Raw genomic sequence first — 41395 nt, 5'->3', positions numbered from 1 at the left:
AGGTGTATCCAGACGCGCGTCGCAGGTTCGTGCCCTCGGCAGGACACACAAAACATGGGTAACCGGAAAACGCCTGGTCATCGCGGATTCCTATCCGATCTGACGATGTGGGTCCGCCGGTGCAAACCGGTGGTCGCGCCACCGGCGTCGATCCACGACACCACGCCGGCGGCCAGTAGTCTTCAGAGCTCGCCGCATCCCCGGAGCATGCAGCGACGAAGAACTCGCCGACATGCGGCATCGTCGGCGGCGAATCTGCTTCGGCGCCTGCCCACCTGTCGGCCCGGTGATTTCGACCGCTCGACCAGGACGCCAGCACGCCGCGCGAGGATGTTTGGCAGGCATCGCAGGTCCGGTCGGTCGGCGAGCGTTGTCAATGTTGTCGACGAGGAGACTGCAGATCTAGGGCTAGCGTGCCCGGTGAGGCACGCTCCTTGCCTCGGCCCGTCTGGCTGCGCAACCCGGACCAATACCATTCGGTCATCGTTTCCACGGCTTGATGTTTAGGGATCGGCCGCCCGGCTTGTCGCCAGTGACGTGCGGCGGTGAGGCTCGCGCCGAGAAGCGCCCAAGCGAGCAAACGTGCGTCGGCTGCTTCGCGGTTGTGCAGACGTATCCGTGTCGCGATGGTGGTGGTGCATTCGGTCATGGCTGACCGGATATGCCATTCAACGGACGGCTCATCCGGGACGGAAGCCAAGAGAAGATCATGGACCGCGATGTTGTTTCGGTCGGCCAGGTCGAAGAGTACGGACACCGTGGCGTGGATGCTGTCGAGTTCGGTCTTGGTCGTCGCGAGGACCTCGCTCAGGGTAGTCGTCAGATCGTCGAGCGACTGCTGAACCACTGCGAGGTAGAGGTCGAGTTTGTTTGAAAAATGTTGGTAAAGAACGGGTTTGGTGACTTTCGCGAATGCTCCGACGGTGGTCATGGTGGCGCCGTGGTAGCCGTGGGTGGAGAAGGCCGTCCGGGCGGCGTCGATGAGCTGATTGCGGCGGATCTGCCGGCCTGTCGCAGATGACCCTGCGGTTGTTCGCGATGTCGTGGTGGTAGCCAAATTCATTCCTGAAGGAGGTTGGGTTCGTTGCGTACGCCTCCGCGCCTTACTGCGTGTGAGCAATCGAGCAATCGCACGGTGACCGGCGGGTTGCTGAGGTCAGAATCCGGCTTCGTCCAATTCCATAACGGACAGATCGGTTCCGGCGAGGACAGCCCGTTCGGCAGTGACATGAGGGAGAACGGTGTTGGCGAAGAACGAAGCCACCGCGATTTTGCCATGGTAGAACGCGATGTCTTCGACGGATTCCGTGGCAGCCAGGGCAATTTCAGCGGCGACGATGAGGCGCCAAGCCACGAGCAAGTCCCCGACGGTCAGCAGGAACCGCACGCCGTTGAGACCGATTTTGTAGAGTTCGGCCGGATGCTCGGCAGCGGCCAGTAAGTGTGCGGTGAGTGTGCCGGTGATCTCCTGCACGTCTTCGAGAGCATGGGCGAGCAATATCTTCTCGGTCTTGAGTCGTCCACCGTCGGCGTCGGACTCGACGGTGGCCCGCACCTGGCCGAGCACATGAGTCAGGGCGACTCCGCGGTCTCTAGCGATCTTGCGGAAGAAGAAGTCCTGGGCTTGGATCGCGGTGGTTCCCTCGTAAAGGGAGTCGATCTTGGCGTCGCGGATGTACTGCTCGATCGGATAGTCCTGAAGGAAGCCGGAACCGCCGAAAGTCTGTAGGGACTCGGTGAGGTACTGATAGGCACGTTCGGAGCCGACCCCTTTGACTATGGGCAGTAGCAGATCGTTGACCCGCGCGGCAAGGTCGGCGCCGGCGCCGGAGATGTGTTCGGCGACAGTGGGATCCTGATGGCCGGCGGTGTAGAGGTAGATCGAACGCAGGCCTTCGGTGTAGGCCTTCTGCATCATCAGGGACCGGCGTACGTCGGCATGGTGGATGATGGGCACCTTCGGTGCCGACTTGTCGGAGGCTCGGATGAGGTCTGGTCCCTGGACCCGGGACTTCGCGTATTCCAGCGCGTTCAGGTAGCCGGTGGACAACGTGGCGATAGCCTTTGTTCCGACCATCATCCGGGCTTCCTCGATGATTTTGAACATTTGGGTAATGCCGTTGTGAGTCTCCCCGACGAGATAGCCGACCGCGGCAGTGCCGTGTCCGCCGAACGTCAGCTCGCAGGTTGCCGAAGCTTTCAAGCCCATCTTGTGTTCGACGTTGGTGACAAAGGCACCGTTACGGTCTCCGAGCTCGCAGGTCTGGGGGTCGAAACGGAACTTGGGGACGACGAACAAGCTCAAGCCCTTGGTTCCCGGTGCGGCGCCCTCGGGGCGGGCCAAAACGAGATGGATGATGTTTTCGAACAGGTCGTCGGAATCGGCGGAGGTGATGAAGCGCTTCACTCCCTCGATGTGCCAGGAGCCGTCCTGCTGTGCGATGGCCTTGGTCCGGCCGGCACCGACATCGGAACCGGCGTCGGGCTCAGTCAGCACCATCGTCGCGCCCCAGTTGCGCTCGACAGCCTGTGCGGCCCAACGTCTCTGCTGTTCGGTTCCGATGCCGCCGAGCACGTCGGCGATCAAGGGACCGGTCAGGTACATGTAAGCCGCCGGTTGTGCGCCGAGCACCAGTTCGTTGATGGCCCATCCCACCATGGATGGTGCGTGTACACCCCCGACCACCTCGCTCTTGGCTACTCGCCACCATTCGCCGTCTTGCCATGCTCTGACTGCAGCCTTGAATGGTTCCGGAAGCCGAACGGAGTGGGTCGCGAGTGTGAATACCGGAGGGTTACGGTCGGTTTCAGCGTAGGGCTCGGCAACGGGGCCTTCGGCTAGGCGCGCTGCCTCGCCGAGCATGGTCCGCACGATGTTTTCGTCGAGATCTCCGAAGGCGTCCGCGTCGAAGAGGGCACCGAGGTCGAAAACCTCGAACAGGTTGAACTCCAGGTCACGGACGTTGCTCTTGTAATGGCCCATCGGACCCTCACCTCTCGACTGTGCCCGCCTCGACCGGGCCAGGCAATGAATGGGCGCGATGTGCGCCTGCGCAGTCATGATGTCTCAGCCGTGCGGTCCTTGCAACCATAAGTAATTGGTTAATAAATTGGAGTGTGAGCTATCTTTTGGCTTTGAAGTGCGGTTATCCACTGACTGATGGTCACAAGTCACTTCCAGCTAACCTACTGCGAGGAGGGTGGCTCGATGTCGGGGAGCGCGATTCGTTCACCGACCTCACACAACAGACTCACGAGGTCGTCGCGGTGTGATCTGTTGCCGCACGACCGGGCTGTTTGAGCGAGCTCGAACCTGAGCTGTCGCCGGCACGGGCGGCCTAGTCCTCTTCGGCGCCTATGCGTTGAGCGCGGTCTCCTATATCTGGCGACATAGGAGCGCCGATGCCAGCGATCGGCCGGCAGGCGTGAGCGCAGGCTGCCCGGCGGGCCGTAACCGAATCCATCGCAGCTGCTGCCCGGGCTTACTTGCACTCGTGAACTGAGAAAGTGCTCCTATGATTGTCCTAGCAACCAAGTTCTTCGCTGTATTCACCAGACTGTTCCCTGTCGTGCTGTGTGAGGACACAATCGGAGCCATGCTCGTGCAACAACCCGTTTCTGCCTCGCCCCCGCTGACGGCTCGACTGCTCAGCCGTTGGCCACAGATCGCCGAGCGGATGCTGACCGAGGGCTTGGACGCCACCGCACCCGCCGAGCTGCCCGACGGTCACTTCACCGCCGAGGTCTTGCCGACGATCTATGCCTGTGGCAGGGCTGTCCTCGAAGCTATCGGCGCCGACCGTGAGTTCACCCGTGCCGAGGTCACCGCGTTCGTGGCGCCGGTGGCCGAGCGCCATGCCGAGGACAGACTGCCGCTGTCGATGCTGATCAGCGCGATCCATCGATCGGCACAGGCAGTGCTCGCCGAAGCCGCGGCGGTCGCTGACCCCACACAAATGGATGAGTTCGTCCAGGTGTTCAACCGACTGCTCGAATTGCTGCGACGCATCAATATGACCGTCGTCGAGACCTACGCCGAGGTCGAACAGTCGATCTACCATGCCGAGCGGGAGGCCCGGCGCGAACTGTGCTCGGCGCTGGTTCGCGGGCTACCCGCCGAAGAACTCGCCGTGCGCGCGGACACCATCCTCGCTGACCGGTACACGGTGCTGGCGATCCATGTCAGCGAACCGGCGCGCATCGGCAGCGCGGTCAACCTGGTGACCCGGCGCCGGATTCGATTGCTGCAACGGGCACTCTACGAGCTCACCGGCGCCATCACTCCCGCGACTTTCGACGGCGCGAGCGGGATTGCGTTGGTGGGCAACAGCTCTGAGTCCGACATCATCGACGCCAAGCGGTTCGATGAGCTGGCCGCCCGGCTGTCGCAGCAGTTCGGAGTCACGGTGTATCTCGCGGAATTCTCTGGAGTAAGCCGCGACGGGATTCCGGCGGCGGCCAAGGATGCGGGCGAACTGACCGAGCTGGCGCGTCTCTGCGGTCAACCCGGGGGCTGCTACCGGCTCGATGATCTGTTGCTGGAGTACCAGCTCACCCGGCCGGGTCCTGCGCGAGAACGGCTGGCGCAGCGTGTGATTCCGCTACTGGCGAGCCCTCATCTGCTCGAGGCATTGGAGGCCCACCTACGATATGGGGCCGACCGCAAAACAGCCTCGCGCCGCATCCACGTCCATCCCAATACCTTCACCTACCGGCTGCGCCGCATCGCCGAACTCACCGGTCTCGACCCGGCCGAACCCACGGATTCACGCATGCTGGCAGCGGCGCTCACCGTACACCGGCTCGGATCCTCTCAAAATCAACCCGAGGCCTAGGATGCAATATTTGTGAGACCGGTGCCTTCGGCCAGTGATCTGTGCGGTCGGCCGGTTCTCGCAGTGCAGGAGGGCGAAATGACTTCGACAGCTATACCAAAAGAAGTGCGTCGAGATTCGAGGGCTCGACGACCGTCACATTCCACTCGGACGACCAGTAGGTCAAGTCGCACTGCGCCGGCTGCTCAGGTAGGCGATGCTTCCTCCTTGTTATTCTCCAGGCCGAGATATTCGCGTACAGTCAGCGCTGCCCTCAACTTCCAGATGAGCCCCGGATCGTGGGAATCGAGGCGGGCGAGACGGTAGATCCGCTTCAGCCGATAGTCGACAGTATTTTGATGGATATGCATTTCCCGTGCGGTGAGTCGACGATTCAAACCGTTATTGATGTGCGCACGGAGGGTTGCGACCAGTTCCGGATCTTCTGCCACCGCGTCGAGGGCGGTTTCGAGGCGATCGCGACCGCGACCGGGTCGAGTCAGCTGATACTCGATAGCAAGGTCGTCGAAATGGTAGAGGCCGGGCGGTCGATGGAGTCGGCGTACAACGTCGAGCAATTCATGTCCGTCTTCGGTCGCGGATGGGATCCGGTCTCGATCTACCTCGATCGCCACAACAACCAGTGCTGTACGGCTGACAAGATCACCGATTTCCTCGGTGTCGGGACAGCCTTGGATCAGGATTGTGCCCCCGAGGTCGCTGTGCAGTGCGGACATCGGTTGTCCCACACGGTCGGCCAGCATCTCGAGGAAGCTGCCGGGTGAGACCGCGCCTCGGACAGAAGTATCAGCAGCCACCGCGAGAACCGTGTACCGGTCGGTGAGTGAAATGCCGCATTCTCGGGCGACGCTGGTGGCGTGGCGTCCGCTGAGGAGCGCACGGGCGACGGCCTGGTGTCCGCTGCGTTGAGTGGCCGAGGATGCGACCTCGAGATATGCCCTGGAGACCGTCGCGTTCACCGTGTGCATCGCATCCATGACATAGCTGATGTTGTTGTGGCGCAACAACTTCGTGGCGTGGTCGTCCAGGTGGAGCCGGAACCCGGTGTGGACTAGGTGTTGGACGGTTTCGATCGGTACCCCGGTGGCTGCCCAACGCGCAGCGGCGGGGTGAAGCGCCGCTCGCGAATCGAGCTTGCGCGCACCATCGGCATGTTCGAGGTACTCCACGACAACGGCTCGGATCTCCTCACGCAAGACGTTGCCTTGGATACTGCGGGCAGGGATGGCGCTGAGGACCCCGTCGACGATGTGCTGCGTCGCCCGCGGTGAACTCGCGGGCGACTCGAGCTGTGTGGGACTCATCGCGGTCTCACAGTTTGCCGGTTCCACCGATCAACCACGGGTTGAACGTGCAGTCCAGCTTCGGGTGGTTGACAGAATCGAGGGCGTTGAGGGTGATCGATGCCGCGCGCGGCGAGTACATGATGGTGAGGTGGTCGGACAGGTCCTGTTCGCACCCCTCTTGCAGGGTGATATTGCGAACGGTGGCGCCCACTCCAGCTTTGAGGAAGGTCAGGTCGTAGGGGTTGGTGACCTCGTCGTAGCGAGACCCGACTGCTGTGTAGTCGACGCCGGGAACCGTATCGCCTTGGGCGTTGAGCGTGGCGTAGAACGGGGAGCCGACAACTTGTTGAATGTTGGAGATCCCGATGATCGGTTCGTAAAAGCCCAAGATGTCGATTCCGAGGTTGTTGATGGCGCGCCCGAGTGTGGCGATCCCCAGAAGTGTTGTGCCGTGGTGGGTTGCCCCGAAGGTGACCAGCTTGCCGACTTTTTCGGCGCCGCCTTCGAATTTCAGATAATGGTTCGCGACTGTGCCGCCCTGTGAGTGGCCGACGATGTCGACCTGGTCCGCGCCGGTGGCGCTGCGGACGCGTTCGATGAAGTCGGCGACCTGACGTGAGGAGTCCTCGATGGGGCCAACGCCGTAACGGCCGGGGAGAACGCCGGCAAGACCCCCGCCCTCGATGAGCCCGGAGCGTCCGAAGTTGAGAGCGAAGACGCAGAAGCCAGCGCGAGACAACTGCGGTGACAGGGCGCTGAAGGTGTCGAAGGCGTTGAGCCAGCTGCCGTGCAGCAGCACTACTGGGCGCGGGTGGGCAACGCTGGGCTTGCAATCCCACTTGTTGGCGCCGACCGGTGCGACATCAGGATTGGCGAGTCCGTAGGCGAACGCGGCCAAAGGAGCAGTCAATTCCGGACCTTCGCCCGTCGGGGCAGCCGCAGTGCTCTTTCCCCAAGCAGTGCCGCTGCCCGACGAGCCACCGGAACCGCTACCTGTTCCACTCCCCGTGCCGCTCCCTGAGTCAACGATCGCTGTGGGTTGTCGGCCGTCAGCCGCAGGCGTCAAACCGGCAGTAACCGAATCGGCAAGTGCCTGCAGGTCCGAGGCGGCAGGCGCCGCACTCGCCGATATAGGCGCGAGTCCGGCGACCGATAGCCCGGCGACGATCGCAGTGGCTATGGCAGTCCGCCGAATTCGTTGCTTCGTTGCAAACATATGTGCAAGTCCCATCTGATCATCCACGAGCCCGCAGCTGCTGTGAGGCGAACCACAATCGCTGGAGAATGTGATGCGCATCGCTGCATAGCGGTGGTTAGGAAAGTCTGAACCGGGCGGTCTGCTCAGTCACTCCACTGGGGGACGAAATCGTGCAACACATGTTGTCAGCAGCGCCAAAAGCAGCGTTTCACCATGCCGACCGATACCCACCCCGACTCCGCCGGAGTCCGGAGGCCGCCTGGGGCGGACGCTGCTGGAGCTCGGGCACTGATCGACACAGCGTGTCCGAGCACCGAGGTCGGCCAATCAGTCCGGTCGGATCGGATGCTTACTGCGTCGCACGATCTGGGACAGTTCGCAGTCACAGCATCAAACTTCCTGGACGCGTCAGCAGGTTTGTTCGGCGGCCTTTTTGATACCGCTGACTTGGCTCTCCCACATGCCGCGAGCGTGTTCCACCTCGTCCGCGTCGGCATTGTTGTCCTGGCTCAGCAGCAGATGAGTCGTCGCGCCGTTCTCGGTCAGCTCGTAGGTGAGCGTGTGGTAATTCTCCGGCACGTCCGGCTGGCCGGTGAGCGAGCTGAAGTGGGTCATCTTCAGCAATCGGCCGGGCTCGAATTCGAGGATCTCACCCTTGTCCTCGTATTGCTGCCCCTTGAACTCGCCCCTCCAGACGATCGGGCCGCCTACCTCCCAGTCGGTTATCACCTCGGCTCCGAACCAGAGCTCGCGGAGCTGCTCGGGATCGGTCATCACGGCCCACACGTGCGTCGAGGAGGTGCTGATATCGATCTCTGCGGTGGCAATGTATCCGGTCATTATCGCAACTCCCATAGTCGAGTGCCTTCACCGTATAAGGGCCGTGCCCTGCGGTCTTGGACAAACGCGTCATGCGGCGAAACGCCTCGCAGATCAACAGCTCTGAAACCGCCACGCCCCGAGACGATTTCGCACGTTCTGCGCACTGAAGCCGCGCCGACACGCCGCAGTTCTCCTACGATGGACGGCGGCAGATACCAGCACAGTATGAGGAGTCGATGACGATGGGCGACAACGCGAATGTGATCGATCAGTCGAAGCCGAGCATCGCCCGGGTCTACGACTACCTTCTCGGCGGCAAGGACAACTACGAAGTGGACCGCGCGATCGGTGACCACTTCAAGGTGGATCTGCCCGGATCGGTGGCCATCGCGTTTACCAACCGCCAGGCCCTGATCCGCGCCGTGCGCACCATGGCTGAAGCCGGACTGACCCAGTTCCTCGATTTCGGCAGTGGCCTGCCCACCGCCGACAATGTGCATCAGATCGCGCAGGGGATCAATCCCGACGCACGGGTGGTCTACATCGACAACGACCCGATCGTGCTCGCGCACGGGCGTGCTCTGCTGGCGACCAACGACAACACCACCGTCATCCACGCCGACGTGCGTGATTACACCAGCATCCGGGCCGACCCCGAAGTGTCGCGGCTCATCGACTTCGACAAGCCGATCGCGATGATCTTCAGTGCGATCCTGCACCACCTCAACGACGACGAGGACCCGCAGGCGGTGGTCGCGTACTGGGCCGACCAGGTGCCCGTCGGCAGCAGCGTGTTCATTTCCCACTTCCGCTCCGGTGACAATGCCGAGACCATCAAGGCCGAGGCGAAGTTGCAGGCGACGTTCGGGCGTGGTCGCTGGCGCACCGACGACGAGATCACGGCCTTGTTCGGCGAACTCGCGGTGCGGGAACCCGGCGTGATCCCGGCGGCCCGTTGGAATCAGGACCTCGGATTCGCTGATGGTTCGGCACCGATCGTTTCACCTGATCACGAGTTGTCGGTGTGGGAGGAACTCATCGTGGCGGCCATCGCCGACAAGCGCTGAGGCGGTTCGTCCGGCCCGCGGCCACGGCGAAATCTGGCCTGACGGGCCCACCCAGCTGCGCGTGTGACCGGGTTGCCTGGGTCTCGCACAGCCGTTAGCCTGCACACTGCCGTCGGACCACGACCGGGGACGGCCACATCATCGCACCGGGGGAATATCCATGTCGGCACCACAAGCATCGGGCTATTTCGCGTCTACCGCCAACGGCTTCTACTGCGCCTACTGCGGTTCGACGCCAGCGGCGCAGGTCGACATTCGGGGGCACCGCGGCTTCGTCATCTTCATGCAGTTCCTGAAGTCCCCCGGCCCGTTCTGCCGCGATTGCGGACTCGCGACCTATCGCAGAATGACGGTCGAGAGCATGTGGATCGGCTGGTGGGGCTTCCTGTCAGCCGTGATCAATCCCGTCACCATGCTGATCAATCTCGGCTCCCGCTCGACGCTCACCAAACTGCCACCGCCGATTCCTGGCGGACCGCGCACCCCCATGCAGCCGGGCAAGCCGCTGTTCCAGCGTGTCGAATTTCTGCTGGCCGTCGCAGTCATCCTTTTGGGACCGATCATCCTGCTTGCGCTGGCATCGCTGAGTTAGGACTGCAACGACTCTCGGGTGAGTAGTGCTGGTAGATCGTGGCGTGGTGTTGGATTGTGCGGTGGCCGAGCCGGATTCATTGAAGGTGGGTCACCCGAAAACCTCACTGCGACAACGAGCATCGTTGATACGCGGTCCGCGCAGAACATCCGTTGGACCGACAAATCAACTTGTAGCATCGCCGCCCGTGACGCTGCGCCTGTTCGATATCGCCACCCGAAGCTCGCGGGAGTTCACTCCGCTGATTCATGGCCAGGCCAGTGTCTATGTAAGTGGTGCCACGGTGCAGGATCTGCCGCACACCGGCCATGTTCGCAGCGGAGTCGCGTTCGACGTGCTCCGACGGTGGCTGATGGCCCACGACCAGGACATGCGCTTCATCCGCAACGTCACCGATATCAACGAAAAGATCCTGGACAAAGCCGCCGCGGCAGGTCGGCGAAGGCAACAAGGCGCTGTCGGGCAACGACATAGACACAGCAACGGACGCTGCAGGTCAGGTGCGCGCGATGCTCGGCATCCTCGGATTGGACCCCCTGGACCCCCATCGGGACCAGCGCGCGGACACCACCGACACGGTCCATCATGCGCTTGATGTCTTGGTGACCGAACAACTCCAGCAACGTGGGGCGACACCATGCCATTCCGCCAAAGTCTTTGTGTCCCAGTCATAGCGCTGATATCGGCCGACTCCTCCATGGGCGATCGGCGACAAGATCTGCTGCTCGCGACGAGGCCACCAGTCGAATTGATTGTCCCAAGAGGCGAAGTCATCAGTATGGAGCAGCGTCGCGGCGCAGGCAGCGGCCAGCTGTGCCGCAAGCGTGGACTTCCCAGCGCCGCCGGGGCCGTCCACAGCGACCAACCTCGTCGACCCCAGCAGTGGCATGCTCCGCTCGACGAGGGAGACGAGGTCGTCAACGCGCATATGAGTCATTGTCTCGCGCTCTCGGTGCCCTGATGAAAGTACAGTCGCCAGCCGTGTTTCGTCCGCCGCCACAGCGAACTCCGGAAGGCGCCGCGCCCATCGGATTCGGATATGTAGGTCAGATGGACGACATCGTCGGCAAGAAGTTCGCCGCGCATACCGAGCGCCGAGATCGGTTCGGCCAACGTCGCGGCCTGCTCGACGACCACCGCGATGATCTCTGATCGGCTCCATCGGCGCCCCGAGGCGCCGATCTCGCAAAACTCGGGATCGAGCAACTCGGAGATGAGTTCCGGTGATGACCGCACCCTCGGATCGAGGAGTCGCAGTTCACGGATGATCGCGGCATCTACTGCTTCGGTCAGCTGATCCGACATACCCCGCATCTTGGTCCCTGACTCAGTCGAAGTCGAACCAATTCCATCAGCTGAGGGAAGTGGAGCCGACCTCGGTTGGCCTCTGTGGCGCAGCAACACCCTTCGATTTCCCGATCAGTGGGCGAACAGTTGGACCTGGTTCTCGCTCTGGGCGCGGCGATGAGCTGGAAGAACCGTGCGGTGTAGATGTAGGGCGCGCGCGTGGCCATCGCCAGTTCGAGTCGTTCGAAGAACCGCGGGTCGTTCTTGCGAGCGTAGGGGATCGGCGTAGGCGTTCGGTGCGATCACCGACACCACGCCGTTCGGCGCCACCAACGCTGCCAGCACGGCGATCAGCGTTTTCGGGTCGGGCACGTACTGGATCAGATTGTGGCAGAGCACCACATCGAACTGACTGTTCGCGAAATGCTGGGCCAGCTCATCGACGCCGAGGAGCCGCGTGCTGATTTGGTCACCGACGCCCTGCTTCTCGGCGAGGGCGCGCGCATCAGCCAGCGCCGGTTCGGAGATGTCGACGATGGTGACGTGGTGCCCGTCATTCGCGAGCTCGATGGCGTCGAAGCCATTGCCCCCGGCGACGTCGAGTACCCGGCTGCCTTGGTGGAGGTGAGGCATCAGGTTCGCGGCGGCGATGCTGTAGCGGAGTTTGCCCCACGGGGTCGTCTGCCATTGTTGAAAGGTCGCCAGTTTCGCATCGAACACGGTTTCCGAATCAGCCATCGCACCAACGCTTTCGGTCCAGTAGATTCCTCGGATCTGCGGCCCACACGCTGCACCAGCTCCGACGATAGCCAATTGAGGCGCTCGCGGCGCTGACACCTCACCGACCGGGGCAGGCGAAGAGAACGAAGCAAGTGGTGGATGTGTCGTTGCTACTGGCCTTGGCTGGGTGTCCGGTCGCGGACACGGGAAGGGTGACCAGTGCACCGTCACGATCACTGGAGGCCGAGTCGATGTCAGCAGTGTCAGCATGAATAGTCAATCCTGTTCTTCGACAAAGTATTCGGCCGTAGCGTTGATCTGCCGAACATCGGCGACGGGGCGCTGACGCGCCCGATCGGGAGGGGCACGATGTCACACCACACCGCGTTGCTGATGATCGACATGCAGAACGGATGCACGCGCCAAGATCTGCGCGATTCGCTGGGGTGGCCGCCTATCTGGCGGTTGTCCGAGATCGTCGGCGAGTGTGCTGGGCTGCTCGCGGCCGCACGCGAGGCCGGAATGCCGGGGGTGCACTCGTGGAACGCTCAGATCATGGATGCGGTGGCGCCGAAGGCCGGCGACGTCGTGCTACCCAAGACCATGCACAATTTCTTCGCGTGGACCGAATGGGGTCCGGTGCTGCGGAGTCTGCGGGTCGAGCGGTTGATCGTCGCGGGACTGCAGACCAATGTCTGCGTCGAAGCGACTGTTCGGGCCGGGCTCGAACACAATTTCTCCGTCGCGGTCGCCGAGGACGCGGTCAGCACCGACGGCCCCGACCTTCATTTCGCGTCGTTGAACTCGATGCGAGTCATCTACGTCGAGGTCGACACCTGGCGGGAACTGATCAAGCCGAACGCGCCATGGGATCGCGCCTTTCGGACGCCCTACTATGGGCGAACCCCGAATACTGGTCGGATCCGGCGTTCGTCGAAAGTTGAGTCGGCTGCCCTTCGGCTCGGCGATCACCGTGCCATGTCGGGTGGGGGGACGTGCGCGGCGATCTACGAAGGTATTGCCAGTTCACTGTCGAGGCACGACTGTTCACAAAGACCAATCCAGTGCTGTCCGGCGGTTGACGTAGGCATCATCCATCAGCTCGAGAAGACGTTCTTGGGTGAGCTGGGTGCGGACACCGCTGGCGATGTCGGTGATCTGAACGGCGTTCTGCGCGAATTCGGTCGGTCCGATGACCGCGATCATGTGGTCTCTCTTCGTACGGGCGTGTCGAACGCGCGCTCCCAATGACCCGTCATAGTCGACTCGGCTACGAAGTCCTCGGTGACGAGCTTTGTCGGCGAGTGCGCGCGCTGCACCGTCCTGGTCGGCGCCGACCGGCAGGACTGCGATCTGGATCGGAGACAGCCAGAACGGCAGGCGCCCCGCATAGCGTTCGAGTAGCGCTGCGGTGACGCGCTCCATCGAACCGACGGTGCCTCGATGGATCATGACGGGATGGTGTTCGCCGCCATCCGCGCCGATATAGGTGAGACCGAATCGTTGGGGCTGATTGAAATCGAGTTGCACGGTGGCAATGGTTTCCTCGCGGCCGCGTCCGTCCTGAACCTGCAGATCCAACTTGGGGCCGTAGAACGCTGCTTCGCCCGGAGCTTCGACCAGTTTCAGTCCGTGCTCGTCGAGGACGGACCGTCCGGCGGTACGAAGGTTGTCCTGGGCGTGCGCCCACTGGGCGTCGGTACCGAGCCATGTCGAGGAGGCGTCGTCTCTGGTCGACAGTCGGACGTAATCGACGGGAAGTCCCAGGATCTGTTGCGCACGCAGCGCTGCCCGCAGCCCGAGTTCGGCTTCGTGCAGGACCTGGTCGGGTCGGCAGAAGACATGAGTGTCGTCGAGGTTGATCTGGCGGACGCGACTCAAACCAGAGACGACACCGGAACGTTCGGCTCGGAACATGGCGGCGAGTTCGTTGAAGCGAAGCGGCAGTTCACGATAGGAGCGTTGAGTCGATGCATAGATCAGCGCGTGGTGGGGGCAGTTCGCCGGCCGCAGCATCAGCTCGTCCTCGCCCATCCGCATGGCGGGGAACATGTCCTGGCTGAACTTGCTCAGATGGCCGGAACGCTCGTAGAGCGCCCGCTTCCCGAGGACCGGTGAGAACACGCCGAGGCAGCCATCGGCCGACGCCAGCTCCTTGGCCAGCTTGTGCAGCTCCTCCCGAATAACGGCCCCCGCAGGCAGCCACATCGGAAGACCGGAACCGGCAAGCGGGTCGGTAGCGAAGATGTCCATGTCGAGATTGAGATCTCGGTGGTCGGCGACCATAGTGTCTGCTCCTGGTGGTTGGTACCGGAACAGACGGGGAAACGACGAAGCCCCGGAACACTGTTCCGGGGCTCGAGATGTCTGCGGGAAATCAGTCCATCACGAAGGCGCCGGAAGTATCCGGCGTCGTCGTAGAAATGAGATGTCCCTGCATAGCGCAGCAGTCTACATGATGTGCGAGTCGCTGCGCATTCAGTGTGTCTGCCGACAACCCAACCCTGTCACCACCCGCGAACAATGCCATGACCCGCAAACCGTGCTGGTCCAACCGAATTGGCAGCAGAAGAACGGATTGATCTCGAAAGATCTCCATCGCAGGCACCGCGACCGAAGATCGCTGGCGCACCGCAGGCCCGAAAACCAGGGCATCGCCACCAAAATCTTGCGCTGCACAATGCGTCTCGCTACCGAGGCCGGCATCTCGCGTTCGCATAACGTACCGGCAAGACAACATCGCACCCAGGCGTGTCATAACGGTAACCGAGGCGACCTCGATACACAGAGACGGAATCCGTCGCTAATGGATCGAACTGGCCCCGAGCGGCAACGACGGGTAAGGGGATGGGCGAGGGGAGTGATGGGCAGCACGGTGACGCTCGGCTGGAAGACGAGGTCGGGTCTCGGCGGGTTCACGGTGGGGGATGGCATGTCGATGGATGCCACCTTCTGTGGGGCCACGGTGGGCAGCGGACACCGCGGGGACGGAGCCGCCGGGACACGAGTCCGTCCAGTGGCCTGGAGTTTGTGCCCAGCTCGAGCGGGTATGCGAGGCGGTGGACGCAAACGGGTTCTGGAGAGCCGGTGCGGTTGGAGAGCGGGTCTCGGTGTTGTTGATCGCGGATCCGGGCAAGCCTGCTGCTGTCGCGGAACGCCTCGCGGAGTGCCTGCCAGGGCGTCTGCGAAGCCGTGGCAGGCTCGAACGCCAGTGGTCGACGTGTGTGCGCCTCGAGCGTTATCTTCTCGCTGAGGGAGCGGATTTCGCCGAGGTGATCGACGCGGTCGATCCGTCCGCCGAATCCGAGGACCTCGTCGTGTACCTCACCGATCTGCCGCGTCGTGAGGACACGCTTCCGGTGGTGGCCGATGTCAGTGCCGAGCACCGATTTGCGCTCATCTCCGTGCCTGGGGTGGGCGGGATCCAGATCGAGCGACGCATTCGCACTGTCACCGAACTCGCGATCTCTCAGATGGTCGGGGACCCGGAACTCACGCCGGCCGGAGCGGCGCGACGGTTTCCGTCTGCGCAGATCACGAGCGGCATCAGGTACTTCACACCCCCGGGACTGCGGCGATCGCGTCTGCTGTCGGGGATGGTGCGGGCCAACCGGCCGTGGCGACTGGTCACGGGACTCTCGAAGGTACTCGTCGCTGCGTTCGCCACCGGAGCGATCGCGCTGGCCACCGACACGATCTGGATGTTCGCCGACACGATGGGCCCATGGCGTATGGGCGCGGTGACGGTTCTGTCGGTCGTGGCGATGATTCTGTGGCTGATCCTCGACCACGAACTCTGGGAGCGACCGCGGTCGGCGGCCGAACGCGATCGATCAGTGCTGTACAACTCGGCCACCGTGATCACGCTGGTCGTCGGCGTCGGCGTCCTGTATGTGGCCCTGTTCTGCCTGCTGCTGTTCACCGCGTGCCTGGCTCTTTCTCCGGAGCTGCTGTCGCCCGTTCTGGGGCACGAGGCGAACTTCTCCGATTACCTCACCCTTGCTTGGCTGCTGGCGTCGATCGCGACTGTCGGTGGGGCGCTCGGGTCCGGTCTCGAGGACGACACCGCGGTCAAGGATGCGGCGTACGGGGCCCGCCAGCGCCAACGCATCGACGAACAACGCAGTGGCTCGGACCATGCTTGAGGACATGGCGGGTACGGCACGCGTGCCCATCGTTCATCGCCGGATCCATTCTCGGCGGTTCGAAGATCCCTGCGGCGATTGCTTTGTGATCGGTAGCGGGCAGAAGATCGCCGACACCTGGCTGATCGCACACGACCAGGTCTCGGTGCCACTCGACATGGCGAGCGGCAAAGGCGTGGTCGACCTCGATCTAGGGGCGCGGAGCGCCTGTAATGACCGGTCAGCGACCCGACCGGCAGTGAGACCGGCTAGCACGCACTCCACGCCGAATGCGAACTCGATGTCGGGACGGGGAGGAATTCGAGCAGGTGGCCGATCGCTGTGCTCGGGAACAGTGGGGGCAGCCAGGCTGTTGGTTCGAGCTGCACGCTCGCGCCTTGGGCGCACCAGTCTATGGCGAGTTGGCGGACCTGCGGGTGGGTCGAGACATCGTCGTTGGTGCCGCCCGCGATGAGTACAGGTGCGACTGGTTTGCGGTTTCCTATCCGCTGATCGTCGATGATCGCGGCCAATTCCGGTGAGCTGTTGATGATCTCGGCGGGGGTGCGTCCACCGGCCGTGTAGTAGGTCACGGGGCGCAGCATGGTTCGGATCACAGCTTCAGCGATGCAGGTGTTGGCGAGTTCGGCCATCATCTGTTTGCCCGCGGGGTTGGTCGCGGCGTCGACGAGTGGGCGGTCTCGGGATAGTCGGCGACGATCCCGTTGAGTACATAGCCCAGCAGCCCGCCCGCGAAGCCCCCGATCACGCCAGGCGCGATCCTGGTGATCGCCGGGGCACTGAGCATCACCGAGCGCAGGTCTGCGGGCGGGGCTCCGGTGTAGGTGCCTCGCAGGTCTAACTCGGGGGCATATTCGCTTTGCAGCTCGGCGGCCGCCGCGGCGGCGCCACCGCCCTGGGAGTAGCCGAATATTGCGCTGGGCCGTGTCCTTCCGGTCAGGTCTTACGCGGCGCGAATCGAGTCGAGGACCGCGTGGGCTTCGGCGGCCCGGTTGACGTAGTCGTGGACCGCGGGAGTGCCCAGCCCGTAGTAGTCGGTCATCACGACCGCCATTCCACGCGCGAGCAGTGAATAGGCGGTGATCATCTCGTAGCTGACCCAGACATCGAGGGGAAAGCTGTAGTGGATGAGTTCGGCGAACCCCTTCGACGGAGCGCACTGGTCGCCTTGGCCCTGGGTGCCCGGCGCGACCGCGATCAACGGCCGGGGTCCAGGGCCCGACCACGGCAGGGTCGGTTCGAGGTAGGTGCCGGTTACCGCCGCCGGGGCGCCGTGAGTGTCGGCGCTGAGATACATGATCCGGGTGGCGTTGGCCGGGACCTGTCCTTCTTGTCCGGGAATCGCCAGCGCGAGCGAGAAGTTCTCACTGCGCAGAATCTGCCTCGGCGTGCTGGTCGGCAGCGGCGTCGGCGGCAGATAGAAGTCGCGATCGTCGGGTTCGGTGAGCATGCTGGTCATCGTCTTGCGGTCGAATGGCCACAGATCGATGGTGTTCTGGTCGGTGAAGTACCAGGAGTTGCAGCCGGTGTTCCACACTGTGGGCCCCATCGCTTCGGTCACGGCGTCGTTGAATCGGGTGGTCGCTTCCTCGGTGACTTCGACGGTGTCGAACTCTCCCGCGGCGAACCGCTCGAGCCAGGCGGCGATATAGCGCGCGGTCAGTTCGGCCGAGTACTGCAGCGAGATCGACCCGGTCGGCGAGTTGGGCCCGAGCACGGTGAACAGGTTCGGGAACCCGGGGATCGCCGACATCCGGTACGCGCGGGGGCCTTTGGCCCAGGCTTGGTCGATGGTGAGTCCGTCGCGGCCGCGCAGGTTCATCGGGCGCATGTAGTTGTGCGGGTGGAATCCGGTCGCGAAAACGATGACATCGACGCGGTGTTCGCGGCCGTCGGCGGTGCGGATGCCGGTCGGGGTGATCTGGTGATGTTGTCGGTCACCAACTCGGCGTTGTCGGCCTGGATCGCCCGGTAGTAAGTGCCCGAGATGACCTGCCGCTTACACAGTGGCTGATAGTCCGGAGTCAGTGTCTCGCGTAGGTCCTTGTCTCGGACCTGGGCGCGCAGTGACAGTCGTGCCAATCGTTGCAGGCCGCGCCGTCGCCATGGCGGGCGCAGCGCGACATCGGCGAGGATTCCCGACGCCCATAACGACGCCGCGTACACCCGATCATGCAACGCCGGTGACGTTTCGAACACCTTGGTGATCAACGAGGACTGACCGATACCCATCGGCGCCCACAGCACCCACTGCGGAGTGCGGGTGAACTGGGTCAACTTCGCAGCACCGGGCTGCAACGCCGAAACGACCTGCACACCGGTCGATCCCGTCCCGATCACCGCCACCCGTTTACCGTCGGTGACCAGCGAATCGTTCCAGGCCGCAGTGTGGACCGTGTCGCCGGCGAAGCTGTCGAGCCCGGGGATGTCGGGGGTGAAGGGGTGGTGCAGTACACCGGTCGCGGCGATGACGAAGTCCGCGGTCAGTTCCGTGCCGTCGGCCACGGTGACTACCCACCGGCGTCCGTCGAACACCGCGTCGGTGACCTCGCTGTCGCAGCGCAGGTGCTCGCGCAGCCCGAACTTCTCGACGACCTCGGCGTGATAGCGCTGAATCTCCCGGCCGGTCGCCCACACACGAGTCCAATCAGGTTTGGGGGCGAAGCCGAACTGGTAGAGCTGCGACGGCACGTCGCAGGTCAAGCCGGGGTAGCGGTTCCAGAACCACACGCCACCGACGTCGGATCCCTTTTCGAGGATGACGAAATCGTCGAACCCGGCTTTCTTGAAGGTGACCGCGGCCGCGATCCCGGCCATACCGGCGCCGATGATGATGATCTTCGGCTCACGAATCGGCGTCGTTGCCATGAGTCTTCGCCTTTCGGGCACAGACGGGTTCAGGACCCGGTCGGGGTGTGCAGTTGTGCTCGCAGGATCTTGCCGCTGGCGTTGCGGGGGATCTCGTCGAGCACGATGAACCGTTTGGGCACTTTGTAGCGTTCGAGCTCGTCGCGCACGTGCGCTTTGAGCGCGTCCTCGACCGGCGCGGTAGCGTCGGGTCCCAAGACGATGAAGGCGTTGAGTACCTGCCCGAACTCGGCATCGGGAACGCCGATCACGACCGCGTCGGTGATCGCGGGGTGCGCGGCGAGGCGGTCTTCGACCTCGCCGGGGAAGACGTTCTCCCCGCCGGAGACGATCATGTCATCGGCACGGCCGTCGATGAACAATCTCCGCTGAGAATCGACATGCCCCATGTCCCCGGTGGAGACGTGTCCGTCGATGACCTCCTTGGTCAAGATCTTCGCCGCGGGGTCGGGGGTGTAGCCGGTGTATTCCAGACCGCTGCGCACGAAGATCTCACCGATCTCACCCGGTGCGGCTTCGGAGCGGTCGGGGCGCAGGATCCGTACTGACACTCCGAGCGCGGTGCGGCCGATGGTGTCGGGTGCGGCGACAAGATCGGCCGGGGTGGCGATGGTGACCAGACCTGCCTCGGTCGATCCGTACCCGTTGACCAGGATCGGGCCGAACGCCTCGATCAGGTTCGAGATGGCGGTCGGCGAAATCGGTGCGGCCCCGGTGACAATGATCCGCAACGACGAACGCGCCGAGGCATTCTCAGCCAGTTCTGGCGCGGCGAGCAGCCGTTGCAGCATGACCGGTACCGCCATCACCACGGTGACCCGGTGGCGGGCGATGTCGTCGAGCGCGGTCGCGGCGTCGAAGCGGCGTCGGCAGATCGCCGTTGCGCCCAGAGTCAGCGGACCGAGCAGCGACAGCAGCCCGAAGCCGTGGAACATCGGCGGCGCGACCAGCACCCGATCGGTGGAACGCAGCCGCAGAATCGCCATCGCGGTCAGCGTGAGTGCCACGATCGCGCTCGGCTTCACCGCACGCGGCACTCCCTTCGCTAGTCCGGTGGTTCCCGAGGTCAGCAGGGTCATCTTCACCGCGTGACGGACCCGCGGCGGCGCCGGATGACGACGAGCAGCCAGATCATCCAGCGTCGGCACCCCAGCAAGGTCGGCGTGCGGTTCACGCCACGCGAGCACCCGCAGCCCCTGGTAGCCGACCTTATCGACCGTGATCGCGTACTCGTCGTCATAGATCAGCACGTCAGGGTCGTGCCGAGCCAGAATTGCCTGCAATTGCGCGCCGGGGAGTTCGGTGTTGATGAAGATCAACTCCGCACCCAGCTGCGCACCAGCGGCCATCGCCTCGACGAACCCGCGATGGTTGCGGCAGATGATGCCCACCGACTGCAGCAAGGTGGTGCTCGCGGCATGCAGCGCCGCGGCGATCGCTTCGGTACGCTGCTGCAACAGCCGATAGGTCAGCTGCCCGGAGTCGTCGATGATCGCGATCTTGTCCGGGTGGCGAATCGCGGTGGCCGCCAACAGCATCGCCGGAGTGGGACCGTACCGGTAGAAGCTACGCGCGAGCGCTGTGGCTTTGCGGGGTCCGACCGGGGCGAGCATGCCCGAGGCGAACACTGCCGGTATCGCCGAACCCCACTGCCGCAAGCTGTGGGTCAGATCAGCGGGCATTCGTGCTCACCTGTACTTGATCGTCACCGGCGGAATCGGCCACCGCCGACAGCGTCTGGGCGGCCGGGGGCGACTGCTGGAGCCGAGACAGGGATGCCTGTGTGTCGCCGAGGTTGCGGAAGATCCGCTCGGTGACCAGTTCCAGGGGCCACCGGAACACAATGGCCAGGACTGCGGAGGGGTACCCGTAGAGCGGGGTCATCGTGCGCGGCTTGCGCACCACGGCCTTGGCCAGCACCTTCGCCGCGTCATCGGGGGTTTGGCCGGGAAGCACCCGCATCCAGCGACTCGGCGCGCTCATCCGGGTGTGCAGCAAACCGCCGTAGAAGGTGGTCAGAGTGACCCCATCGGCGCGGGCCTCTGCACCGACCGCTCGCATCCACCAATCGAAAGCCAGTTTCGACGACAGGTAGAAGCCCCACTTGGGCGCGTTGGGGAACATGATCCCGACCGTGGACACGTTCACGATGTGACCGCTACCGCGCGCACGCATGCCGGGCAGCAGGGCAAGCGTCAGCCGCATCGGGCCGAGGTAGTTCGCACCGGAGGTAGCGGTGATGTCCTTGGGGCGGTCGTAGGACAGATGGATCGAGCGCCGCAGCGACTTGCCCGCGTTGTGGATCAGGACGTCGACCTCGCCCAGGTCATAGCGCACCGCTGCGGCGAACTCGGCGATCGACTGCTCATCGGTCAGATCCAGGCGATAGGGATAAGCCTCGCCACCGGCGGCGTTGATCTCCTCGGCCACCTCGAGCAGCCGGTCCATCGACCGGGCGGCGATGACCACGCGGGCACCCGTGGCGGCGAACCACTTCGCCGTCGCCTCACCCACACCGAAGGACGCCCCGGTGATCACGACTACCTTGCCCTCTACCTCCCTGCGCAGCGCGGCTCGGCTGCGCAGCCCGCGGGGGCCGATGACCCACGCGATCGCGCGCGCGACTGGTGTCTCGACGATCCGCGAGGGACCAGTAGGCAGAACTTCAGACATCAGTGATCACTCCGTCGTCTTCGACATGGTGGACAAGGGGCCGAGGAAGGCCACGGCTTGGGGGTCCGAGAGAGCGGCGTCGATAGCCCGCTGGGTCAGCTCGATGCTCGGGTCGGTGCGCAGCGCGGCGAAGATGGTGCCGAACAGGTTGCCGACGACGAGGTCTTTGACCTGGTCGCGGCTGATGTCGCGGGTGCGGCTCCAGTCCACTACCAGCCCCTCGATGAACGACACGAACCCACCGATCGCGGCGCGCAACACCGGCGAGGAATCCGAACCGGTCACCTCCACAACCAACGCATCGATCAACCGGACCCGGTGCAAATCGCGAATCTCGCGGACTTCGCCGTCGGCGACATCGGCGAACAGCGCTTCGAACGCTCGCGGCTGGTGCTCGGCCTCGTCGAGCAACCGATCGATGCCGCGGGTCAACCGATCCAGTGCCGGTCCACGCATCGCGAGCAGATCGCCCCAGAACTCGTCGGCCGCTTGCTCGAGAACCGCCAGGTAGAAGCCGCGCTTCCCGCCGAAGTGGTAGCCGATCGACCCCGCGGATACACCGGCCGAGCGCGCGAAGTCCACGATCGAGACCTCCTCGTAGCGCTCGTTGCTGAACGCGGCCTTACCCGCCTGCAGCAACGCCGCTCGTGACGCCTCACCGCGTCGGTTGACGCCCATCGCACCTCCAGTTTCTGAACGAAAATCAATAAACTGAGCGTAAGCGGCTTTCGCGCACGCGGTCAAGAACTTTCTGAACGAAAGTCAGATAGTGAATTCGCAAACCTTGTTGACCTGCACTCCGGCGGGCCTACCTCACCCGCATCGAGTGATGGCGCCGCGAGCACCGTCAGGCCTGTAGATCTTCAGTCGCACAGCGGATTGTGTGGGCTGGGCCGGTACCTCAATTCGGGCGGGTGGTGATTCGTTGTGCCACCACCGCCGCGTAGGTGCCACGTTGCCCGACCTCGGCAATCCACCCTTGTGTAGTCATGACATCTAGGCCCAGCAAAGCGGACAACGACCTGCTGGAAATCGGCGTCCTGCAAGCGCTTGCCCTGCATGGGGTCTCGGTGCCCGACGACGTGGCGCTGGTCGGGCACGACGACATCGAATTCGCCCGCTCCGCCATCGTGCCGCTCACCTCGGTCCGCCAGTCGCGCGCCGAGATCGGCGCTGCCGCCATCGATCTGCTGATCTCGACGGCCGAAGGCGGCAAGCGTGCGCCGGAGCGCATCTGTTACCGCGCGCACCTGGTCGAGCGCGCCTCCAGTATCGGTTGACCGGCCAATCCGTGGGCGATCACCTGCGGCGCGGACAAGGTGCGCGAACTCGAAGCCGCCAACCTGCCCGAGTCGGAGAAGGCTTGCTGGCGTAAGGCCTGCGAGCGTGCGTTGGGCGTCGGTGGTCTGCGCGCGCAGGCCATCGGTCCTGGCCGGGCGCACTCCTGACGGATGCCTGCGCTGCATCGGCGGAGTCGGGGCCGGGTTTCACCGCGGTATCACGATGAAGCCTCCGCGCCGCGCCGCAGGCTGCCTATGGCCTGCGGCGCGATCGCGGAGATTGCGAGGACATTCGCTGACGCCAGCTATGGATACCGTGTAAGTTAATGGTGATTCTTCACAAAGGCGGGAAGTTCCGACGGGTTTGCATCACTTCGGGGAAGCGCAACGACGCGATGGTTCCTCCCGTCCGAACGTAGAGAAAGTGGTGTGGCCGGATGCGATTCAGTGCTCCCGTAACTCTGTCGGCTCTAATCGTGGCCGGGGTGGTCTGCTCGGGGTCCAGCGTTCATGTCCCGAACTCCGACACGTCGGTCGACCCGGCGGAAGCCCTGCTCGCCACCTCCGCTGCCGGAAACGAAGGTAGCGGGGGTGTCGAGGGCGACGGGGACACGGCACTGTCTCGAATGGTGGGTCTGCTTCCTGTGGTGCCCGAGCCCTCCCGCGGCTGGCGAGAGGTGAAGTCCTCTGCTGACGTGGATCCGATTGTCACCGAGGCAGTTTCAGTGCGGAGCGTCCCATTGCCGATCGGCCGTGGTGCGTTAGGGATCCCGGAGATAGTTCTCGCTGCCTATCGCAATGCGGAGTTGACACTCGAATCGACACAGCCCAGCTGTGGGGTCACCTGGAACCTGCTCGCAGCTATCGGCCGGATCGAATCCGCGCACGCAAGCGCCGGTCGCACCGACGCTGCGGGGACAACGACGACCCCGATCTTCGGCCCGGCGTTGGATGGCACGCTGCCTGGCAACGAGGTCATCGTTGCCGGCGACGGCAGTGCGGTCCGCGCGCTGGGGCCGATGCAGTTCCTGCCCGGCACCTGGAGCCGGTACGCCGCGGACGGAAATGGTGACGGCGTTTCGGATCCGCACAACGTCTTCGATGCGACCTCGGCAGCGGCAAAATATCTATGCTCCGGCGGCCTCGACCTGCGCGATCCAGCACAGGAGCTACGGGCGGTGCTGCGCTACAACAACTCGCGGTCCTATGCGGCCGATGTGCTCAGCTGGTCCACGGCTTATCGCACCGGCGGCACCGCGAGTCAAGCGCACATCGTGGAATCGGTTCCCTCGATGCCGACGCCTGGCCCGGGCAACGAGGATGTCGTCGCGGCGAACAACAACACCCCGACTGCCCCGGCCGAAGTACCCTCGGAGACCCTCGAGATGGCGGCCGAAGCACCCGCGGAGGTCCCCGACACGCAACAACCCGCCCCGGGAATGATCACCATCCCGGGCTTGCCGCCGATCCCGTGCGGCATCTTCTGCCCGCCGGTGGTGCAGGAACCGGGACCTGGCCAAGAAGCGGCCCCTGATCCGAGTGCCGTGCCTGTCCCAGATGCTCCGATCGAGTCGACTGCACCCACTCCGCCGCCGGCGATCACATTGCCGTTCGGCATCGTGGTTCCCATTCCGAGGAGCTGAGGCAGGGCCAGTGGCGAACGCTCGATGAAACGTGACCCGCTCAGTTTCGGGGGTGGACGGGCAATGGTGCCGCGACCCTTCGACGTGCATATAAGTTAGTGAGGATTCTGATGTAATCAGCGGGGATTACCTCGTCCTCGCTTTCATGCCGGTTGAGACGGCACCGTCCATGCCGAGCGAGGTGTAGATATACCCGCCATGGTCAATTGGAGATACGCGTCGTCGATGGCGCCCTCGCCGAAAACCTCTGCGAGTAAGCCGCGTCCGACCTCCCCGCGATCGGCGGCGCGGACCAGCCCGAGCGCAGCCTCACGGGTGTGGGCGTCGGGTTCCTCCGCCACCAGCGCGGCCACGATGGCAGCGACGCTCTCCTCGCTCCACACACCGGGCACAGCTGCGGCGATATCGCCGGCGGCGTGTCCGGGTGCGCGATACCACCGGCCGTCGTCCCACCAATAGCAGAAGGACAGCAGGCCGATGCCCGCGCGCGGGTTCAGCGTCGCATTCGCCACCCACGCCGGCGCGCCCGCGTAGAAGTCCGGCATCGGCGCTTCGCTGTTGTAGACGGCGTCGAGAACGGGATCGTTCCACACTCCTCCGGACAGGACGGCGCGGTCACCGGGCATGATCCAGAGCGAGGAGCCGCTGCGCTCGGTCCCCTCGAACAAGCCGAGCGCGGGCAACACCCGTGGCCCCCACGGTGAGCCGACCGCGACGAAGGCCGCGGACAGCACCGCCCACCGTGCCACCAGCAACGGCAGCGCGGGTAGCTCGACGGTCACGGCCGCCACGACCGGCTCAGCCCTCGCTGCCATCTCGGCGGGGCGAGACTGCCTGTCCGCGTGCCCGATATGGGCGGCGAGCCACACCGGCAGTCGGCGTCGTGGGAAGGCCTCGAGATCGGCTCGATAGACCTCGGCGGGGAAAAGGTGTTCGTCGGGAAAGGGTTGCTCGCCGAAGTCGTAATCCGTGCGCACCTCACCCGTTTCCGAAACCACGAGCAGGTAGCGCCACCAGGGGCCGTCGGGCCGGCCGGTCGATGCCTCCCGGTGCACGCGGACCAGTCCCATGACCTCTTCCGGCGGCAGGATCTGGACCGGCTGGCCCTGCTCGTCAGTGGCGACAACCGAGGCCAGTTCCGCGGCGACCGTCAGCACGAATATTGCGTGGATCCCCCTGCCGGGCTCCGCGAGTCCGGTCAGCAGCGCGGCGATACGACGGCTCGCCGCATCCGGCGGTGGCGGTCCGGCCTCGGTCGGGTCCTCGGTGTCGGTCACGATAGAGCACCTCCTCGATCGCGGCGCACGCTACCACCCGGCGGGAAACGAACGGTGTTGGTGAAACCGAACTTTCGCTCTTTACCGACCGACACATGCTGTGCGCGAGCAGAATTCGCTTTCAGGTCGCTGCGGGTTCAACTTCTTGCGGTCTAATCCGAGGACATCGAACGCCGAGGAGGACCGCTTTGCCGAGCGAACCAAGAGTGCTCCGGTGCCCCGCTGAGCAGTCGTGACCCTCATCATGCCGGACGGGTTGAAGTGGCTGGCCTGGGTGGCCGGCACGGCTTGGCCGGAAGGCGACGAGGATGCGTGCTGGGATGTCGCGGAGGCATGGAAGGCGGCGAGCGCGGAAATAGAGGCGCTGCTCGCAGGCATCGATGAGGCCAAGGCGACCACCGTGTCGGCCTATCCGCAAGGTGAAGGCGGTGTCGCGATGGGCAGCCGCTACGACATCCTGCGTACTGGGGACCAGTCTGTGGAGGCGCTGGCCGAACTGATGCAGACGATCTCCGACAGCGCGTTCGACATGGGCACCGAAATCCAGGCGACCAAGATCACCGTCATCGTGACCCTGGTCTGGCTGGCGCTGGAAATCCTGTGGGCATGGGTGTTTCCGCCGACCGCGCCTGCGGTCGAGGCGGCCGCGATCACCACGACCCGGTCCTTTCTCAAGGTGTTCGAGGACTTCGTTCAAAAGATCATCACTTCGATCGCCGCCAGACTCGGCGCCCCGACAGTCAAACGGCACTTCTGGTCCCAAGCGGTACGGCTGAAGCCGGTACTGCCGACCGCCAAGGGGTACGGCGTCTACGGTGTGCGGGCGATCGAGGCTACTGCCATCGTCGGCGCGATCAACGGCGGGGTGCAGGTCGGCCAGATCGCGGATGGTAAGCGCCGGCATTTCAACGGTCGCGAGTTCGGGTTGTCGGTCCTCGCGGGCGTTGCCGGAATGATTCCCGGCCGTGAGGTCGGTCGATACCTTGGCAAGGGCATCGACAAAGTCGCAGGCAAGCAGCTGAACAACGCGCCGGGGCGAGTGGGCCGAGGCATGGTGATCGGCGGTGTGTCCGGTGGCATCGGTACCGCTTTCGGAAACCTGGCGGTGGGCGCGGCCACCGGCGATTGGTCGTCGTTCGCCTCCGGTGCGGGCTGGACCGGCGGCATCGCGCGCGGAGCCGCCGTCGGCGGGGCGCGGGGCGGATTCGCCCTGGGAACTTCGATTCCCCCGGGGCGCGGAGACATTCGCTCCTACGTGTGGATGCCGAAACCCGCGGCAGGCGGTACCGCCGGTCCGCCGGTCACCGATGGATCGTCCACCAGCTCCTCGTCCGGCGCCGGCGTCGCCCCGTCGCGCCCCGGCTCGGGGTTCAGCGGTGGCAGTGTGGCCGGGACGTACTCCGGTCGCGGCGACGGTGGTTCGTCTTCCGGTAGCTCGAGTTCGGGATCCTCCGTGCGCGGCGACGGAGCGAGCGGGCACGGTCCACGCCCCGGCACACCGGAGTCGGTGTACCACGATGCATCGAGCGGGCCCGCCCCTCGCCCCGGCACACCCGAGACGGTGTATCACGATGCAGCCAGCACGGTTTCGGGATCGCACGCGGGTTCGACCCCCAGCTTCGTGACGGCTGCCAGTCAACCCGGCGCCTTCACCGGCAGGCCACCGACCTCGTTCGAGTCGTCGGTGGACGGCTGGGGCCCGACCGGACAGCCGCCGCACGGCAACACCGGATTGGTCGGGGGTGGGCAGCTGCCGCCCCCGGTCGGCAGCGAACCACCTACCCCGACTGGCAGTCGGCCACCGACCCCGGACGGCGCCGGTCACCACCGGGCCGGGGCCGACGAACCGTTTCTGGGTGAGGGAAAAGACGTACGCGGCAAGCCCCGCCCGAAGCAGGTGCCATCGGTGGAGCCGCTGCCTGGGGCCTACGAGCCGCCTCCCGCAGGTGCTTCGCACTCGAGCGACTGGGCGGGCGCGGATCCCGCCCAGGCCGACGCGAACGTCGATGTTCCTTTCACCCTCTAGCCAACCGATATCGAAAGGAGTGCGCGATGGCCGGAAACGTCGAGGTCGACCCCCAGAAACTGCGCAAGGCATCGGAATTGACCGACGAGCTGTCGACGAAAGTGACGGCAGCCGCCGACAAACTCCGCAGCACGCTCGCCGGAGTAGAAGCCGACCTCACCTTCCTTCCGTGGGGAACCGACAAGCGTGGCAAGAAATTCGCCGATGGCCCCACGGGCTACATGGCGGCGCGCAACAACCTGATCGAAGGCGCCATCGGCGCCGCGCAGACCCTCAGCGATATGGCGAAGGGTCAGCGCGAGGCAGCGAACTCGCTCACCGGCACCGACCAAGCCTCCAGTGAGAACCTCGGCCCAGGGAAGGCGTGAGCGCCCCATGTTCAACGACCGCTTGCGCGCGGATATGGCGACGATGCTCGACGGCCTCGGCGAACAGTTCCGCGGGATCGCCGAACTCCAGAAGCAGCGCGCGCTCCTCACAGCCACAGTGACCGCGTGCGATAAGCGCATCGAAGTGACAGTGAACGCCGATGGGCTCCTGATCGCCACAAAATTCGCCGACGACGTCCTCGATCTGAGCCTCGAGGAAATCGCCACGAACCTGACAGCGGCCGTCCAGTCCGCGGCCGCCGACGTAGCCAGTCGCAGCAGGGAATTGATGACGCCGCTGCTCGAACGGCGCGATGCGCTGCCCAAACTCTCCGAGATCATCGAGGGCGCACCCGATCTGGGCGCGATATTACCGACCGCGCCTGCTCCGCCGACGGTTCCGCCTGATCACAGCCGATGGCCGACGGACGGTTCCGGCATCCCCGGGCCGCGCTCCGCGGTCGCTGACAACGACGACTGACGCACCCGCACGCGGATATTCGAACGAAGCGGGATCCGATCCCGGCGAAGAAAGGCGACGATGGCCCTCGAACCGAACACGTGGTCCGGCCTGGAGAACCAGGCGAAGGCGGGATATCTCGCCTTCGACCCGGCGCAGGCTTTGGCAGCGGCCAAAGCCTGCGCCGATCTGGTCGACGATCTACTCGGGATGGGCGCCGCGGTGACCGATCTGCGCCTGAACAATTTCGCGCCTATCGGCACCCTGACTTCCGGCACCCAGCTCGCGATGGCGTTCAGTGCCAAGGGATCCCGCTTGTTCACCATCCTCAATGACCACGCGAAGATCGTCACCGATATGGGCGAAACCTACATCGCCGCGGGAAAGTCGTATGTGAGCACCGACGACGGTTCCAGAGACAACATCAAGGCGCTCGGCGAACTGAAGATGCCGACCGCGGCGACCCCGTACGAACCGGGCACCGCGGCCCCCGGTGCCCCCGACGCCACCTTCGGCAATCCGTCGCCCTTCAAGGCCGAGAGTTTCCCGTCGTCGTTGAAGGATTACCAGGGCGCGAAGGATACCGGCGCCAAAGCCAGCATCGAGAACAAGGACAGTCTCAGCTTCACCGAGATGTACGAACTGGGGCGCGATCTCGATCCGCAACCGGTACTCGCGGCCGCGGGGACCTGGTACTCCCTGTCCACCGACCTGCTCAGCAGGCTGAACAACTTCGTCACGGTGATCTCGGCGGGGACCGATGGCTGGGAGGGACAGGGCGCGACCGCCGCCGCGACGGCGGTCACGAACTACTCCAACGGTGTGCAACCGCTGGTCAACTCGATGATCGCCATGAGCCAGAACCTCGACTACACCGCGCAGTGGCTGCACCTCACCAAACTGAGCATGCCCGCGACGTCGGACGCCGGTGACTGCTGCCCCGGGCGGGTGACCAGGCGGTATCGCGACGAGTGGCAAAAGCACTACGGCGAGGGCATGAAGAACACGGTGTCGGTAATTCCGGCAGTCGACGGGCCGATCGCCACCCCACAACCCACCCCGGGTCAGGGTCAGAACACGCCGGGTGACAACCAGAACGGTGGCGGACAGCAGGGCGGTCCCGGCTGGGCTACCCCGGGCAACGGTTACGGCGACCAGGGTGGCGGCTACGGCAACACGGGCAATGGTTACGGCAACCAGGGCAATGGTTACGGCGATCAGGGCAATGGTTACGGCAACCAGGGCAATGGTTACGGCAACCAGGGCAATCCTTACGGCAACGAGGGCGACGGCACCCAGCAACTCGGCGAGGACCAGCGCAGTGCCCACTGGCAGCAGGACCAGGAATCCAGTGGTGGTGCCGGGTCGGGTGCGGGTCTGCCCGGCACCCAGAACACAGGGGGCGCCGCGCCCGACATCGGTTCGCTGCCTGCGGGCTACGACGCCGCGGGCGCGGGCCTCGGTGCGGATGCGTCCGGTGGGGGTGCCACTCCCGCAGGCGTGGTCGGCGGAGGTGCGGCGTCCCAGGGCAGCGCGACGCCGACGCGTTCGGCTGGTGGATCGGGTAGCTCGGCCTTCCCCCGCAGCAGCTTGCCATCCGCCGAACAGCTGGCATCAGCCACCGGTTCCGGTATGCCGGCGGTCCCCTCCCTTGGTTCGGTCCCGCTACCGCGCGGGTCTTCCGGTGCGGGAGGTGGGGCATCGGGCGGGAAACAGTCCAGTTCGGGCGGCACGGGTTCGGAGTTGGGCGCAGGCGCGCTCGGGGATGCTCTCGGCGCCGCGATGGGCGCAGACCCCACGCAGGTGAAGTCGGTCCTGGACAACCTGCCTGACCTGCTCGACGAGAACTTATTGTCCGACCTCACCGGATTGCCCCCGGAACAGGTGCGGTCGATTCTGGACAGCATCCCCGACGTGGTCGACGAGAACGCGCTCGCCGAGCTCAGCGGGGTGGATCCGGCGGGGGTGCGGGCCGTGCTGGAGAACCTGCCGGGAGCGTTGGACGAGCAGGCACTGGCGGCGGCGACCGGCGGCACGGAAGGCCTATCGTCGGCCGGGGCCGGCATCGCCTCGCAGGACGCGGCTTCGAGTGCGGGAGGCGCACAGAGTTCACTCGCTTCCGCGGGCAGCGACTTCCTCGGCCAACTGGGGAAGGCGCTGACCCAGGGACTGGATTCGCTCACTCAATTCGGCAGCGCACTACCTGGCACACAGGAGATACAAGACATGCTGCGGCAATTCGATCCGGACGCGTTGTCCACAGCCGCGGGGCTCGCCCCCGTCGATTCTGCGGGCGCGGGTGGTTCGGGCGCGGGTGGCGCGGGGGCAGGCGGCGGTGGAGTCGTCGGCGGCGTCGGTGCAGCGGAAACGCTGGCCCAACATTCCAGCACCGCCCTGTACCCACGCGCGGGGCTGCCCGGGGCCGAACAGCCGATCTATCCCGCCGCGGCGGCCGCTGCGCGCACCGACGGCCTGCCCGGCGGCGGGATGCCCATGATGCCGCCCGGCGGCGCCGGTGGCGCGGGACAGAACGCCGGCGGCGGGCACAAGCCCGCCAAATTTCTGCAGTCGAGAGTTCACCTCGACGAAGCCCTCGGCCCGATGCCCGACCGAGTGCGACCGGTGGCCGACTCATGAGCCAGACCTGGGAATTCACCGACCTGGAGTTCAATCTCCTCTGCGAGGACGTCCGGCGGGGCGAGCTGCCCGCACCGTTCATCTTCACCAGCCGCACCCGTCTCGAAGAGGACTACGAGCGGGAGAAATCGCAGGTACGCCAGCAATTGCGACACCGACTCGACCACGATCTCGACGCCTTGGCGGGCGCGATCGCCAAACCCGACGTCTTCGTCGTCGCGCACGCGTGGAACGACCAGGATTTCGGAAATCCCGCGGCGCGCATCCGGGTGCACGCGATCCGGCATCGGGCACGCGGCTACGTGATCACCCAGCGCCCGGGTGAAACCCTCGCGCACAGCGGCGGTTTCGACGCCGTCGAATGCGACCCGTATTCCCTGGCCGACACCGTGATCGGACTACTCCCGCGCTGCGGCGCAGGCAAGCTCGCCGACATTGCGCTCTCACTGCCCGACACCGCACCGATACAGGAGCGCGACCGCCCGGTATCCAGCATCGCCGATGACGACGCCGATGACGACCTCAGCGACGACCCCGCCCGCAGCGCCGGGTTCTTCGCCACCCCCGCTCTCAGCACCGGCATCGTCAAAGTGCTGCAAGGCCACTCGAAATACGGACCCCGCGGGCGGATCGAAACGGGCCTGTTGTGGCGCGACCTTCCCGACGACGGGCGCTACGTAATGCCGCTCGACGACCCTGCCCCGGTCGCCGGCGCCATGAGCAGCGACCGGCTGGCCCTCTGGATGCGCGACCGGATCGAGGAAATTCTCACCCGTATGGAATCGCATAGCGAAACCGAGGAGTGAGCAGAACCCGGCTCGGCCGATAGTCGGCGCGCCGAGGGCGTACGGCGTAGCAGCTCCTGATCGGCAGCGCCATGCCACGCGGTCAATCCGACGTGGGCCGGGCTGTGCGACACTTCCCAGCCATCCATCGACATAGGTTAGGCTAACTTCACTTATTGGATGATGGTTTCAGAGTGGGACGGTACAGCGCATGGCGATTACGCAGCGGGGGAGCCTTCGGGCCCGGCGATGGATGACCGTCGGCATGATCGGAGCCCTCGCTCTGACCGCTGGGTGCTCGAGCCGAGAAGCGCAGGCCGACAACGCGGCCGGCGCGGGAGCGCTGACAATCGTCGACCAGCGCGGCCAGACCGTCACCCTGGACGGACCCGCCGACAAAGTGGCGTTCACCGTGATGCCGGCACCCTCGATCTTCGCCGCGGTGGACCGCAGCTACGACCGCATCGTCGGCCTCAATCAGTCGACGCTGGTCGCTAATCGCGGTGGCATGTTCGCGACCATGTTCCCCGCCTCGGCCGACTCTGCGGTTGTCGCGGGCAACGATTTCGTGCCGAACGTCGAGACGCTGCTGCAACTCGATCCCGATGTCGTTGTGCAGTGGGGTGATCGGGGCAACGACGTGATCGCGCCGATCGAGTCGGCGGGCTTCCCGGTGGTCGGACTGAAATACGGAACCCAGGATGACCTCGAACAGTGGATCACGTTGTTCTCGCAGATCGCGGGTAAGCCGGAACGTGGACAGCAACTCGTCGACTGGCAGCGCGCCGAGCAGTCCGAGATGCGCGCCCGAGTGGCCTCGAAGCAGGGCCAACGGCCGCGGGCGATGATCCTGTCGCGCACCGGTGACACCTATAGCACCACCAGCGCCAAGGGTTACGACGGATTCCAGTTCGACCTGGTCGGCGGGGATCTGGTCAGCAAGGGTTTCGTCTCCGACTCCGGACAGGTGGGCCCCGAACAGATCCTGGCCTGGAATCCCGAGGTCATCATGCTCAGCGGATTCGACCAGAGCACTCCTGCCGACATCTATGCCGACCCGAGGCTGGCCGATGTCAGCGCTGTGCAGAACAAGCGCGTCTACAAGACCCCACTCGGTGGCTACCGCTGGCAGGTGCCGGGCGCGGAATCACCACTGATGTGGCTGTGGATGCACCAGATCCTGTACCCGGGCACGCGCGATGGGCAACTGCGCGAAGACATTCGCGCCGGGTTCGACAATCTGTTCGCCTATCGGATCACCGACGACGAGATCGACCAGGTCCTGCGTCTGGACCTCAACAAAGACGCTGCCGGTTATGACCAGTTCCTCCGTTGATCAGGCGGCGGCGCCGGTTGATCCGGCGCCGCCGCGGGCGGGGTTCGATCGGCGGATGCTGGCCGTTCCGGGGTTCTTGCTGCTGCTGATCGTCGTGGCGGTCGGCGCACTGGCCGTCGGCCGCTACGCGGTCCCGCCGAACGAGATCGTTCGAATCCTGTTGGGACAGTTCCTGCCGATCGAGCAGACCTGGTACCCGCAGGAAGCCACGGTGGTGCTCGATGTGCGCCTTCCCCGCGTCCTGTTGTCGATCCTGTTGGGGGCCGGGCTCGCGCTCACCGGTGCGGTGATGCAGGCGGTGTTCCGCAACCCGCTCGCCAGCGCCCAGGTCCTCGGCGTGTCATCGGGTGCCTCATTCGGCGGCGTGCTGATCCTGCTCGCCGGATTCAGCGGCGCCGCACTGGTGGGCGGGGCGTTCCTCGGCGGCGTTGCGGCATTGGCGCTGGTCGTGGCGATCGCTCGGGCCGTGCCGGGGGCGCCGCTGTTGATGATCATCCTCGGCGGCACCGTGGTCGGTGCGATGTTCGGGGCGATGGTCTCGTTCATCACCTATATCGCCGACCCCTACAGCGAACTTCCCTCGATCGTCTTCTGGCTCATGGGTTCACTCGCGACGGCCAGCTACCCGAAGGTGTTGACCGCGGCGATCCCGATCGTTGCGGCGGGACTGGTGGTGCTCGCGCTGCGCTGGCGGCTGAACATTCTGGCGATGGGCGACGAGGACGCCACCGCGCTGGGGCTCTCACCCCAGCGGCTGCGCAACCTGCTGCTGGTGTGCGTCGCGTTGATCACCGCGGGATCGGTATCGGTCGCCGGGGTGATCGGCTGGGTGGGACTGGTCGTGCCGCACCTGGTGCGCATGATGGTCGGCACCGACAACCGGATGGTGCTGCCGGTCAGCGCTTTGCTCGGCGCCATCTACCTCACCCTGATCGACACCCTCTCGCGCACGATCAGCACCGCCGAGATCCCGATCGGCATCCTCACCGCCATCATCGGCGCACCCTTCTTCGTGGCGCTGCTGATCCGCAACCGAACCCGCCTGTGGGGTTCGGATGCTTGAGGCGAGCTCGTTGTCGTTCCGCTATTCGGCCAAGGGGCCGTGGATCTTTCGTGATGTCTCGGTCCGCGCCGCGGCGGGTCAGGTTTTCGCGGTGCTCGGACCGAACGCACGTGGCAAGACCACGATGCTCAAGTGTCTGGCCGGAATCACGCGCCCGGTGACCGGTTCCGTCACGACGACCGGCGGCGTGGGTTACGTCCCGCAGAGCCATTCGGTGGTGTTCTCGTTCTCGGTGCTCGATATCGTGCTCATGGGCAGGGCGCGGACGGTGAAGATCTACAGCACTCCCACCGCCACCGACCGCGAGGCCGCGCGGGAGGCGCTGCACCGGGTCGGCGTTTCCCATCTCGCGGACCGTGACTACACCGGACTCAGCGGCGGCGAGCGCCAATTGGTGCTCATCGCAAGGGCGTTGGTCTCCGACTGCGACACCATCGTGCTCGACGAACCCGCCGCCGCCCTCGACCTCCGCAACCAAGCCCAGGTGCTGACTGTGCTCCGCGCGCTCGCCGACGAGGGAATGGCGGTCGTGATGACCACCCACCACCCCGATCACGCACTGCACGTGGCCGAACGGTCGATGCTGATGGTGAGCGCCGACGACCAGCGGATCGGTCCGACCCGCGAGTTGCTCACCGGTGCACTGCTTTCCGAGATGTACGGGGTGCCGATCGTCACCGCCGACATCGAAACGCCGAGTGCGATAAGGCGACTGACAGTTCCCGATTTCGGCAGGGGAATCTCGTGACGGTGCTCAACGCCCTCATGGCCCCGCGCGACCGGCAGGTGATCGACGGCATGCGAGAAATAGATGTCTACGACCTGTCGACCGAATGCGACGACGCGGTCACCGGGGTGTATCTGACCGGCGATGTCGATCAGGAGTACCTGCTCCACCAGCGACCGTTCTTGGATTCCTTTGTCACCCGCGGCGGACGCGTGGTCATCAACGGGCACGTGCAACGCCGCTTCCTGGACGGTTTGAGCACGTGGCGAAAGCTCGACTTCCGCAGCCCGCGCGATCTCACGCTGACCCGCGTGAACGTGCATCCTGTGTGGGCAGGCACCGACCCGAAGTCCTTCCTGTACAACACCGGAACGCCGGGGCCTGTGCCGTTCGAAGTACTGGCCCGGATCGGCGTTGCCGGCTTCTACGGGCGTGGCTGGTATGCGGACCTGCCCGACGACGCCCGAGTGGTGCACACACTCGGGACAACCAACGCCCCGGTCGACTACGACTACCCGCTCGGCGCGGGCCGGGTCCTGGTACACGGCGGCAACGATCTGCTGCAGTTCGCCACCGCCGCGCGTGGCACGCAGCGATTGCGCACCCAGCTCGTCCGATGGCTGGAAGGCCGCGATGACTGACCTCGTTCGCGCCGCCTGCTCGATCGCCTTGCTACACGGCGGCAGCCACGCGCAACTGGCCACCCTGGCAGACCCCGCACTGGCGCCCTACCGGCTCCGTCCGATCCATGTGCGGACCGGGACGCCCGAGGAACTCACCGACATCGACGTGATCGTGGTGTCCGACCGGCTCCGCCCGGATCTGTTGGGGCACTGGACCGCAAGCATTCTCGCCTCCCTCGACCGCGGCGCCACCGTCTTGGTCTTCGGCGAGAACGCCGTGGAGGGTTGGGTGCCCGGTGTCCGCCAACAGAGCCGTCCCACCGTGTTCTGGTGGTGGCGAACCGGCGAGGACCACCGGCTGCGCACACGCGCCCCGGACCATCCAGCCTGGGATTTCTTTGCCGATCGCGCGGTGATCTGGCACTACCACGGTGTGCTCGAGCCCCCACCCGGCGCGGTGAGCCTGGTCGATCTGCACACCGAGGACGGCGCCCGCGACGGTTCGATTCTCTATCTCGACGAGCAGTCGACCCCCGGTCGTCTGCTGGTCACCACCATGGACCCGGTCTATCACCACGGGTCCGGATTCATGCCCGGCGCAACGCAATTGCTCTACTCAGCGTTGTACTGGGCCACCGCCGACCGGAGGAAAACATGCTGACAGTCCTCGAATCGGGCACGCCGATCGATATCTCGTTCACCGATCTGATGAAGTACCACGGGCCACACTTCCCCGGCGGGGTGGCGCACGCGTACTGCGCGATGCGCCATGCCGTCGCGGTGCTCGGTCCCGTCGAGCGCCGTGAGGTCACCGTCCGCACCGCGTTCCCCGGCCCCGGCGGCCGAGACGCGATCGAAATGGCCTTGCGTGCGGTCACCGGCGATCGTTTCGTCGTCGTGCCCGAACTCGCCGCGACCGACCGCGGTGTCACCCTGGCCCGCTACGTCTGGGAATTTCGCTACCGCGACCGGACCGTGCTGGTGCGGTTGCGCGACGCGGGATTCGTCACCGACGAATTCATCGAGCTCGGAGCCCGTAGCGACCGCACTCCGGCCGACGACGAACGACTGACCGTGCTGAAACAGGAGATGACCGACCGACTGCTGGGCGGCGAGGTCGGCGAGGTCTACGAAGAGGTGCCGCAGCCGACACGCTGAGTCAGGCCACTGATAGGTACTTCTGATCGGTGGCCACGATGAGCAATTCAGTATCCCCAAAGATGGGTCGAAGGGTTCCCCTGCTGTCGACGAACTCATTCGACGCCGATGGCGACGGGGTGCCTGGCACTCGACCCAACGCAGACCCACCTCGAGCTTCGTCGTTCCGATCCCCCGGTCGGTCACCGATGAGCGACCGACGACAAATTTGTACCAGGCGGGTACGACAAGTCCGGCGGCCGAATAGTGCTGTCGCCAAGGGTATTTCGGTGACAGTCCGACGGTCCGCCGACGGCAGCGGCCGCGTACCCGTCGCGAAGAACCTCGCTGCTGATCATTGGCGGAAACATGGGTGCACCGACGAACCCGCATCGGTAGTTCACCGTGGAAGTGGCCGCAGCAGTCCTATCCTGTGACTGCTGCGGTGGGTGTGAGCAGACGCGGGGGACAGACTTATGACCTAGCGGCGACGTCGATATGCTCGAAGTCGGAGACCTGCGGGCTTGAGGGTGAGAGTTTCGCGGACATCCAAGTCATATCCCGGGTCGGATTCCAGGTCGAACTGGTGCAGAAGTGCTGCGAGGGTGACCGCTATTTCGTGGTGGGCGAACTGGCGGCCGATGCAGGCACGGGCCCCGGTGCCGAAAGGTTTGTAGACGCGGGGCGGTAGGCCGCGGATGTTGTCCGGCAGGAATCGGTCGGGGTTGAACTGGTCTGCGTCGGGGCCCCAGGCCGGGTCTCGGTGGGCGGCGAGGAGCAAACCAGTACCCAGTCCTTCTTGGCGAAGCGATAGCGGCCGCAGAGCGTGGTGTCGCGTTTGGCCCGGCGGAAGTATCCGGGCCCGGTTGGCCACAGCCGCAGGGTTTCGTCGATGACGCGGCGCAGACCGCGCAGCTTGGCTACGTCGTCGTCGCGGACGTCCGGAAATTCCATTGTGGGCCAACGCTCGTCGAGTTCGGCGCGGACGGTCGCGGCGATGTCGGGGCGGGTCGAGAGGTAGTGCAGAGCGAAGGCGATGGTGTTGGCGGAGGTCTCACTGCCCGCTATGAGGAAGGTGAGGATTTGGTTTCGGATGTTGACCGTGTCGAGACGTTCCCCGGTTTCTGGGTCGACGCTGTCGAGCATGAGATCGAGAATGTCGTGATACTCACGATGGGGATCGCTTGTGCGGGCCTCGATGATGTCGTCGACGAAAGCGTGCGCATGTGTCAGGTCGGCGTTGTGTCGATCGTGGTCGTCGCAGCGGAAGACTTTGTCGAACAGGGGGAGTACATCGGTGCGGCGGTTGGCGTAGGCGAGCTCACGCACCATCGCTTCGACGAAAGAACCGCTGTTCGAATCGGCCAGCGAACCGAAGGAATGCGAGAACCCCGCGCGCGCAATAATTTCGAACGTCAGCTTGTTCGTCGTCGCCGGCACGTCGATCCACTGCGGTGTCGCAGACCAGACATCGGTCAACTCCCGAACGGTCTCGATGATCGAGCCGTGGTAGTTGGCCATCGCCGACTTGGTGAAGGCGGGGGCGAGAACGGTGTCTACCTTGGCCCAATTCGGCTCGGAGTTGTAGGTAGCGAACAAACCGTCGCCCGCAAGCGGTCGATCATGTTGTGTCCCTATGCCTTCTGGGTCGTTGATTCGGCTGGTCTGTTCCAAGCTGACCGGCTTCGGCCACGACCGCCTCAGCCTGCCATGATGGAGGCATGGATGAGCGCACTAATCATCCACCAAAATGACTCCGACCATTCGAGGCGACATGCGAGCCCGCGAATAGCTCATGAATCCCATTCAAGTAAGCGGATACTCGGCCTGCTCTCCGAGCCCCGATCGGTACTCATTGCGGACTAAGCCGGGGCCCCGAGGCGTAGAGCAACCATCCGCGGTGAGGAGGGCACCCTCGGGTGGGGATCGGTCGACTTCTCATAGGTTGGGTTGTGCCAACCCTGGGGTGGGTTCCGGGCAGTCGACTGCTGCGGGATCGTTGATGGCACACCGGAAACGGTGTCGGAGAGGATCGATCGAGGGTATCGGTCCCTCTGCTCGAGATCAAAGGAAAACACCATGTTCGTAGGGCGAATTCAGTTGCGTGCCAACGTGGTAGCGGTCAGTCTGACTGTCGCGGTTCTCGGTGCCGCAGTCGCGGGCTGTGACCCGACGACCGGGCCCCGCAGCGTAGAGGTCACCACGACCCGCACCGCCGAAGCAGCCGAGTTCAGTACCGACGAAGAGTCGTTCCTCGAAGAGATCAGAATTAACGACGCGGCCTTGCCGGGGAAGTCGGGGAAGGAGTTGGTCGCCGCGGGCCACGCGACGTGTGAACATCTGCGTGGAGGCGTGTCGGTTCTGGACGAGACATCCGCGGTTGAGCAGATCTACCAGTTCGATCAGGGCCCGCTGTTCGTGAGTGCCGCGACCACGAATCTGTGCCCGGACTTCGTCTCGTGACCACGTGCGCACCGTCGACCTGCCCGAGTGCGGTGGTGGGGCAGGGCTCCACGCATCGAGCCGGCCCGGCACGCTGAGTCCGATCATCGGTGCTCGACGCGGCGAGCTAGACTGTGCGCCCGGAAGGCTCTTACCTTCTGCCGATTCCGGCTGAGAGTCGGCCGACGGTGGCGAAGGAGCCCGCGCGTGGATACGCCTTCCGGTGGCCGCGTCTATCAACGTTGTCCGCCCGAACCGAATCGACGGTAATGCCCCGATGAGCACAGCGACCGCCAACGAGGCGTTCGAACACCCTGCCCTCTTCTATGGAAACGAGCAGGAATACAGGCAGCAGACGGGGGTGTTCCTGCGCGAGGGTTTGGCGGCGGGTGAGCCGATGGCCGTCGCGGTACCGGGGCCCAACCTCGAGCTGATCAAGGACGAGCTCGGCGTCGATGCTCGCGGCATCTCGTTTCTCGATATGACCGAAGTCGGTCGCAACCCGGGGCGGATCATTCCGAAGGTCCTCAAGGGGTTCGCCGACGCGCATCCGAAGGGGCGGGTGCGCATCATCGGCGAGCCGATCTGGGCTGGGCGTAGCGCCGTGGAATACCCCGCATGCGCGCAGCACGAAGCGCTGATCAATGCCGCTTTCGAAGGCCGCGCGGTGACCATCCTGTGCCCCTACGACGAAACCCGCCTGGACGCGGCGGTCCTGGCAGATGCGCGGCTCACCCACCCCACCCTCATCAGTCAGGGGCGCGAGCAGGCCAGCGACGATTACGACTGGCAGACGATCGTGGCCCGCTACAACGAGCCGCTGGTGTCGGCGCCCGATGCCGCCGTCTTCGCCTTCGGCGAAGCCGAGCTTCGATCGGTCCGCAACTTCGCCGTCGACCACGCGAGCAAAGGGGGACTCGACGCCGTACGGCTCGAAGACGCCAAGCTGGCGGTCGCGGAACTGACAACCAACAGTGTGGTGCACGGTGGCGGCCGGGGTGTCTTCGCGATGTGGTCCGAGCCGGGACAGCTCGTGTTCGAGGTTCGCGACGGCGGGTGCCTGAGCGATCCACTGGCTGGGCGCAGGCCACCTGAACAGGGACAGTTCGGCGGTAGGGGCCTGCTGCTGGTGCACTACCTGGCTGATCTGGTGCGCATACACACCGGCGAGGACGGCACGACGATCCGCTTCTATCTCGACGTGTGAATCAGAATCTGCCTCGCATATCGTCGATAAACCCGTAGCGGGCCCAATCCTGGTCAGCCGCGTTCACGCCGAACGGTCGCAGCGTAAAGTCTTCGGTCGGGTGGTCATTCGAATCCGCAACACACCGCTCGGTCGTGTGGGGTGACGGTCGGCCCTACCTCACACCGATCGGATAGGTGTTCGATTCGGACCGGTCGACCAACGAGGACAGCCATGACGGATACCGCAGCACCGGCCCGAGCAGTGCCCGAGCAAGCCCCGCCCGTGCAGGCCGCGGTAGCCACCGACGAAGTCGAACTGCGGCGGCTGCTGGCCGGTTTGACCGCGGTGCGCGACGGTGATTTCGGCACCAGGTTGCCCACCGACGCCGACGGGCTGCTCGGCGAGATCGCCACGGTGTTCAACGGCATGGTGGACCAGCTGTCGCTGTTCACCTCTGAGGTCACCCGTGTCGCGCGCGAGGTCGGCACCGACGGACGCCTCGGTGGGCAGGCCGAAGTACCCGGTGTGTCGGGCACCTGGAAGGACCTCACCGACTCGGTGAACGCGATGGCTGGCAACCTGACCAGCCAGGTGCGTGATATCGCTCAGGTCGCCACCGCGGTCGCGCGCGGTGACCTGAGCCAGCAGATCACGGTGAACGCGCGCGGGGAGATCCTCGAGTTGAAGAACACCATCAACACGATGGTCGATCAGCTCTCCTCGTTCGCCGACGAGGTCACCCGCGTGTCGCGTGAGGTCGGCACCGAGGGCAGGCTGGGTGGGCAGGCCGACGTCAAGGGTGTGTCCGGGACCTGGCGAGATCTCACCGACTCGGTGAACTTCATGGCCGGCAACCTCACCGCGCAGGTGCGCTCGATCGCGCAGGTCGCCACCGCCGTGGCAGGTGGT

34 protein-coding genes and 5 pseudogenes are annotated in these 41395 nt (G+C 65.0%); 23 read left to right on the top strand and 16 right to left on the bottom strand.

Translation table 11 applies throughout. From position 1 onward, the window contains the following. Positions 1–373 precede the first annotated feature (373 nt). Together NS1_RS37435 and NS1_RS37430 are read right to left on the bottom strand one after the other, a co-directional pair. Positions 374–1057, bottom strand: a complete 684-nt coding sequence (locus tag NS1_RS37435; protein WP_169812886.1) for a TetR/AcrR family transcriptional regulator — start codon at positions 1055–1057, stop codon at positions 374–376. Positions 1058–1156: 99 nt separating this feature from the next. Then, positions 1157–2983, bottom strand: coding sequence for an acyl-CoA dehydrogenase (locus tag NS1_RS37430; RefSeq protein ID WP_062992330.1), 1827 nt, complete (start codon positions 2981–2983; stop codon positions 1157–1159). A gap of 613 nt (positions 2984–3596) precedes the next feature. Here NS1_RS37430 and NS1_RS37425 point away from each other — a divergent pair. After that, the gene (locus tag NS1_RS37425; protein WP_062992328.1) at positions 3597–4835 is read left to right on the top strand and encodes a PucR family transcriptional regulator; all 1239 of its coding nucleotides are present in this window, start codon (positions 3597–3599) and stop codon (positions 4833–4835) included. Between the two features lie 185 nt (positions 4836–5020). Here the strand turns inward: NS1_RS37425 and NS1_RS37420 are convergent, their stop codons facing one another. The 3 genes from NS1_RS37420 to NS1_RS37410 all read right to left on the bottom strand — a co-directional run bounded on the left by NS1_RS37420 (position 5021) and on the right by NS1_RS37410 (position 8159). Continuing rightward, positions 5021–6139 carry a helix-turn-helix domain-containing protein gene (locus NS1_RS37420; protein ID WP_062992326.1) on the bottom strand — a complete coding sequence of 373 codons (1119 nt, stop codon included), beginning with the start codon at positions 6137–6139 and terminating at the stop codon, positions 5021–5023. Positions 6140–6146: 7 nt separating this feature from the next. Further along, a complete protein-coding gene (locus tag NS1_RS37415; RefSeq protein WP_062992324.1) occupies positions 6147–7337 on the bottom strand; it encodes an esterase/lipase family protein in 1191 nt (396 codons plus the stop codon). Between the two features lie 390 nt (positions 7338–7727). Next, positions 7728–8159, bottom strand: a complete 432-nt coding sequence (locus tag NS1_RS37410; protein ID WP_062992322.1) for an SRPBCC domain-containing protein — start codon at positions 8157–8159, stop codon at positions 7728–7730. Positions 8160–8383: 224 nt separating this feature from the next. On the opposite strand from NS1_RS37410, the gene NS1_RS37405 reads away from it, so the two are divergent. From NS1_RS37405 to NS1_RS42100, 3 genes and pseudogenes are all read left to right on the top strand, one after another. After that, entirely contained in the window at positions 8384–9208 is an 825-nt protein-coding gene (locus tag NS1_RS37405) for an SAM-dependent methyltransferase (RefSeq protein ID WP_062992320.1), read from the top strand. Positions 9209–9368: 160 nt separating this feature from the next. Then, on the top strand, positions 9369–9800 hold the full coding sequence (locus tag NS1_RS37400; protein WP_062992318.1) for a hypothetical protein: 432 nt from the start codon (positions 9369–9371) through the stop codon (positions 9798–9800). 187 nt (positions 9801–9987) lie between these two features. Beyond that, positions 9988–10239: pseudogene (locus NS1_RS42100) on the top strand (cysteine--tRNA ligase); the annotation flags it as partial. A gap of 144 nt (positions 10240–10383) precedes the next feature. On the opposite strand, the gene NS1_RS37395 reads toward NS1_RS42100, so the two are convergent. The 3 genes from NS1_RS37395 to NS1_RS37385 all read right to left on the bottom strand — a co-directional run bounded on the left by NS1_RS37395 (position 10384) and on the right by NS1_RS37385 (position 12044). Further along, on the bottom strand, positions 10384–10728 hold the full coding sequence (locus NS1_RS37395; RefSeq protein ID WP_062992316.1) for a (d)CMP kinase: 345 nt from the start codon (positions 10726–10728) through the stop codon (positions 10384–10386). Positions 10729–10733: 5 nt separating this feature from the next. After that, on the bottom strand, positions 10734–11105 hold the full coding sequence (locus NS1_RS37390; protein ID WP_062992314.1) for a nuclear transport factor 2 family protein: 372 nt from the start codon (positions 11103–11105) through the stop codon (positions 10734–10736). A gap of 114 nt (positions 11106–11219) precedes the next feature. Beyond that, positions 11220–12044: a class I SAM-dependent methyltransferase gene (locus NS1_RS37385; RefSeq protein WP_218020014.1), complete on the bottom strand. Its 825-nt coding sequence runs from the start codon at positions 12042–12044 to the stop codon at positions 11220–11222. Between the two features lie 132 nt (positions 12045–12176). Here NS1_RS37385 and NS1_RS39695 point away from each other — a divergent pair. After that, positions 12177–12587: pseudogene (locus tag NS1_RS39695) on the top strand (cysteine hydrolase family protein); the annotation flags it as partial. 267 nt (positions 12588–12854) lie between these two features. Here the strand turns inward: NS1_RS39695 and thrS are convergent. Further along, positions 12855–14093: a threonine--tRNA ligase gene (thrS, locus tag NS1_RS37375; protein WP_062992308.1), complete on the bottom strand. Its 1239-nt coding sequence runs from the start codon at positions 14091–14093 to the stop codon at positions 12855–12857. A gap of 773 nt (positions 14094–14866) precedes the next feature. Here thrS and NS1_RS37365 point away from each other — a divergent pair. Beyond that, positions 14867–15952 carry a hypothetical protein gene (locus NS1_RS37365; protein ID WP_062992304.1) on the top strand — a complete coding sequence of 362 codons (1086 nt, stop codon included), beginning with the start codon at positions 14867–14869 and terminating at the stop codon, positions 15950–15952. Between the two features lie 248 nt (positions 15953–16200). Here the strand turns inward: NS1_RS37365 and NS1_RS42095 are convergent. The 5 genes and pseudogenes from NS1_RS42095 to NS1_RS37340 form a co-directional block, all read right to left on the bottom strand. Beyond that, positions 16201–17327, bottom strand: a pseudogene (locus NS1_RS42095) (lipase family protein). A gap of 39 nt (positions 17328–17366) precedes the next feature. Next, positions 17367–18820, bottom strand: a pseudogene (locus NS1_RS37355) (flavin-containing monooxygenase); the annotation flags it as partial. A 29-nt stretch (positions 18821–18849) separates the two neighbouring features. Next, positions 18850–20502 carry an AMP-binding protein gene (locus tag NS1_RS37350; protein WP_062992300.1) on the bottom strand — a complete coding sequence of 551 codons (1653 nt, stop codon included), beginning with the start codon at positions 20500–20502 and terminating at the stop codon, positions 18850–18852. Beyond that, positions 20492–21493 (bottom strand): SDR family NAD(P)-dependent oxidoreductase, encoded by a 1002-nt coding sequence (locus NS1_RS37345; protein ID WP_062992298.1) that lies wholly within the window; start codon positions 21491–21493, stop codon positions 20492–20494. The genes NS1_RS37350 and NS1_RS37345 overlap by 11 nt, the downstream gene beginning before the upstream one ends. A 6-nt stretch (positions 21494–21499) precedes the next feature. After that, positions 21500–22171 (bottom strand): TetR/AcrR family transcriptional regulator, encoded by a 672-nt coding sequence (locus NS1_RS37340; RefSeq protein ID WP_062992296.1) that lies wholly within the window; start codon positions 22169–22171, stop codon positions 21500–21502. Positions 22172–22482: 311 nt separating this feature from the next. On the opposite strand from NS1_RS37340, the gene NS1_RS37335 reads away from it, so the two are divergent. The 3 genes from NS1_RS37335 to NS1_RS37330 all read left to right on the top strand — a co-directional run bounded on the left by NS1_RS37335 (position 22483) and on the right by NS1_RS37330 (position 24416). Continuing rightward, entirely contained in the window at positions 22483–22773 is a 291-nt protein-coding gene (locus tag NS1_RS37335; protein ID WP_062992294.1) for a substrate-binding domain-containing protein, read from the top strand. 39 nt (positions 22774–22812) lie between these two features. Then, positions 22813–22941, top strand: a complete 129-nt coding sequence (locus NS1_RS42090; protein WP_255284834.1) for a hypothetical protein — start codon at positions 22813–22815, stop codon at positions 22939–22941. 638 nt (positions 22942–23579) lie between these two features. Next, a complete protein-coding gene (locus NS1_RS37330) occupies positions 23580–24416 on the top strand; it encodes a lytic transglycosylase domain-containing protein (protein ID WP_307620595.1) in 837 nt (278 codons plus the stop codon). 143 nt (positions 24417–24559) lie between these two features. Here NS1_RS37330 and NS1_RS37325 read toward each other — a convergent pair whose 3' ends face one another. Next, positions 24560–25693, bottom strand: a complete 1134-nt coding sequence (locus NS1_RS37325; RefSeq protein ID WP_062992290.1) for a hypothetical protein — start codon at positions 25691–25693, stop codon at positions 24560–24562. A 232-nt stretch (positions 25694–25925) separates the two neighbouring features. Here NS1_RS37325 and NS1_RS37320 point away from each other — a divergent pair, with 232 nt between their 5' ends. From NS1_RS37320 to NS1_RS37270, 11 genes are all read left to right on the top strand, one after another. Further along, positions 25926–27719, top strand: a complete 1794-nt coding sequence (locus NS1_RS37320) for a WXG100-like domain-containing protein (protein WP_062992288.1) — start codon at positions 25926–25928, stop codon at positions 27717–27719. A 26-nt stretch (positions 27720–27745) separates the two neighbouring features. Further along, on the top strand, positions 27746–28087 hold the full coding sequence (locus NS1_RS37315; protein WP_062992287.1) for a hypothetical protein: 342 nt from the start codon (positions 27746–27748) through the stop codon (positions 28085–28087). 7 nt (positions 28088–28094) lie between these two features. After that, entirely contained in the window at positions 28095–28568 is a 474-nt protein-coding gene (locus NS1_RS37310; RefSeq protein WP_062992285.1) for a YbaB/EbfC family nucleoid-associated protein, read from the top strand. Positions 28569–28628: 60 nt separating this feature from the next. Further along, positions 28629–31184, top strand: a complete 2556-nt coding sequence (locus NS1_RS37305; protein ID WP_062992283.1) for a PPE domain-containing protein — start codon at positions 28629–28631, stop codon at positions 31182–31184. Then, a complete protein-coding gene (locus NS1_RS37300; RefSeq protein WP_062992281.1) occupies positions 31181–31990 on the top strand; it encodes an ESX secretion-associated protein EspG in 810 nt (269 codons plus the stop codon). The genes NS1_RS37305 and NS1_RS37300 overlap by 4 nt, the downstream gene beginning before the upstream one ends. Before the next feature lie 190 nt (positions 31991–32180). Continuing rightward, the gene (locus tag NS1_RS37295; protein WP_063816378.1) at positions 32181–33305 is read left to right on the top strand and encodes an ABC transporter substrate-binding protein; all 1125 of its coding nucleotides are present in this window, start codon (positions 32181–32183) and stop codon (positions 33303–33305) included. Further along, complete coding sequence (locus tag NS1_RS37290; protein WP_062992277.1) at positions 33286–34368, top strand: FecCD family ABC transporter permease; 1083 nt, start codon at positions 33286–33288, stop codon at positions 34366–34368. Before NS1_RS37295 ends, NS1_RS37290 begins: the two co-directional genes overlap by 20 nt. Continuing rightward, positions 34361–35116, top strand: a complete 756-nt coding sequence (locus NS1_RS37285) for an ABC transporter ATP-binding protein (RefSeq protein WP_062992275.1) — start codon at positions 34361–34363, stop codon at positions 35114–35116. Before NS1_RS37290 ends, NS1_RS37285 begins: the two co-directional genes overlap by 8 nt. After that, entirely contained in the window at positions 35113–35736 is a 624-nt protein-coding gene (locus NS1_RS37280) for a hypothetical protein (protein ID WP_062992273.1), read from the top strand. Before NS1_RS37285 ends, NS1_RS37280 begins: the two co-directional genes overlap by 4 nt. Next, on the top strand, positions 35729–36379 hold the full coding sequence (locus NS1_RS37275; protein WP_062992271.1) for a hypothetical protein: 651 nt from the start codon (positions 35729–35731) through the stop codon (positions 36377–36379). The genes NS1_RS37280 and NS1_RS37275 overlap by 8 nt, the downstream gene beginning before the upstream one ends. After that, positions 36373–36876 carry a hypothetical protein gene (locus tag NS1_RS37270; RefSeq protein ID WP_062992269.1) on the top strand — a complete coding sequence of 168 codons (504 nt, stop codon included), beginning with the start codon at positions 36373–36375 and terminating at the stop codon, positions 36874–36876. The genes NS1_RS37275 and NS1_RS37270 overlap by 7 nt, the downstream gene beginning before the upstream one ends. Positions 36877–37336: 460 nt before the next feature. On the opposite strand, the pseudogene NS1_RS37265 reads toward NS1_RS37270, so the two are convergent. Next, positions 37337–38454, bottom strand: a pseudogene (locus NS1_RS37265) (cytochrome P450). Between the two features lie 480 nt (positions 38455–38934). Here NS1_RS37265 and NS1_RS37260 point away from each other — a divergent pair. From NS1_RS37260 to NS1_RS37250, 3 genes are all read left to right on the top strand, one after another. Next, entirely contained in the window at positions 38935–39318 is a 384-nt protein-coding gene (locus tag NS1_RS37260; RefSeq protein ID WP_062992267.1) for a DUF732 domain-containing protein, read from the top strand. Positions 39319–39574: 256 nt separating this feature from the next. Beyond that, positions 39575–40504, top strand: a complete 930-nt coding sequence (locus tag NS1_RS37255) for an anti-sigma factor RsbA family regulatory protein (protein ID WP_062992265.1) — start codon at positions 39575–39577, stop codon at positions 40502–40504. A gap of 213 nt (positions 40505–40717) precedes the next feature. Next, on the top strand, positions 40718–41395 hold a 678-nt coding region (locus tag NS1_RS37250; RefSeq protein WP_218020013.1), incomplete at its 3' end, for a HAMP domain-containing protein.

Origin of the sequence: Nocardia salmonicida NBRC 13393, from assembly GCF_001613085.1 — a bacterium.
GTDB lineage: Bacteria > Actinomycetota > Actinomycetes > Mycobacteriales > Mycobacteriaceae > Nocardia > Nocardia salmonicida.
The sequence above is the reverse complement of the archived record's forward strand: the minus strand, read 5'-3'. Positions and strand labels throughout refer to the sequence as shown.

Excerpts from the sequence above, each read along its gene's own strand:
- NS1_RS37290 (WP_062992277.1), top strand. The coding sequence starts at position 33,286 with ATGACCAGTTCCTCCGTTGATCAGGCGGCGGCGCCGGTTGATCCGGCG.
- NS1_RS37400 (WP_062992318.1), top strand. The coding sequence starts at position 9,369 with ATGTCGGCACCACAAGCATCGGGCTATTTCGCGTCTACCGCCAACGGC.
- NS1_RS37420 (WP_062992326.1), bottom strand. The coding sequence starts at position 6,139 with ATGAGTCCCACACAGCTCGAGTCGCCCGCGAGTTCACCGCGGGCGACG.
- NS1_RS37315 (WP_062992287.1), top strand. The coding sequence starts at position 27,746 with ATGGCCGGAAACGTCGAGGTCGACCCCCAGAAACTGCGCAAGGCATCG.
- NS1_RS37350 (WP_062992300.1), bottom strand. The coding sequence starts at position 20,502 with ATGCCCGCTGATCTGACCCACAGCTTGCGGCAGTGGGGTTCGGCGATA.
- NS1_RS37310 (WP_062992285.1), top strand. The coding sequence starts at position 28,095 with ATGTTCAACGACCGCTTGCGCGCGGATATGGCGACGATGCTCGACGGC.
- NS1_RS37405 (WP_062992320.1), top strand. The coding sequence starts at position 8,384 with ATGGGCGACAACGCGAATGTGATCGATCAGTCGAAGCCGAGCATCGCC.
- NS1_RS37270 (WP_062992269.1), top strand. The coding sequence starts at position 36,373 with ATGCTGACAGTCCTCGAATCGGGCACGCCGATCGATATCTCGTTCACC.
- NS1_RS37430 (WP_062992330.1), bottom strand. The coding sequence starts at position 2,983 with ATGGGCCATTACAAGAGCAACGTCCGTGACCTGGAGTTCAACCTGTTC.
- NS1_RS37410 (WP_062992322.1), bottom strand. The coding sequence starts at position 8,159 with ATGACCGGATACATTGCCACCGCAGAGATCGATATCAGCACCTCCTCG.
- thrS (WP_062992308.1), bottom strand. The coding sequence starts at position 14,093 with ATGGTCGCCGACCACCGAGATCTCAATCTCGACATGGACATCTTCGCT.
- NS1_RS37335 (WP_062992294.1), top strand. The coding sequence starts at position 22,483 with ATGACATCTAGGCCCAGCAAAGCGGACAACGACCTGCTGGAAATCGGC.
- NS1_RS37415 (WP_062992324.1), bottom strand. The coding sequence starts at position 7,337 with ATGTTTGCAACGAAGCAACGAATTCGGCGGACTGCCATAGCCACTGCG.
- NS1_RS37425 (WP_062992328.1), top strand. The coding sequence starts at position 3,597 with ATGCTCGTGCAACAACCCGTTTCTGCCTCGCCCCCGCTGACGGCTCGA.
- NS1_RS37275 (WP_062992271.1), top strand. The coding sequence starts at position 35,729 with ATGACTGACCTCGTTCGCGCCGCCTGCTCGATCGCCTTGCTACACGGC.
- NS1_RS37260 (WP_062992267.1), top strand. The coding sequence starts at position 38,935 with ATGTTCGTAGGGCGAATTCAGTTGCGTGCCAACGTGGTAGCGGTCAGT.
- NS1_RS37305 (WP_062992283.1), top strand. The coding sequence starts at position 28,629 with ATGGCCCTCGAACCGAACACGTGGTCCGGCCTGGAGAACCAGGCGAAG.
- NS1_RS37395 (WP_062992316.1), bottom strand. The coding sequence starts at position 10,728 with ATGCGCGTTGACGACCTCGTCTCCCTCGTCGAGCGGAGCATGCCACTG.
- NS1_RS37255 (WP_062992265.1), top strand. The coding sequence starts at position 39,575 with ATGAGCACAGCGACCGCCAACGAGGCGTTCGAACACCCTGCCCTCTTC.
- NS1_RS37285 (WP_062992275.1), top strand. The coding sequence starts at position 34,361 with ATGCTTGAGGCGAGCTCGTTGTCGTTCCGCTATTCGGCCAAGGGGCCG.
- NS1_RS37340 (WP_062992296.1), bottom strand. The coding sequence starts at position 22,171 with ATGGGCGTCAACCGACGCGGTGAGGCGTCACGAGCGGCGTTGCTGCAG.
- NS1_RS37295 (WP_063816378.1), top strand. The coding sequence starts at position 32,181 with ATGGCGATTACGCAGCGGGGGAGCCTTCGGGCCCGGCGATGGATGACC.
- NS1_RS37300 (WP_062992281.1), top strand. The coding sequence starts at position 31,181 with ATGAGCCAGACCTGGGAATTCACCGACCTGGAGTTCAATCTCCTCTGC.
- NS1_RS37390 (WP_062992314.1), bottom strand. The coding sequence starts at position 11,105 with ATGTCGGATCAGCTGACCGAAGCAGTAGATGCCGCGATCATCCGTGAA.
- NS1_RS37345 (WP_062992298.1), bottom strand. The coding sequence starts at position 21,493 with ATGTCTGAAGTTCTGCCTACTGGTCCCTCGCGGATCGTCGAGACACCA.